Below are 53905 nucleotides of genomic sequence, written 5' to 3'. Positions count from 1 at the left end.
GGTCTCGCCATAGGCGCACTCTAGCCCCGCGGGCGCGCGTAGCATCGTGCGGCGTGGGCGGCATGGTGAACGCGGGTGTCCTGGTCCTCGCTCTCGCGCTGGTGGCGGTGGCGGCCGTCCTGCTGGTGGTGCGGCTCGGGCGCCTGAAATGACCGGTGCGGGGACGCGGCGGGACGGCGTCCGCGCTGAGGCCGCGCCGTTGCCGCCCGCGAGTGGCGCGATGATCCGCCCGCGCCGCTACGCTCGGTGCTCATGGAGTTTGAGCTGCACCCCGACCTCGAACCGCTGAAGTTCCTCCTGGGCACGTGGGAGGGCGCCGGCGTCGGCGGCTATCCCACGATCGAGGGCTTCAACTTCGGGCAGGAGATCTCCTTCACCCACGTCGGCAAGCCGTTCCTCGTCTACGCCAGCCGCAGCTGGCTGATCGAGGAGGACGGCACGCTCGGCCGCCCGCTGGCCATGGAGACCGGCTACTGGCGTCCCCGCCCGGAGCACCAGGTCGAGGTGACGCTCTCGCACCCCACCGGGATCGTCGAGATCTACGTCGGCAACGTCGCGTTCAACCGCGTCGAGCTGCAGACCGACGTGGTGGCGCGCACCGAGTCGGCCAAGGAGGTCACCGCGGGCTCGCGCCTGTACGGCCTCATCGGCGAGGACCTCGGCTGGGCCTACGACATGGCCGCCATGGGCCAGCCGCTCCAGTCGCACCTGTCGGCGCAGCTCAAGCGCGTCGGCTGACGCCCCGCCCCGCACGTCCCGCCGGCGCGCACGTCTCGCCGGCGCGCACGTCTCGCCGCCGCGCACGTCCCGCGCGTCCCGCTGGTGCGGGCGTCACGGCTGCGGGGAGGCGCGGGCGCTTCATGGGCCCGGACATGGAACGATCCCCGGACCTTCCCGCGGGTGCGGGGCGACGGACAGGACTGGTCCATCGGTCCGGGGATCGGGTAACTGCCTGGTATTCGCCGGTCACCGTCGCGACCGGTTGCCACCGCCGGGGGCGGCGGCGCCGAGGCGGAACGGCGACTAGCGGACAGTCACCTCGCGAGTCCCAGAATCAACCATCTCTTGGACCACCTCCTTTCGCGCGTACCCCGCACGCTATGTGAGCCGCGGGCGCGGAGGCAAACGAGTTTTCGGCGGACCCGTCCGGCATACACTCGGGGCATGGTCGAGTCGTGGCAGGAGGAGCTGCGGGCCAAGGGGTACCGGGTCACTCCCCAGCGCCAGTTGGTGCTCGAGGCCGTCACCAACCTCGAGCACGGGACACCCGAGGACATCTGCACCGAGGTGCAGCGCACCGCCCGCGGCGTGAACATCTCCACCGTCTACCGGACGCTGGAGCTGCTTGAGGAGCTGGGGCTCGTCAAGCACGCCCACCTGGGCCACGGGCCGCCGAACTACCACCTCGCCGCCGAGGCCGAGCACATCCACCTGGTGTGCCGCGGCTGCCACACGGTGGAGGACGTCGCCCCGAAGGCCGCGGCCGGTCTCGCGGAGCTGCTGGAGCGCGATTTCGGGTTCGAGACGGACGTGCACCACCTCACGGTGTACGGGCGGTGCAAGGAGTGCCGCGCGACATAGTCTGGCTCCATGGAGAGCCCGCTGCTGCAGTCGCCCGGGGCCGTCGCCGCCGATGAGCCCGACCAGGAAGTCGCCGCGCACTACGGGGAGCCCGCGCAGGAGCAACGCGCGCTCGAACGCGGCACGGGCTTCGTCGACCGCGGGAACCGGGGCGTCGTGCGGGTCTCCGGCCCGGACCGGCTGAGCTGGCTGCACAGCCTGCTGAGCCAGCACCTGGACGCGTTGAAGCCGTTCGAGCCGACCGAGGCGCTGCTGCTAAGCCCGCAGGGCCACATCGAGCACCACATGTTCCTGGTCGACGACGGCGAGGCCGTGTGGATGCACGTCGAGCCGGGCCGGGCGCCCGCGCTCGCGGAGTTCCTCGACCGGATGCGGTTCATGCTCCGCGTCGAGGTCGTGGACGTGTCGGACGAGTACATGGTGATCACCGGACCGGAGGGCGGCGCGCTGGGGGACGGCGGTCTCGCCTGGCCCGACGCCGCCGGCACGGTCACCCGGATCGTCCCGCGTTCGGACGGTTTCCCGGACGGCCTGCGTCCCGCCGGGATCTGGGCGTACGAGGCGCTGCGGATCGCCGAGCGGCGCCCCCGCTTCGGCCTCGACACCGACCACCGGACGATCCCGCACGAGGTCGGGTACGTCGAGACGGCCGTCCACCTGAACAAGGGCTGCTACCGGGGGCAGGAGACGGTCGCGCGCGTCCACAACCTGGGGCGCCCGCCCCGGCGGCTCGTGTTCCTGCACCTGGACGGCAGCGTCGACCGGCTGCCCGCGCACGGCGACCCGGTGGAGGTCCCCGGCGGTCGGACGATCGGGTTCGTCGGGTCGGCGGCGCGCCACCACGAGCTGGGGCCGATCGCGCTGGCGCTGGTCAAGCGCAACGTGCCGGTGGACGCGGAGCTGCTGGCGGGCGGCGTGGCCGCCGCGCAGGAGGTCGTGGTGTCGCCGGACACCGGGGCCAACGCGCAGATCGGTCTCCGGAGGCGGCCCGCAAATCGGGGGTAAAGCGGCGACCCTCGGGGCAAAATCGTCTGATATAGACGATTTCTGACCGGCCACCGCCCGGGGAAGGTGGATTCCTACCGATGGTCGCGAACCTGGGGAGAGAGAAGCCGCCGGCCGCACGCAAGGGGACTCGCCGCCGCCGTCCCCGCCGGGAGTCCGCGCTGCTGTGGTGGGCCCTGTTCGCGGCGGTCGCCGTCGCCGCCTGGTACCTGCACTCGTGGCGGGTGGCACTGCTCGGGCTCCTCGGCTGGTGCCTGTACGAGTTCCTCCTCGTCCCCACGCTGTGCCGGGTGCTGACGCGCCAGGGCGTCCCGTGCATCGAGCGCGCGCGCGGACGGCTGTTCGCCTGCACGCCCGCCCACCAGCACGTGAAGAACGACGCGCTGTGGAAGCTCATCGGGATGCGCAACCCGTCCCGCAGGAAGCCCGACCCGGACGAAACCGCCGCCGACACCGGCGTGGTCGTGTACTCGGCGAGCGTGCGCGGACGGCTCGCCCCGGCGGACCGGGCGCTGATCCTGCTCGCGGGCGTCGGAACCGTCGTCACCGTCGTCGGCATGGTGTACGGCTTCGGCTGACCCGGGCGGCCCCGGCCGGCGCCGGGCCGTCCGGGGCGCGGTCGGTGCCGCCGCGGTTCGCCGCTCGGGGGGCGTTGTGGCAGCCCGTCAGATGTCGACGACGAGGGTGATCGGGCCGTCGTTCACGAGCGAGACGGCCATGTCCGCGCCGAAGACGCCCGTCTCCACCTTGGCGCCCAGGTTCCGGAGTTCCCGGACCACCGCGTCCACGAGGGGCTCCGCCACCGGGCCCGGTGCGGCCGCCGTCCAGGTCGGCCGGCGGCCCTTCCGCGCGTCCCCGTAGAGTGTGAACTGGCTCACCACGAGCAGCGGCGCGTTCACGTCCGAGCACGACTTCTCGTCCTTGAGGATGCGTAGGCCCCACAGCTTCGCGGCCATCCTGCGGGCCCTGGCCTCGTCGTCGTCGTGCGTCACCCCCACCAGGACCATGAGGCCCGGCCCGTCGATCTGACCCACGACGCGCCCCTCCACGGACACGCTCGCCTGACTCGCCCTCTGGACTACGGCACGCATGACCATGCATTCTGCCGCCTATGGGAGCAACGACGCTCATCACGGTGGCGCCCACGGGCGCGGAGTCCGCCAAGGCGGACGTCCCCGCCCTGCCCGTCACCCTGGATGAACTGGTCCAGACGGCCAAGGAATGCGAGGCGGCCGGCGCGGCCGTCATCCACGTGCACATCCGCGACGACGACGCGCGGCCCACCCTCGACCCGTCCCGGCTGCGGGACACGGTCGCGGCGCTGAGGGAGAGCACGGGGCTGATCGTCCAACTGTCCACGGGGGGAGCCGTCACCGACCCCTACGAGGACCGCCTGCGCGTCCTGGACGCCGCGCCGGACATGTGCTCGCTCACCTGCGGCACGGTCAACTTCGGCGACGACGTCTTCATGAACCCGTGGCCGTTCATGGTGGAGCTGTACCAGCGCACCCAGGAACTGGAGGTCGTGCCCGAATTCGAGCTGTTCGACCTCGGGCAGGTGGCGTCGCTGCACCGCCTGCTGGACAAGCACGGCCTCCCGTACGGCGGTCACGTGCACTGCGACCTCGTCATGGGCGTTCCCGGCGGCATGCCTGGGGACGCGCGTACGCTCGTCGCGGCCGTTGACGCGCTCCCTGAAGGGGCGACGTGGTCGGCCACCGGTATCGGCCGGACGTCCCTGCCCGTCCTGTTCGCGGCTCTGTCGGCCGGTGGGCACCTGAGGGTCGGCATGGAGGACACGGTCACCTTCGCCAAGGGACGGCCCGTGAGCGCCAACGTGGAGCTCGTGGAGCGTGCGGCATCGGCCGCCGCTCTGGCGCAGCGTCCCGCGATGCCGGCCGCCGACGCTCGCACGCTTTTGGGCGTCAAAGAGCGCTGACCTGCCTGGACATCATCGGCCCCGGACCGTTATCCACAGAATGCGGTTCGGGTTCACTTCGGTGCGGTGGGTAACCACCATGGAGACACGCGGGCCCGGCCGGCCCGCGTTCACCGACGACAGGGGGCGCAGTGCAGATCAATCCCGTACTCGTGGAGGTCGAGCGGTCCGGGTTCGTGGAGTCGCGGCACCGCGGCGCCGCGATCGGCCTCGACGCCGGCGGCGAACCGGCGGTGCGCGCGGGCGCGCCGCAGGAGCCGGTCTTCCCGCGCTCGGCGAACAAGCCGATGCAGGCCGTCGCGATGCTGCGGTCCGGCCTCGACCTCGACGGCGAGCTGCTCGCCCTCGCCGCCGGCAGCCACTCCGGCGAGGACTTCCACGTCGAGGGCGTCGAGAAGATCCTCGCCGGGGCGGGCCTCGGCGCCGCCGACCTGCGCTGCCCCGAGCAGTGGCCGCTCGACCCCGAGACCCAGCAGGAGGTCGCGCGCACGGGCGGCGGCCCTTCCCGGATGCGGATGAACTGCTCCGGCAAGCACGCCGCCATGCTCGCGACCTGCGTCGCCGCCGGATGGCCCACCGAGGGCTACCTCGACCACGGCCACCCGCTCCAGCTCGCCGTCCGCGCCGTCGTCGAGGAGCTCACGGGCGAGACCGTCGGCGCCGTCGGCGTGGACGGCTGCGGCGCGCCGCTGTTCGCCGTCTCCGTGGCCGGCGTCGCCCGCGCGTTCCGCGCCCTCGTCCTCGCCGGGCCCGGCACCCCCGAGCGCCGCGTCGCCGACGCGATGCGCGCGCACCCGCAATGGACGTCCGGGACCCGCCGCGAGGAGCGCCTGCTCATGGACGCCGTCCCGGGCCTGCTCGTCAAGTGCGGCGCGGAGGGCGTGGACGCGTTCGCCTTCACCGACGGCCGCGCCGGGGCCGTCAAGATCGACGACGGCGCCATGCGGGCCCGCACGCCGGTGACCGTCGCCCTGCTCCGCGCCCTGGGCATCGACCAGCCCGCCCCGAGTGCCCTCGACGACCTGGCGACCGTCCCCCTCCACGGCGGCGACGCGACGGTGGGAGCCATCCGCCCCGCCCCCGACGCCTTCCCCGCGCCCACCTGACCCCGCGCCGCCGCACGCCGCTCATCGGGGCCACGCGGCGGCAGCGTTCGCGCCGGGCCACCGGGTTCGTGCCGGGCCACCGGGTTCGTGCCGGGCCACCGGGTTCGTGCCGGGCCACCGGGTTCGTGCCGGGCCACCGGGTTCGTGCCGGGCCACCGGGTTCGTGCCGGGCCACCGGGTTCGTGCCGGGCCACCGGGTTCGTGCCGGGCCACCGGGTTCGTGCCGGGCCACCGGGTTCGTGCCGGGCCACCGGGTTCGTGCCGGGCCCGGCCTGCGCCGGGCTCCTCCGACGGTCCTGCTCGTCCCCGGCCCGCCTGGCGGGGACAAAGATCAGGCCCCGGCGGGTGGCCGGGGCCTGAGCGGGGCTGCGGGCGTGGTCAGGAGCTGGGTGCGTGGTCAGGAGCTGGGTGCGTGGTCAGGAGCTGCGGGCGTGGTCAGGAGTCGTGCTTGGGGCGCTTCAGGGAGTCGACCTCGTCCTTCAGGGCCGCCCTCTCCTTGACGATCTTGGCGCGCTCCTTGAGGGTCTTGTTGGCCAGCCCCCGGCCGGTCTGGACGCGGGGCTCACGGCCCGGCTGCGGGTTCTCGTACAAGAACTCCTCGTCCTGCTCGGACGTGGGCGGGTAGCTGTGCGAGAACATGCCGGGACGGTAGTAGTACAGCCCGCCCTGCTCCATGCCGCGATGGTTCGTCTGGTCGTTGCGGCGCTCCGGATGGACCTTCCGCGACGACGCGGTGACCGTGACATAGAGCCAGGCCAGCAGCCCCACCGTCGCGAGCACCGGAATGATCCATGCCCAGAAGATCGGCCCGATGGGGTCGGTGTTGGCGTAGGCCATGGCGAGCATCCCGTCCACCTCCCGATGGTCGGCCGTTACGGGGACGCCTACGGATGTGTCCGTTAATTCGCCGCATTAACCTCAGGCGTCGGTATCGGGGCCGGTGAACCGAGCGTCCGGTTGCGTCCGGCGGGCAGGCCGGGGACGGCGAGCGCCGCGCAGACCCCCAGCACGGCGATCATCGGAACGGTCCAGCCGCCGGTGGCGTCGTGCAGCGCGCCGATGACGAGGGGGCCGAGGGCCGCGATGACGTAGCCGACGCCCTGCGCCATGCCGGACAGCTGCGCCGCGGTCGCGGCGTCGTGCGCGCGCAGGCCGATGAACGACAGCGCGGTGGCGAACCCGAGACCCTGGCCGACGCCGAGGACGACCGCCCACAGCCACACCGTGGCGATCGGCGCCCAGGCGACCCCGGCGAACCCGACCACGCACAGCGTGCACGTCAGCGTCACCAGCGGCCGCTGGTCGCGCATCCGGCGCTCCAGCAGCGGCACGCCCAGCGAGCCGACCGCCTGGATCGCCGCGGTCAGCGCCAGGACGTAGCCGGCGGCGGTGTCGCTCATCCCGCGGTCCTGGCAGATCGTCGGCAGCCAGCCGAGCACCACGTACGCCAGCAGCGACTGGAGGCCCATGAACACCGTGACCTGCCAGGCCAGACCGGTGCGCCACACCAGCGCCGCGGCGGCCCGCGAGGGCGGCGCGGACGGTGCCGAGCGCGCGGCCCGGGAGGCCCGCACCGCCTTCGGCAGCCAGATCAGGCCGGCGATCGCCGCGGGCACCGCCAGCAGCCCGAGCGGCAGCCGCCACGACGAGCCGAAGGCGTCCTCGATCGGCACCGCCAGCCCGGACGAGATGGACGCGCCGCCGCTGACGGCGAGCGTGTACACCGCGGTGACGGTGGTGATCGAGTCGGGATGGTCGCGCTTGATGATGGCGGGCATCGCGATGTTGCCGACGCTGATCGCGATGCCCGCCACCAGGGACCCGGCGAACAGCGGGAAGGGCGCGTCCACGAGCCGCAGCAGCAGCCCGACGATCAGCAGGCCCATCGCAGTGACCAGCAGCGTCTCGCTGCGCGGCGGCCGCCGCAGGAAGGGGGCGAGCAGCCCGTAGGAGCCGAAGAACACCAGGGGCAGCGTGGTGAGCGCGCCCGCGGCCGTCCCGGACAGGTGGAAGGCGTCCTGGATCTCGGTCAGCACCGGCCCGACCGCGGAGATCGCCGGCCGCAGGTTGACCGCGACCAGGACGATCAGCAGCACCGACCCGAGCAGTCCGCCCCGCCGCCCCGTCACCGCCCCTCCCCACCAGCCACCCGACCCCGCCCGGGGCCGGTCGCCTGGGCTTGCCGGGCGTCGGTCGGCTGGGCCTGTCCGGTGCCGGTCGCCTGAGCTTGACCGGCGTCGGATGCTCGTGCCCGACCGTCGGTCGGCTGGGGCTGACCGGCGGTCGTCCGAGCCTGAGCGGCGTCGGTTGCCCGAACTCGCCCGGCGCTGGCTGACGGGGTCGGGCCTGGGGCCGGGTGGGGGGCGTGGTCGCTGGGAGGTGGGGTGGGGTGGGCTAGGAGGGTGTCCAGGACGGCGAGGGTGGGTTCGACGACCGCGGCGGCGGCGCGGGCGGCGGCGTCCGGGTCGGACGCGATGATCGCGTCCAGCACGGCCCGGTGCCGGGCCGGACCAGCCTCCGGCACCTCGTGGTCGAGCCGCACGGCGCGCATCGCCTCGCCGAGCCGGACGATGAAGAACCGCATCGCCTCGATGAGGACCGGGTTGCCGCTCGCCTCGGCGACGCCGAGGTGGAAGCGCGCGTCCGCGGCGCCGAACTCGGCGGCGCCGTGCTCGTCCGCGCCGGTGGCCTCGTCGCGGGCGCGCAGCAGCTCCTCGAGCCGCTCCAGGTCGGCGGCCGTGCGGCGGCGCGCCGCGAGCCGGGCCGCCTGCACGTCGTAGGCGAGCTGCACCTCGAAGACGTCCCGGGCCGACGCGTGCGCGACGCCGCCGAGCAGCGGGCGCGGGTCCGCGCTGCTGCGCACGTAGGTGCCGTCGCCGCGGCGCACCTCCAGCACGCCGCAGTGCGACAGCGCGCGGATCGCCTCGCGGACGGCGGGCCGGCTCACGCCGAGCTGCGCGGCGAGGTCCAGCTCGCCGGGGATGCGCTCGCCCACCGGCCAGGAGCCGCCGCTGACCTGCCGCTGGAGCTGGTCGAGCACGGCGTCGACGGTCGAGCCGCTCGGGACGGGACTCAACGCCACCATGACCTCCCTCTGTAAGATGTCAGACATCTTACGAAATGTCCCTACCCGCCTCCGTGCCGGGGTGGGCCGGAGGCGCCCCGCGGCGCCGCTACGCGCCTCTCGAAGCCGGGTGGGCGGAAGGCAGTCTCGCGCGGCCGTCACGTGCGACCCGCGCGGCCGTCACGTGCGGGCCCGCGGCGCCGCCACGCAGGGGCCCGTGGCGCTGCCACGCAGGGGCCCGTGGCGTGGGGACGTGTGGCTTCGCGGCGGCGTGTGGGGGGCCGGGGCGGTCGGGTGGTTGAAATCCGGACGGGGGGTACCGGTCTGGGGCGAGGAGGTGTCGCCACATGCTCGGCAGTTCCGTTCACATCGGGGACATCTACCTGTACACGATCGGGCCCGTGGTGATCTTCCTGGCGATCGCGGGCTGGCTGGTCCTCACGATCGTGGCGTCCAAGGAGCGCAGGCGGCCGGTGGGCCGGGACCCGCAGATGCCGCACCGCGGCGACGTGACGGGCGGCATCCTGCGCGGCAGCCCGTCGCAGCGCAACCGGCGCGACCCGGCGCTCACCCCCGCCGAGCGGGAGCTGGCGCGGCTGGAGGCCGAGCGCGAGGAGGCCGCGCGCCGGGAGGCCGCCGCGCGCGACGCCGCCGAGCGGGAACGGGCCGCGAGCGCGCGCGCCGCCGCGACGTGGCGCAAGTTCGACCCGCTTCGCTGGATCCACAAGAGGCACGCCGGGAACATCCGCCAGATCAAGTGACGCGCCCCCTCGCCGCGGATCCCCCCGGACGCGGCGCCTGCCGGAACGGCCACCACACCCACCCCCCGGATCGGCAGGCGCCGTCCGAGCCCGCGGCGGCCGCCGAGTCCCCTCCCGGCGCCGTCGCGGGCCCGACCCGCGGGGTCAGAGGCCCCGGGACTGGGAGATCGAGCCGGACGTCGCGAGGGTGAAGGTGCGCATCGACTCGGCGAAGTTCGACAGGTCCCACTCGGCGGGGCCCTCGTACCAGTAGAGGTTGTCGGCGCCCTCGGCGCGCTCGCCGGCGTCCTTGACCGTCTCGGCCCACTTGCCGACGACGTCGAAGACGACCGCGTACGGAAGGAACCGGGAGAACAGGGCGATGCGCTGCTGGGAGGCGGTGTGCTCGGCGTCCGGGATCGCGCCGCGCTCCAGGAACGCGCGGAAGCCGATCGTGTGCGCGAGGACGGTGGAGCCGCGCGCGGTCTTGGCGGGCATGTACTGGCCGCCGTAGGCGAGGGCGGCGCCCGCGATGATCAGCGCGAGGCCGGCGAGCGCCCACTCGGTGGTGAGGGCGAGCGCGACGGTCGCGGCGATGCCGAGGACGGTCAGCGCGATGCCGGACACGGTCCACCGGGACCGGACGGTGTCGGGCCGCCGCGCGAACCAGCCCTGCTTCACCACGTCGTCGTACATCGCGGCGCGGACCTGCGCGAGCTTCGTGGCGAACGTGCCGCCGAGCTCGGACAGCTTCACCGCGTCGCGGGGCGCGCCGTCCCGGCCGGTCATCAGCGCGTCCAGCAGGATCCGCTCGTAGGGGAGCAGGTCGACGACGGGGCGGTCGAGGCGGCGCAGCGTCCAGTCGAGGCGGCCGGTGCGGGCCCGGTCCTCCTCCTCGATCAGCAGGTAGCCGCGGACGGCGAGGTCCACGATCGTCGCGGTCACGTCGATGACGTCGGCCTGCTCGTCGATCAGGGTGCCGATCTGGCCGGGCCGGACGCCGTTCGGCGGCTCGAACTCGGCGCCGACGACCGGGGGCTGGTCGCCGACGGAGGCGTGCTTGCCGACGACGCGGGCGTCGCGCCCGCGCAGCAGGTACAGCGCGGCGACGCCGCCGCCGAGCAGCACCAGCAGGCCGAGCAGGACGCCGCCGGTGACGGCGTTGACGGAGAACGCGGTCGCCACGGTGTGCCGCCGCTCGTAGATCGCGTGGCCGCCGGTGGTGCCGGGCGGGAGCCCGGCGACGACCGTGAGGTACTCGCCGGGCAGCATCTCGCGCTGGCTGTAGACGCCCTGCGTGTGGGCGTGGTTGGTGTAGTACTGGGTGCAGCCGATGGTGCTCTTGAGCGGTCCGGCGAAGCAGTTGACGCTGCGGATCATCGCGGTGGCGTCGACGGTCGCGCCGGCCTCGTCGACGGGGACCCGCCAGCCGCCGGCGGCGGGCCAGCGCAGTTCCTCGGCGGAGCCGAGCTGGTCGATGGCGCCGCGCAGGTCGTACTCGAGGACGACGGTGTGCCGGCCGGTGAGCTTGCCGCTTCCGGTCACCTTGACCGTGGTGTCGGTGTCGCCGGTGGACGTGGAGACGCGGGTGGGGCCGCCGTCGGGGCTGGTGGCGCGGAGGGCGCCGAGCTCGTAGACGCGGTCCTGGGTGACGCTCTCGTGGGTGCGTGTCGGGAACGTCCGCCGGAACCCGGAATGCCCGGCGAACTGGTAGACGATGGTCTCCTTGACCCGGATCACGCCGCCCTTGCCGGGGGCGAGGGCCACGTCGTCCTTCAGCACCCGCTCGGCGTCGGCGGCCCGTGCGGGCACGGCCGCGGCGCGCTCGCCCGCCGCCGCCGGACGCTCCGCCGCCCCCGCGGACGCGCAGGTCGCGAGGGCGAGGAGGGAACCGGCCGCCAGCGCGAGCATCACCGGTCGCAAACGACACAACGCCGCAAGAGCAGACATGGCCGCAAATGGTAGCGGGAACGCGTGCGATGATTCTGCGCTATGGCAGGTCACTACCCCCCGCCTCCGCCGGCGCCCCCGTACGGTCCGCCTGCCTACGGTCCGCCGCCGCAGTACCGGTACGTCCCGGCGCGCAGGCCGCCGCGCCGCAGCGCCGGCGGGACGATCGCGGGGATCTTCGGCGGGCTGACGGCGGTCGTCGTCCTCGGGATCCTCGGCTTCTCGCTGTTCGGCGGCGAGGGCGGCATCGGCACGCACGTCCGTTCGGCGGCGCCGCGGACGGCGACGCGCAGCACGGCGACCGACAACAAGCTGTACGCGACGGGCGCGCTGACGCCGGTGCGGTGCGTCCTGCCGCGGCTCGCGCCGGGTCCGGCGTCCATGCGCCGGTTCATGAACGTCCTGAGCGACTGCCTGGACGCGTCGTGGAGCAGGCAGTTCAAGAAGGCCGGGATGCGGTTCGACTCCCCGAACCGGGTGTTCTGGCAGACGCCGGGGTCGAGCCCGTGCGGCAGCTACCCGGCGCCGGGCGCGTCCGCGTTCTACTGCCCGGCGAACAACACGATGTACGTGGGGCTGACGAACGTGGTGGAGACGTCGGGCGGCGAGCCGCTGTCGCACTATGCGGTGTTCGCCCGGGTCGTCGCGCACGAGTACGGCCACCACGTTCAGGATCGGGCGGGCATCCTGCTGTACGGCGACGCGGAGATGGAGAAGGGCGACACCGCGACGCGGACGGAGGCGAGCCGCCGCATCGAGTTGCAGGCGCAGTGCTTCGCCGGGACGTTCCTCGGTTCGGAGCGGGCGACGCTGCCGATGACGCGGGCCCAGTACACCGCGATGATCATCGACGTGCGGGGGCGCGGCGACGAGCGGCTGCCGCCCGACCAGCGCGACCACGGGTCCGGACGGCACTACGCGGGCTGGGTGATCACCGGCTTCAAGGGCCGCGACCTGTCGGTCTGCAACACCTGGACGGTCCCGCCCTCCGACGTCAGCTGACCCCCGCCGGCGTGGAGCTACTCATCGGTAATTGAGTGCGGGTACTCATGCCCGCGGCGCCGCGCCGCCGCAGACTCGTGGCATGTCGAACACCACTCCGCCCGCGCAGTCGGGCAGCGCCGCGTTCTTCGTCCAGGCCGCGATCTCGTTCGCGGTCTCCAGCATCGCCGTCGCCGCCGGCGTGGTCTACCTACCGGTGAGCGCGTGGGTCCGGGCGTTCCTGGCACTCGGCCTGCTGTACGTGATCACCTCGACGTTCACGCTGGCCAAGTGCGTGCGGGATCGCCAGGAGAGCGCGGCGGTCACCAACCGCGTCGACCAGGCGCGGCTCGACAAGCTGCTCGCCGAGCACGACCCCTACGCCAACCCGTCCCTGTGACGCGTGGCCCCGCCCGTCCGTCCGAAGCGCGCAGAGCACCCGGCACCGTCCGCCGGGTGCTCTGTGCGTTTCGGACGGATATCGTCCGCACCCGGGTCCATGACTGTGAGGGGACTCACGGCGGAGTGCTAGCTGTAGTGCTTGCAATAGCAAGCACGATGACGCAGGGTGGAGACATGGCAAGTTCGAAGGTCGGCTCGATCGGGGAGTACATCCGGGAGCAGCGGACGCGGGCGAAGATCTCGCTGCGCCAGCTCGCGGACGTCTCGGGCATCTCCAACCCGTACCTGAGCCAGATCGAGCGCGGGCTGCGCAAGCCGAGCGCCGAGATCCTGCAGCAGATCGCCAAGGGGCTGCGGATCTCCGCCGAGGCGCTGTACGTGCAGGCCGGAATCCTGGAAGAGCGCGAGGCCGACACCGACGTGCAGGCCGCCGTCCGGGCCGACCTCCTCCTCACGGAGCGCCAGAAGCAGGTGCTGCTCGACATCTACGAGTCGTTCCGCAAGGAGAACGAAGCCGCCGGAGTGTTCGGAGAAGCCGGGCACGACACCCCAGAGCAGGATGGAAAGGAAGAGGTCGGATGACGCTGGCCAGCAGTCTCCGCGAGAACAGGGCCGTCTACGCCGTGGCCGGCGCCGGCGACTTCGCGGTGGAGAAGCTCCGCGAGGTCCCCGAGCAGGTGACCCGGTACCAGGGCAAGGCCCGCGAGGCCGCCTCCAAGTACCAGGGCGAGGTGCGCGAGACCGTCGAGCGCTACCGCGGCGAGGTCCGCAAGACCGTGGACCGCTACCGCGACGAGGTCGACGCGAAGGACCTGCCGGGCGCCGCGGTCGCGTACGTGACCCACGTCGGCACCCGCACCGTCGAGTTCATCGACGAGCTCACCGAGCGCGGCAAGCGCGTCGTGCACCGCGAGGCCGCCGAGGTCGCCGCGATCGCCGAGGCGGACGAGAAGCCCGCCCCGAAGGCGCGCGCCGCGCAGCCGAGGAAGGCCGCGCCGCAGGCCCGCTCCGCCAAGAAGAGCGACGCCTGACACGCACCCGCCTGAGCAGCGGTTTCAGGGCCCGTCCGGGAACACCCGGGCGGGCCCTGACGTCTTTGACAGTGAACGGGCCCGCCCCGCGCGGCCCGGGAGCGCGGGATCGGGACCGGTCCCCGCGGATCCGGGCCCAGGCGGGCCGGGCCGCATAAGGTTGGGACGCAAGTGTGCGCGACGCGAGGGTCGCCGTCCGAGACGAGCGGGAGTGCTGATCACCGATGGCGGACTTCAGTGTGCTGGACTACTTCTTCTGGCTGCTGCTGATCATCGCGTTCGTGATGGAGGCCTGGGCGCTGATCGACGCGCTGACCGTGCCGCAGGGCGCGTACGCGGCGGCGAGCAAGCAGAGCAAGAAGCTCTGGATGATCATCCTGATCGTCGCGGCGGTGGTCGGCGGCGCGTACGCGGCGGTGCCCTACGCGCTCGGCGTGCACCCGATCGCGCTGTTGCTGAACATCCTGCCGGTCGCCGCGTTCATCGCGGGGGCCGTCTACCTCGCCGACGTCCGGCCGGCCGTCGCCCCGTTCAAGAAGCGCGGCGGCGGGCGCGGCAGCACGAACATGGGCCCGTACGGCCCCTGGTGAACCGGCCGCGCGCGTGGCGGCGGGCGTTCTAGGGTGATCGCATGAGCGCGGAGACCCTGGGGCGGACGACCCGGCTGGAACTGGACGATCAGGCGCTGCGCGAGTGGGAGGCCGTCGTCCTGGACGCGGGCCCGGACGGGATCGTCCTGGACCGGTCGGCGTTCTATCCGGGCGGCGGCGGGCAGCCGCCGGACCACGGCGTCCTGCTGTGGCAGGGCGTGCAGACGCGGATCGCGGGCGTCCGCAAGGGCGACGACCTGGTGCTGATCCCGGCGGAGGACGACCCCGTCCCGCCGGTCGGCGCGGTGGTGCGCGGTGCGGTCGAGGACGCGCGCCGCACCGCGCTGATGCGCACCCATTCGGGGCTGCACCTGCTGTGCGGGGTGGTGTTCCGCGACTACGGCTGCCTCGTCACGGGCGGGAACATGGAGCCGCTGACGGCGCGGATGGACTTCGACCTGCGCGAGGTGCCGCCGGGGTTCAAGCAGGCCGTCGAGGACGCCTGCAACAAGGAGATCGAAGCGGACCGGCGGATCGACGTGCGGACGCTGCCGCGCGACGAGGCGTTCGCGATCCCCGACATCATCCGGACGGCGACGAACCTGGTCCCGCCGGAGGTCCAGGACGTCCGGATCGTCGACATCGTCGGGCTCGACACGCAGGCGGACGGCGGCACGCACGTCGGGTCGACGCGGCAGATCGGCCGGATCACGGTGGCGAAGGTGGAGAACAAGGGGCGCGGCTTCCGCCGCCTCCGCATCAAGGTCGAGGACTAGCGCGGCGAGGAGCGAGGGCCCGCGCGAGGCCGGCGGGCCAGGAGGTACAGGCCGGGAGGTACGGGCCGGGCACCGGGGGCGGGCGCCTCCGCTCCCGGTGCCCGGCGTTCTAGGGGGACGGCTCGTCCCAGGGGCGGTTCAGCGCGTCGACGGTGGTCAGGCCGTTCTCCACGATGGTGACGGCGCGGTCCAGGGCCGTCCGCATGGAGAGCGGGTCGTAGCCGTGGCGCCGGCAGTGCACCACGACGGCCTGCATCCCGCCGACGGCGACGCCCGCCGCGGCGACGGCGTCGATCTCGTCGATGCCGGGGCACAGCTCGCGTAGGAGACCCTCGATCTTCTCCTGGGTGTCGGTGAGGCGCTGCAGCGCGCGCGCCTGCAGGCCGGGGCGTTCCAGGATCAGCGCTATCTGGACGGCCCCGTACTCGCCGTGCTCGCTGACGATCGCCTCCAGGACGTCGACGACGCAGCGGCGGATCGCCTCCAAGGGGGTCTCGCCGGGCTCGCGGGTGGCGAGCCGTTCGGCGACCTCGCCGAGCCGGTCGTCGACCTCGGCGAAGACGACGTCCTCCTTGCTCGGGAAGTAGCCGAAGAACGTGCGGGGCGCCACGTCGGCGGCGGCCGCGATGTCGGCGATCGTCGTCTCCTCGTAGCCGCGCTCGGCGAACAGCCGCAGCGCGGCGGACGCGATGGCGTGCCGGGTGCGGCGCTTCTTGCGCTCGCGCAGGCCGGTCCGCTCGTCCATGTGACGGACGTTACCATGACTGCAAAGTTGCATCTATTGCAAATATGCACGGAGACGTGCTGTTCTGCGAGCATGGCCGGTTTTCTGGACGCTCTGGGGCGTTTCTGCGTGCGCCGGCGGCGCACCGTCTTCGAGCTCTGGTTCGCGCTGATGCTCGGCGCCGGCGTCCTCGGCCTCACCCACGGCGGCATGTTCGTCCAGCAGAGCAGCCTGCCCGGCACCGAGACGCAGCGGGCCGTCGACACCCTCGCGCAGGACTTCCCGTCGCAGACCGGGCCCACCGCGACCGTCGTGTTCTCGCAGACGCCCGAGGCGAGCCCGGCGGACTGGCGCGTCGCCCTCACCATCGGCCAGTCGATCGAGAACATCGGCAAGCTCGACCGGGTCGCGTTCGTCCAGAACCCCTACGTCCCCGGCATGGGCGGGCTGAAGGACGACAAGGCCGTCGTCGTCCAGCTCAACTTCAAGGGCACGATGAGCGAGCTCGGCGCCGCCGACCTCGACCGCCTCCACGAGGCCGTCGAGCCCGCCAGGATGACCGGGCTGGACGTCAGGTTCGGCGGCATCGCGGCGATGATCCTCAACCAGCCGAAGAGCGGGCCGCAGGAGGCCACCGGGATCGTCCTCGCCCTGCTCGTGCTGCTGCTCGCGTTCGGGTCGTTCCTCGCCGCCGGCATCCCGATCGTCGTGTCGCTGTGCGGGCTCGCCGTCGCCTACTCGCTGATCCACTTCGGCGCGTCGCTGTTCCAGATGGCGCCGACCGCGCCGATGGTCGCCGCGATGCTCGGCCTCGGCGCCGGCATCGACTACGCGCTGTTCATCGTCACGCGCTACCGGCAGCAGCTCGCCGACGGCGACGACGTCGAGACGGCCGTGGGCCGCGCCATGGCCCATTCCGGCCACGCCGTCGTGTTCGCCGGCGGGACGGTCGTCTTCGCGATCTGCGGGCTGTTCCTGTCCGGGATCGCGTTCATCGGCCGGATCGGGCTCGCCGCCGCCATCGCCGTCGCGATCATGGTGGTGGCCGCGCTCACCCTGCTGCCCGCCGTCCTCGGCGCCCTCGGCCCCCGCATCGACCGGTTCCGGCTGCCGCGCGTGCGCCCCGACCGCTCGTCCGCCCGCTGGACGGCGTGGGGCCGGCACGTCGACCGGCACGCCTGGCCGTACGCGATCGTCGCGACTCTCGTCCTGCTCACCCTCGCCGTCCCGACCCTCAGCCTGCGGTTCGGCGTCATGGCCGACAGCATGTCGTCCAAGAAGATGGAGGCGCGGCAGGCCTACGACATCGTCGCGCGGGAGTTCGGCGCCGGCCACTACAGCCCGTTCGTCGTCGTCGCGAAGGCGCCCGGCCCGGAGCGGACCGTCAAGCGCAAGGCGCCGGTCGTGAAGGGACCCGAGGGTCTCGGCGGCCTCACCGGCCCGCCGCCCCCGGAACAGGCCGCGCCCGCCGCGCCCGCCGTGAAGGGCGCCCCCGACCTCAGCAAGAAGCCCGACAAACAGGCCACGCTCATCGCGCAGGAGCTCAAGCAGCGAATCTCCGAAGTTCCCGGCGTCGTCTCCGTCGGCGAGCCCGTCGTCACCGGCACCACCGCGATCCTGACCGTCGTGCCCCGCGACGCCCCGCACGAGCAGTCGACCACCGACCTCGTCCACCGGCTCCGCGACGTCGCGATCCCCGCCGTCCGCGACGCGCACCCCGGCGCGAAGGTCTACCTCGGCGGCGAGAACCCCGCGATCATCGACATCGCCGACACCGTCGGCTCCCGGATGAAGTCCGTCGTCATCGCGGTCGTCGGCGTCGCGCTGCTGCTGCTGGTCATCGCGTTCCGGTCCATCGTCGTCCCGGTCAAGGCGGCGCTGATGAACCTGCTGTCGATCGGCGCCTCGTTCGGCGTCGTCACCGCCGTGTTCCAGTGGGGCTGGGGGGTCCACCTGCTCGGCGTCGACCAGGCCATCCCGATCATGTCGTTCGTGCCGCTGTTCATGTTCGCGCTGATCTTCGGGCTGTCCATGGACTACGAGGTGTTCCTGCTGTCGCGGATCAAGGAGGAGTACGAGCGGTCCGGCGACCCGCACGAGAGCGTGGTGATCGGCATCGGCGCCACCGCCCGGCTGATCACCTCCGCCGCGCTCATCATGATCTTCGTGTTCGCCGGGTTCGTCCCGCAGCCGGACCCGACCGTCAAGATGATGGCGCTCGGCCTCGCCGTCGCCGTCGCGGTGGACGCCACGATCGTCCGGCTCGTCCTCGTCCCCGCGCTGATGAGCCTGCTCGGCCACGCCAACTGGTGGTGGCCCGGCCGCGGCCGCCCCGTCCCGCCGCCACCCCCGCCCGCCCCGGCCCCCGTCGCCGAGCAGCTCGAACTGGAAGCCATCCCATGATCGCTGCGGCATGTCGGACGCGGCCGCTACCGTTCCGGCATGATCGACCGTCCCACCGAGAGCTGGCGCCGGCTCGGCACGCGTCCCGAGACCTTCCTGGCGCGGGTCGACCGGGCGCTGCACGCGTTCGAGGCCGAGCTGACCGCCGCGGACATCACCTCCGACGAGGCCGTCATGGCCGCCGTCGAGCACGTCGTCGTCGCGCTGAACGACGTCGACGGCACCGACGGCGCGGACTTCGACACGATCGACCGCGAAGAGCTCTGCGAGTACATCGACCGCGCGCTCCGCGGCGCCGGCGTCGACGTCGAGGCGCTGGCGCGCCGGCAGGGCCTCGACCCGGCCGCCCTCACGGATCGGTGGCGGGACTGGTGAGCGGGCGGCGATGAATTCCGGGTGGCCGGGCAGTCTGCCCTGGTAGTGACCCACCGACGAGCGTCAGGAGCGGGGAGACATGGGGAAGATCAGCACATGCCTGTGGTTCGACGGCCAGGCCGAGGAGGCGGCGAGGTTCTACACGTCGCTCGTGAAGAACTCGCGGATCACCGACATCGTGCCGTACGGCGAGGTCGGGCCGGGCGAGACGGGCTCGGTCATGCTCGTGCTGTTCGAGCTGGACGGGCAGCGGTTCATGGGCCTCAACGGCGGGCCGCAGTTCCACTTCGACGAGGCGGTGTCCGTCCACGTCACCTGCGACTCGCAGGAGGAGATCGACGAGCTGTGGGAGAAGCTCACCGCGGACGGCGGTGAGGAGGGCCCCTGCGGGTGGCTGAAGGACAGGTACGGGCTGTCCTGGCAGATCGACTCCCGGGCGCTGCACGAGATGATCACCTCGCCGGACCAGGAGGCGGCGGCCCGGGCGACCAAGGCGATGTTCGCCATGAAGAAGCTGGACGTCCAGGCGCTGCAGGACGCCTTCGACGGCAAGGCCTGACCGCGAGCCCGGGCGCGGGGCGCGGGGCAGGTGCCCGCGCCCCTTGGGGCCCGGCGTCACTCGGACGTCGCGGGGAAGCCGTGGGCGCGGGAGCCCGCGACGGCGACGAAGGCGGGGACCAGGAGCAGGAGGACGCTCCAGGGCAGGGACGCCGTGCCGAGCGCGTCGAGCAGGACGCCGCCGATGATCCCGCCCGCGGCCATGGCGACGTTCCACAGGGTGACCAGCATGGCCTGGGCGGCATCCGCGTGGGTGCCGCCGGCGTCGGCGGCGGCCGTCTGGAGCAGCGTGGGAACGCCTCCCCAGCCGAGGCCCCACAGCACCGCCGCCAGGTAGACGAGCACCTCGGTGCCGTCCGTCGCGCCGAGGACGCCGGCGGCGGCGCCGACCAGCAGGACGCTGGCGATGGTGAGGGCGCGCAGCCGCCGGTCGATGTGCGCGCCGGTGAACCAGATGCTCGCCAGGGAGGCGATCCCGAAGGCGAGGAGGACCAGGTCGGTCGAGCCGCCCATGCCCGCGTGGTCGAGGAAGGCGGCGATGTAGGCGTACAGGATGGTGTGCGCCAGGACGAAGACGAGCGTGACGAACAGGACCGGCGCGACGCCCGGGACGGCCAGCGCCCGCAGCATCCCGGGCCGCTCCTGCGCGCGCTGCCCCGGATGGTCGGGGACGGCCGCGAGGATCCAGGCGAGCAGCACGAGCGTGAGACCCGTCATGATCAGGAACGGGGCCCGCCAGCCGAGCGTCCGGCCGAGGAACGTCCCGGCGGGGACGCCGAGGGAGAGGGCGATCGGGATGCCGGACATGGCGATGGCGACCGCTTTGCCCTGGAGGTTGGCCGGTGCCATGCGGCGGGCGTACCCGGCGAGCAGCGCCCACGCGAGCCCGGCGGCGACGCCGGCGACGAACCGGGCGATCAGGGTGAGCGGGTAGTCGGACGAGACGGCGGTGACCGTGTTGGCCGCGGCGAACCCGGCCATGGCCGTCAGGAGCAGCCGCTTGCGCCGCCATCCGGCGGTGGCGGCGGTCAGCGGGATGGCGGTGAGGGCGGTGCCGGCGGCGTAGACCGTCACCGCCTGGCCCGCCGCGGACTCGCTGACGTGCAGGCCGCCGCTCATCGCGGGGAGGACGCCGGCGGGGAGCGTCTCGGTCAGGCTGGTGATGAAGACGGCTGTGGCCAAGGCCGTCAGCGCGGCCATGGGTAGTCTCTCGTTGTGGACGCGCGCCCGCGGATCGGCGGGCCGGCCGATGCTCTCGGTGGTCATGGCGGGTATCGTCAAACCCTCACATCCATGTGAAGGTCAAGGCGGCATCGCGTGAGGTGGGTCATATGCGCATCGGGCGGCTTTCCGAACTGACCGGCGTCTCGCGCCGGCTCCTGCGCTACTACGAGGAGCAGGGCCTGATCGTCTCGGAGCGCTGCGCGAACGGCTACCGCGACTACGACGAGCGGAGCGTGGACCGCGTCCTGCAGATCCGCGGGCTGCTGGACGCGGGGCTGCCGACCCGCATCATCAAGCAGATCCTGCCCTGCCTGGACAAGCCCCGGCGCATCGTCTTCTCCGACGCCACGCCGGAGATGATCGCGACGCTGGAGGCCGAGCTCGACCGCATGAGCCGGCGGATCGAGTGCCTCGCCCGCAACCGGGACGCGATCGCCGAGTATCTCGGCGAGGTCCGCGCCCACGCCCGAGCCGGGGCGGCCTGAGCCGCACGCTCGCTCCCTGATGTTGGCACGACCAACGAATAGCCATATAGTTGGCTACACCAATGTTGGTTGTTCCAACGGAATGAGGTCACCATGCCCACGGACGCGCCGGCCGCCGACCGGATCGAGATCGCCGACCTGTTCACCCGCTTCGCCCGCCTGCTCGACGAGGGTCGCTGGGACGACGCCGGAACCGTCTTCACCGACGACGTGGCGGTCCACTCGCCGCGCGGCGGCGAACTCCGCGGCCTCGACAAGGTCGTCGGCTTCATGCGGCAGAGCGAGGTCGAGGGGCAGCGCACCCAGCACACCACCACCGACCTGCTGGTGGACATCGACGGCGACCGGGCGGCCGCCTCGTCCAACTCGATCGTGTACTACTACCGCGACGGTCAGGCCCCCCACTTCACCGGCGGCCTGCGCCAGCACTGCACCGCGGAACGGACGCCCGCGGGCTGGCGGCTCAGCGAGGTCCGTATCGTCCCCGCCTGGATCCGGGAGAGCTAGGCGTCCGCCGGATCGCCGGGCGGATGCTGGAGGAACCAGTCCACGATGCCCGGCATCCGCGGCTCGAAGGCCCCGGGCACGGAGATGTTGAGCGCCCCCGCCCGCTCGTCCGTGCGGTTCTGGAAATCGTGGGGCGTGCCGCCGGGGGCCAGCACGAACGACCCCTTGGGCGCGTCGATCCAGCGGCCCCCGACGAAGAAGGTCATCGTGCCGTCGAGGACGTAGAAGACGTCGTCCTCAGGATGCACGTGGGCGCCCGGCCCCGTGGTGTGCGGCTCCATCCACCACTCCGAGATCGAGTAGCGGTCGGCCGTCTCCGCTCCGTCCGCCTTGAACACCGCGTTGATGCGGCCCATGTCGTAGTGGCGCCCCTCACCGGGCGCACGGCGAACGGGGAGCCGCTCGTCCGAGTTCGTCGTCATGCCCCGGACGCTAATCACCGCAGCCCGCCCGGGTCTTGGACGAATGGGAACCGCTCGCTCTCGCGAGCGGTTATCCACAATTCGGGATCGATGGATACCGGGGGTAAATAGGGCAGTAGGCCATGTGCAGGTTCCACGGGCCGCCCGCGAGAGTTCAGACGTGGGGTCTGCAGCGGCTCGGTGCGACCCCCGGCCGATGTCGTCGGGTGCGACCGGAGGCCGGGTCGTTCTCTGCCATAGTGGCTGGATGCGCAAGGTGCACATCGAGGCACGGCCTGATCATCTGCTGCGGCTGGCCAGGTTGAGGGATCCGCTGGGTGCCGTGACCGAAATGATCTGGAACGCCCTGGATGCCGAGGCTTTCTCGATCGTGGTCGAGGTTGACGTCAACGAGCTCGGCGGCGTCGAGTACGTCAGCATCTCGGATGACGGGCACGGCATGCCCAACGCATCCTGCGCGACCTATTTCGGCGGGCTCGGCGGCTCCTGGAAGAGCACTGCGAAGGTCTCTCCGAACCTCAAACGGGGGCTGCACGGCCACAGCGGTCAAGGCCGGTTGCGGGCCTTCGCGTTGGGCGAGCAGGTCCGCTGGGTGACCACAGCGGTCAGTGCCACCGGGCAACGGGAACGCACTGCCATCAGCGGGTCGATCGACTCTCCTGCGGACTTCACCGTCTCCGACGCCGAACCGGTCGGGAGCGACGTACCGATCGGTACGCGGATGGAGGCGTCGGTGCCCGCCGACTTCGTCGGTCGGCTGACCGAGTCCGGAACGCGCGACCAGTTGACGTCCGTGTTCGCCCCGTTCCTGGCCGCCAACCCGGACGTGACCATCACGTACATGGGTGAGGTACTCGACCCGTCGACCGTCTGGGCGCACACGGCCGAATATCAGGTGGCCGCACCGGCGGCCGGTGAAGGGCTCGCCCCCAGTCCGGTGCTCCGGGTCATTGAGTGGCCTCACGACGTCGGACGCGTCTTGGCCCTGTGTGACCCGCGTGGTGTGGTGCTCGCCGAGCGGCCCGCCGCGATCCAGGCCCCCGGTTACCACTTCACCGCCTACCTGCTCTGGGACGGGTTCAGCGATCGGCGTGACACCCTGAAGCTGGCAGAGATGGACGAGGAGCTCGTCGGACTCACCGATGCGGCCCGTGACCGGCTCAGGCACCACTTCCGGGAGCGGGACCGAGAGCGGCGCGCTCGGCTGATACAGGAATGGAAGAACGAAGACGTCTACCCGTACCACCGCGAGCCCTCGGAGCCTGCGGAAGCGGTCGAGCGCCAACTCTTCGACGAAGTCGCCACGACGGTGTCGCGCAGATTGCCGAAGGCCGCCCAAGGACGGCGCACCACATTGCGTCTGCTGCGCGAGATCATCGCGCACGACCCGAGTGGTCTCTACCCGGTGCTCGACGAACTGTTCCGGCTTCCGCAGTCAGAGCAGGACGAACTGCGCCGGCTACTCCAACGCACCAGCCTGTCCGACATCATCAGGGCTACCACCGAGGTCACGTCACGACTGGACTTCATCGCCGCGCTCAAGAAGATGGTCTTCGATCCCGAGAGCAGTAAGACGGTCAGGGAGCGAAGCGAACTCCACAAGATACTGGAGCGAGAGACGTGGGTGTTTGGTGATGCTTACGCGCTGATGGTCAGCGATCGCAGCCTCGACAACGTCCTGCTCCGTCATCTACAGGAGTTGGGACGGAGTCCGGTCCCGCAGCAACTCGGCCCGGTCCGCCGGGAGGACGGCCGGGTCGGCATCGTCGACTTGATGCTGGGCCGTGCCTTGCGCGGCTCGGCAGGCCGGGAACATCTCGTCGTCGAGCTGAAGGCACCAACCGTCAAGATCGGCCAGAACGAGGTCGGCCAGATCAAGAGCTACGCACAAGCCGTGGTGAGCGATCCGCAATTCACCGATGCCAGGGTTCGCTGGGACTTCTGGGTCGTCTCGACGACGATGGACGACGTCGTCCGCCGCGATGCCACCTCCCCGAACCGTCCGCCCGGCTGCATCGCCGAATGGGACGGCGGTGTCCGGATCTGGGCGCGCACGTGGAGCGAGATCATCGACGACTGCGAGGACCGGCTGCATTTCTACCGCGACAAGCTCAACCACGACCCGGCCACGGACCACGCGTTGGAGTACCTCAGGCGCGTGCACTCCTACGTTCCGGCGCCCACGCCCTGAGGCCCCGCTGGACGCTGCAGATCAACCACCCCATCGTGCCTTCCGTGATGACGAGTGGCTTCGCGCAACGCCGGGTGTGGACGGCGCCGACCCGACTGCACCGCACCAGCGAGGCCAGGCTCGGTTAGAAGTTCACGATGGCTTCGGTCAGGTGCCGGAAGTCGCCGCGGCTGAGGACGAGCATCGGGCCGTCCGGATCCTTGCTGTCCCGAACCGCCACGACACCCGTCCCGTCCGCCACCTCAACGCAGTTGTCGTTCTGCACAGTGCTCCGCGACGCCTTCCGCCAGCCTGGCTCAGAACCCGCCACCATGGCGACCTCGACGCAGTTGTCTCCTGACTCGTTGCTTCGCCGCGTCTTGCGCCAGACCAGCTCGGACCTCGGCACCACCGCGAGTTCGAGGCAAGCGTCGCCTGACTCATTGCTGTGGCGCGCTTTGCGCCAGGTCAGCGCGGACCTCGGGAAGGAGGCGAGTTCGATGCAGTTATCACCTTGCTCGCTGCTGTAAGAGGATCTGCGCCAGGCGACGTCACCCAATTCCAACACCTCGCCAATGCAGGAGAAGGTCTTACGTGCAGGCTAGATGTTTTTGAGGGTCTCGGCCAGGTGTCGGAAGTCGCTGCGGCTCACGATGATTTTGGGGCCGTTGGGGTCCTTGCTGTCACGGAGCGCGACGACGTTCGGGACGCCTGCAACCTCAACACAGTTGTCACCCTCCGCCGTGCTGCGCGTAGCCTTACGCCATACCGCCTTGCTCAGGTCCATCGCTCTTCGACCACCTTTCTGATCAGCGCTCGGGTAGCTCTCACATCGAGTGCTTCCGCCTGAAGGCTAGCGAACCTCTCGGTCAGGTTGGCAAGATCTTCTGGGTTTACGCTTGTCATCCCTCCTGTCCCGGTGACGAGATACGCAGCGTCACTACGATCCGCCTGGGTGGCGATGGCGAAGGCTGCACGCGCATCCTCCACGTAGACAGTGGGAAGCACTTGAAGTCGCATTCCGGGGTGCTCTGAAAGCTTGAGTAGGTACTCGAGTTGCTCGCACATGACCGCAGGCGTTCCCACTTGTCTATAAAGGACACTTTCTTCGAGTACTACGAATATTCTCGGGGTGGGGTCGCTCATGACATGGGCCTGCCTATTGAGGCGTGTACTCAAAATGTCCGGATCTTTGATGATTGCCCGGGAGTAGGCTTCCGTCTGGAACAGTCCGTTGACGATGTGGGTCTCGTAGACGCGGATGAGGTTGGCCGTTGACTCGGCCTTCGGGAAGTTGACGAAGTACGCGGCGTACTTGATGGACTTCATCTTCTCCAGCAACTCGTGCCACGCCCGGATGATGTCCCCGTCGGCCTGGAGGGCGTTGTCCAGGCGCGTGGCGAAGTCGAGGCGGCATCGGGTCTTGCCAAGTTCGACGTGGCCGATGTACGCGCGGGTGACGTTCGTCAGGGCGCCCAGTTCGGCCTGCTTGAGTCCCGCGGCTTCGCGCAATCTCCTGACCTCGGCGCCGAACGACTGGAGTTCCGGAGTGCGCATCCTGTTTTCGATGGTGGAGGCCATGACGATCTTCCTTACGGGGGGAGCAATCGAGGTGCTAGTAAAAGCAACCCGATTGAGAGTGTTCTTGAAGTCGCCTGTCATCGTACGAGTTTCTGTGGCCTCATGGTGTTCGTTCGATAACAGAGAGTGATTTAGGGCGGGATCTGCCGATTCGTGGTGTGGGCCGTCCGAGGTCGCTGTCGTTCTTGAAGGGCGTACGCCGATGGCAGCAGCAGCATCCATGCCGGAGTCGCCGGCTCTCGTGCTGGCACCGACCGATCAGGCGCCGGGACAAGCGCGCCGCTTCCTCGTGAAGCGGTTCCGGGAGCTGGGGATCGCGGAGACCTACGTCGGCCGCATCGTGGTTACCGAGCTGGTCACCAACAGCTACAAGCACGTGGGGTTCGGGCACATCGTCGTCCGTGTCCTACCGGACGTGCGGGACGGGCTCGTGCGGATCGAGGTCTGGGACCAGGGGGCGGGCACGCCCGAAGTCCGCCCGGAGAACCACGACGCGACAAGCGGGCGGGGGCTGCTGATGCTGGCGCAGCTGGTGCAGGACTGGGGCGTCCGGCCGCTCGTCGAGGAGGGGAAGGTCGTATGGGCGGCCTACGCGCCTTGAGGTCGTGCGTCCTGCGGCGGCGCACCGGGCGTCGTGCGGCCGCGACGCACCATCTCGATCTGCTCGCCGTCGCCGTTCTCGCGAAGGGCTACCGGTTCGTCGAGCTTTACCGCGCCGAGGAGCTGCCGGCCCGGCCGCTGCTGTTGTGGGTGTTCGCGTTCGGTCGCGGGCACCGGCATGTGCGGTTGGCGGTCGGTGTCCACGCCACGTCCGGCGGAACGTGGGGCTACTTCGAGGACGTGGGCGGTGGGCGCCGCTTTCTCGCGCGCTGCGGTGACGTGGAAGCGGCGGCCGTGCGGGTGGACGCCGTCCTGAAACACCGCATGTTCCCGTCCACCTGGTAATCAGAGGCCTGAATTGCCGGTTTCGGGGCCGGGTTTTCCCTGGGTTTCGTGGCCGGTTGTGGGCAGGGGAACGGATCGGCTAGCCGAAGTGCCTAGCGTTTCGGCATGGTCGTGTTCTCCCATGAGTGGGCCTTGGTGGACGTGGAGACGTCCGGGTTCCGGGCCCTCCAGCACAGGGTGCTCTCCATTGCCGTGGCGACGGTCGGAAAGGACGGGAGGCCGGGGGAGGAGTTCTCGACGCTGCTCGATCCGGGATGCGATCCGGGGCCGGTGCACATTCATGGGCTGACGGCCGATCGGTTGAAGGGATCGCCAAAGTTCGGAGACGTCGCCGAGCGGGTCGCGGAAATGCTCGAAGGACGGGTCCTCGTGGCGCACAACGCGCCTTTCGACTACGGGTTCCTCGCCCAGGAGTTCACGCGGGCGGGCAAGAGCCTCCCGGTGCAGGCGAGGCTGTGCACGCTCGCGCTGAACCGGCGCCTGGCCCCGGCGACGTCCGACCTGAAACTCGCCACCCTGGCCGCGCATTACGGCGTGCGGATGGGGCAGGCGCACGACGCGAGGGAGGACGTCCGGGCGCTCGCCGGGGTGCTGCGGGGGTCGCTCGACGAGGCGGCGCGGCTGGGGGTCCGGCTGCCGCTGGTGACGTGCCCGCCCAAGCAGAACGCCGGGCAGGACCGCGTGTATCCGCCGTCCGCTCCGAAGGTCCGTTGCGCGTTCACGTGTCCGGGACGGCTGGAAGACGGCGCGCCGCTCGTTCAGGGGATGAAGGTCGCCATTACCGGGGAGACGGACGTTCCGCGTGAGGAACTCGTCGCGCGGTCCGTGGCTGCCGGGCTGAACGTCACGTCGTCGGTCAGCCGGTTCACCAGCGTGCTCGTGACCAATAACGGCGGGTCCGGGACGGCCAAGGCCCGCAAGGCGCGGGAGAACGGTGTCCCGGTCATCGGCGAGCGCACTTTCCTGCGGTTGCTGGACGATGTCCGTCCCGGCATCGCGCATGGTGAACCGCGTCCCGCCGTCGAGCGCGCGCCGGGGTCCCCGCAGCCCGAGATCGTGCGGCCGGTGAAAGCCGCTGCCCCGGAGAAGCCGTTGGACGGGCGGCGGGTGCTGGTGCTCGGCGGGACGCATCCGCGGGCGTCCAGCGCGCGAAGCCGGGTCGTGGAACTGGGAGGGGCGGCGGCGATCAACCTTTCGGCAAGCGTCACCGACGTGGTCGCCCTCGACGGCGGCGACCGCCGCATGGAGCGGGTCGCGAGGCTGGAGCTTCCCGTCCACGAGGAGGGCTGGCTGGAGGCGCCCGAGCGCGGGCCGGTGCGCGCGGGGCCACGGGTCCTGCCGCGCGGCGGCGCCGTCGACCTGCCGCAGGGCGGGCGGTGGACGGTCGAGGCGTCGTGGGTGCGGCACTTGTCCTGCGAGGTCGACGTGGTGGCGTTCGCGCTGGACGAGGACGGCCAGGTGTCCGGCGACGAGGACTTCGTGTTCTACAACGCGGCCGAGACGCCGGACGGGTCGGTGCGGCTGGTGGCGGACGGCCCGGCGGAGCAGCAGATCGTCGTGGATCTCGCGGCGCTGCCGGAGGCTGTGCGGAAGGTCACCGTCGCGGCCGCGATCGACGGCGACGCGACGTTCGGCGAGCTGGGCGCCGTCGAACTGGTGGTGGGGCCGGACGACGCGGAGAGCGCGTTCGTCCAGGCGACGCTGGACGCGGGGACCAGCGAGCGGACGATGCTGCTCGCGGAGCTCTACCGGCGCGGCGGCGTGTGGCGGCTGCGGGTGGTCGGCCAGGGGCACGAGTTCGGGCTCGCCGGGCTGGCACGCGGGTTCGGGGTCGACATCGAGGAGTGATCCCTGCTCGGGGCAAGGTTCACGGGACGGAGGGTGAGGGTTTCGTGGACGTTTCGGGCATGTCGGGCCGGAGCGGGTAGACCTGGGTTCGTGCAGGTGAGCTATGTGAGCGAGGCGACCCCGGGACGGCCGAACGAGGACTTCGTCGCGGCGGGGCCGGGGTGGGTCGTGCTGCTGGACGGGGCGACGGCGCCGCCGGGGGTGGACAGCGGCTGCGCGCACGACCCGGCGTGGCTCGTGCGGCGGCTCGGCGGGCAGATCGCGGCGCGGATGGCGCTCGAGGACGGCAAGCCGCTGCCGGACCTCGTCGCCGAGGCGATCAAGGTGACGGGGGAGGCGCACACCGGAACGTGCGACCTGGAGAACCCGGACAGCCCGTCCGCGACGGTGTCGCTGCTGCGGCGGCGCGGCGGCGCGGTCGAGTGGTTCGTGCTGGCGGACTCGCCGATCGTGCTGGACGTGGGGGAGGTCCGGGTGATCCGGGACGACCGGGTCGACCGGCTGCCGAGCTACACCCTGGAGTCCGTCCGGACGTCGCGCAACAGCCCGGGTGGGTTCTGGGTGGCGAGCACGAAGCCGGAGGCGGCGTACGAGGGGCTGACCGGCGAGGTGCCGGTCGCGGGGCTGCAGCGGGCGGCGGTGCTGAGCGACGGCGCGTCCCGGCTGGTCGAGCGGTTCGGCCGGCTGGACTGGGACGGCCTGCTGCGCGTGCTGGACGACGAGGGCCCGCGCGAGCTCGTCCGGCGGACCAGGGCCGTCGAGGAGTCGGAGACGTTCGCGCGCGGCAAGCGCTACGACGACGCCACCGCCGTCCTGGTCCGTTTCTAGGGCGCGGTCAGCGGGTCGCCGGAGCGATGTGCGGCCACCAGGACGCGAGGTCTTCGGGGAGGTGCATGCCATCGACGTGGAGGGTCGCGGGCATGCGGGGGAAGCGGCGGCCGGCGGGGAAGGTGCGGTTGTAGGACGGCGGGTCGAGGACGACGACGCGGGTCCCGTTGACGGCCGGGATGTCGGCGGGCACGCTCTCGTTGTAGATCCACTCGCCGTGGGCGTCGACGAGGTTCCACGGGCTGGAGACGATCGGCGGGCCCGGCGGGACGTCCGCGTCGAGGAAGCACGCGACGATCTCGGGCGGGGGCGGGGTGCCGGGCATGCAGCCGGGACGTCCGATGAGGGCGCCGCCGAGCAGGACGTGCAGCTGGAAGTTGTCGCCGATGCCGCCGACGGTGACCGTCCAGCCGTGCCGGGTGGCGCGGTCCAGGACGAGGATGCGCTCGCCGTCCAGCACCCGCAGCAGCGCCTGGACGTGGTCCATGTGCGGGAGGTACTCGGCGGCCTTCCCGGCGGCGAACGCGCGGAAGTCGCGGTCGTCCAGGCCGGTCCGGGTGGCCGGGGACGTCTGCAGGACGGTGCTGGACGCCATCGCGAACTGCGGCAGCGCGAACCACGACATCATCGCGGTCACGGTGCCGTCGCCGAGCACCGGCCGGACGGTGTCGAAGACCTGCTGGGAGGGCTGCCCCTCCTCCATGTCGGGCGGCTTGCCGCCGGTCGCCTCCGTCCAGGCGTTGCCGAAGGCGAGCGCCGCGGCGGTCGCCTCGGTGAGCCGGTGGACGATCGCGCGGCCGACCGGGTCGGGGTCGGCGCCGTCCTCGATCCAGGCGCCGGACACCACCGCGAGCCACCCGCCGAGGTTCACCGGCGCCTCGGCGATGCCCTCCGCCATCCGGGGCAGCGCCGCCGCCTTCGCGCCGATGGAGGCCGTCTGCGCCTCGCGCATCAGCCGGGGGAGGAGATCACTGAAGGACCGGTCCTCGACGAGCGCCGCACGGACGATCTCGTCGACGACCTGGTGGAGCGCCGCACTCATAGGTGATCACCCTGGCACAGCGGGGGCGCGGCGCGAACATTGTGGAATCTGATTCTAGAATGTCGGCATGGAGCCACAGGATTTCGCCGACGTGCTCAAGGCCGTCCGCAGCTTCGTCCGCGACGAGGTCGTCCCCCGCGAGGAGGAGATCGAGGAGACCGACGCGATCCCGGAGCCGCTGCGGCGGACGTCCCGGGACATGGGCCTGTTCGGGTACGCGCTGCCCGAGGAGTACGGCGGGCTCGGCCTGTCGCTGAGCGAGGAGGTCCGGCTCGTCTTCGAGCTCGGCTACACCAGCCCCGCGTTCCGCTCCATGTTCGGCACCAGCAACGGCATCGCCGGGCAGGTCCTGGTGAACTCCGGGACCGCCGATCAGAAGGCCGCCTGGCTGCCGCGCCTCGCGTCCGGCGAGATCGTCGGCGCGTTCGCGCTCACCGAGGCCGAGGCCGGCTCCGACCCGAGCACCCTCACCACGTCCGCCGTCCGCGACGGCGACGACTACGTCATCAACGGCGCCAAGCGGTTCATCACCAACGCCCCCGAGGCAGACGTCTTCATGGTCTTCGCCCGGACCGGCGGAACCGGCTCCCGCGGCATCTCCACGTTCCTTGTCGAGGGCGGCACGGACGGCCTGAGCGTCGGCCCCGCCGACCAGAAGATGGGCCAGCGCGGCGCCCACACCGCCGAGGTGTTCTTCAACGACGTCCGCGTCCCCGCGACCGCGATGGTCGGCACCGAGGGCACCGGCTTCCGCACCGCCATGGCGTCCCTCGCCCACGGTCGCCTCAGCATCGCCGCCCTCTGCGTCGGCCTCGCCCAGCGCATCCTCGACGACACCGTCGAGTACGCCAAGACCCGCAGCCAGGGCGGCAGCGCCATCGGCGAATACCAGCTCATCCAGGGCCTCATCGCCGACTCCCAGGCCGAGCTGTACGCCGGACGCTCCATGGTCCTGGAGGCCGCCCGCGCCTACGACGCCGGCGAGGACACCAAGCTCGGCCCGTCCTGCGCCAAGTACTTCTGCTCCGAGATGGTCGGACGCGTCGCCGACCGAGGCGTCCAGGTCTTCGGCGGCATGGGCTACATGCGCGGCGTCTCCGTCGAACGGTTCTTCCGCGACGTGCGGCTGTTCCGCATCTACGAGGGCACCAGCCAGATCCAGCAGCTCGTCATCGCCCGCAGCCTGCTGCGCTGACCTGCGGAAACGCCTGCCGGCGGCGCCCGGGGGAATCCAGTTCGCGCGCGGTCCCGAGTCCGTGTATCGTTTTCCCTGCGCGAACGACGCAAGCCCCTTTAGCTCAGTCGGCAGAGCGTCTCCATGGTAAGGAGAAGGTCTACGGTTCGATTCCGTAAAGGGGCTCAACGGCACCACGGCCGCCATCCGAACGCTCGGACGGCGGCCTTCGTCGTTCCAGGCCGGCGGCCCGCCGCGGCGGGGAAGAACCTCCCCGCGCGCCGGGACGGGCGGCCGCGGACCGATTCGCTCCAAACGGGGCCCTGTGATACCGTCCCACCGGTTCCAGCAGGGCGTTCGCCGGGTCACCCACATCCACCGGGTACCCTGGGGGACGGCCCGCGGGGCCCACGGAACGCCGGTTCCCCGATCCTCGATCCGGGAATTCGCGTTTCCAGGGTCAGGTGAGCATCCGGTATCCTTGCAATCCGGTCCACACCGACCAGCACGGCGGGGTAGCTCAGTCAGGCAGAGCAAGCGGCTCATAATCGCTGTGTCGCCGGTTCAAGTCCGGCCCTCGCTACTACCCATCTCTCTCACCCCCGCGGGGGTGAGCAGGGCTGGGTCGAATCTCCGGCCGCCCTCCCACGGGCGGCCGGGATGCGTAGTCCATGTTCCTAGCTCAGAAAGGCACTCCATCGTGGCTGCCACCGACGTACGGCCGAAGATCACGCTGGCCTGCCAGGAGTGCAAGCACCGCAACTACATCACGCGGAAGAACCGGCGCAACGACCCGGACCGCCTCGAGATCAAGAAGTACTGCCCCAACTGCCGGACCCACCGTCCGCACCGCGAGACCCGCTGACCAAGCGGCCCGGAGGGCACGCGGCCACGCCCGCGCCGTCCGCAGGCAAGGCAGCAGAATCGTCGGCCAGGGCGAACCGGTCATCGCAGGTCCCTTGCACACCTGAACCGGCACGCGAGCGCGCTATCTGACCGGCGAGGCGACGCCGAAGGCGAGCCTCGCCGGGAAGCTCGCGAAGCGAGGTCGCGCTCGCCCGAGCACGGTCAGGGTGCGAGCCGCCAGGCGAGCACCCTGGGCCGGGATCGCAAGAAACACAGCCCGTTCCCGCAGTGAGACCCGCGGGGGCGGGCTGAACGTCATTCTGTTACGGTCCGTCGAGACGTTGCAATTGTGCTCGGACGGGGGCGCCGCCGCCGCGCGACCCCGCCGGGACCTGGAGGGACGGACTGCATGGCACTCAACCGCGACTTCATCGGGCGGAGCTTCCCACCCACCGAGCCGTACGAGGTCAGCCGCGTGAAGATCCGCGAGTTCGCGGACGCCATCGGCGACCGCAACCCGATCTACCGCGACCGCGAGGCCGCGAAGGCGGCGGGCCACCCCGACGTCATCGCCCCGCCGACGTTCCCGATCGTGGTGTCGCTCGGCAACGCCGGCCTCGCCGACCCCGACCTGAACCTCAACTACGCGATGGTCGTGCACGGCGAGCAGCGGTTCGAGTACACCCGCCCGATGCGCGCCGGCGACGTGGTGACCTGCACCTCGACGATCACCGAGATCAAGTCGATCGGCAACAACGAGAAGATGGTCGTCGAGACGGACGTGAAGACCGTCGAGGGCGAGCTGATCTGCAAGACCTACAACACGATCGTGGAGCGGGGGGCCTGATGACCGCGAAGGTGAACTACGCAGACGTCGAGGTCGGCACCGAGATCCCCGCACAGACCTACCCGGTCGACCGCGCGAACCTGGTGATGTACGCGGGCGCGTCCGGCGACTTCAACCCGATCCACTGGCGGGAGAGCTTCGCCAAGGCCGTCGGGCTGCCGGACGTGATCGCGCACGGCATGTTCACGATGGCGCAGGGCGGCCGGTTCGTCACCGACTGGGCCGGCGATCCGGGCGCCGTGGTGGACTACGGGGTACGGTTCTCAACGCCGGTCGTGGTGCCCGACGAGGGCGGCGCGACCCTGGAGATCAGCGGCAAGGTGGAGGAGAAGCTCGACGACAACAAGGTCGTCGTGGCGCTCACCGCCCGGTCGGGCGACCAGAAGGTCCTCACGCGCGCCAAGGCCGTCGTCCGGCTCGCCTGAGGGCGCGCCGGAGCACGCACCGGCCGGGCCTCCGGCCGGTGCGGACGTGCATGTTCGGGGAGGAACAGGGCTGTGGCGGTGTTCGCGGAAGAGGTGAACCTGGCCGGGTACACCACGCTGCGGCTGGGCGGGCCGGCGCGGCGCTTCGTCGAGGCGACGTCGGAGGCCGAGCTGGTCGCGGCGGTCCGCAAGGCCGACGACGCGGGCGAGCCGGTGCTGGTGCTCGGCGGCGGCAGCAACCTCGTGGTGGCGGACGCCGGGTTCCCCGGGACCGTCGTACACGTCGGGGCGCGCGGCGTCGAGCGCACCGCCGGCGAGGGCGACACCGTCCTGGTCCGGGTGCGGGCCGGTGAGGACTGGGACTCGTTCGTCGCGCGCTGCGTGTCGGACGGCCTCGCGGGCGTCGAATGCCTGTCCGGAATCCCGGGACGGGTCGGCGCGACCCCGATCCAGAACGTCGGCGCGTACGGGCAGGACGTCAGCGAGACGATCGTGGAAGTCCGCGCGTACGACCGTCAGGCGCGCGCGTGTGTGACCCTCGACCGCGACGCGTGCCGCTTCACCTACCGGCACAGCGTCTTCAAGGGCAACGACCGGTACGTCGTCCTGGACGTGACGTACGCGCTCCGCGAGACGGAGGAGTCGCAGCCGATCAAGTACGCCGAGCTGGCGAAGCGCCTCGGCGTGCAGCCGGGCGAGCGGGTCTCGCTGAAGGAGGCGCGCGACGCCGTCCTGGAGCTGCGGCGCGGCAAGGGCATGGTCCTGGACGCCGCCGACCCCGACTCGCGCAGCGCCGGCTCGTTCTTCACCAACCCGATCCTCACCGCCGGGCAGCTCGCCGACCTGGAGCGGCGCGTCGCCGAGCGGCTCGGTCCGGACGCGGCGTTCCCCCGCTACCCGGAGCCGGACGGGCGGACCAAGACGTCCGCCGCCTGGCTGATCGACAAGGCGGGCTTCGCGAAGGGTCACGCGCGCGGCCCGGTGCGGATCTCCACCAAGCACACGCTCGCCCTGACGAACCCGGGCGGCGCCTCCACCGAGGACCTGCTGGCGCTGGCCCGCGAGGTCCGCGCCGGCGTCCACGCCGCCTTCGGCGTCGACCTGGTCAACGAACCCGTCATGATCGGCGTCACCCTCTAGCCCGGGCGCTTTGACGTGGTGGGGGCGGGGGTTGATAGCCTGCGACGCGTCGAGGGGGAGTAGTCCCAATCGCGTGATCGACATGCTGGCGCCGCGGACGGCGCCCGGTCGCGCGGGCCTCCGCAGGAGGCGGACGAGACCTTCGGCCCGGCAGTCATGCCGGGTCGAGGTCGCGCAGCCCGAAACGGCTCCCCCAGCCCTCCGCCCGGCATCCGAGCGAGAGGGACCCGGTGGTCACCGCATTCATCATCAGCCTGGCCGTGATCTTCGTCGCGGAGCTCGGCGACAAGAGCCAGCTCATGGCTATGACCTTCGCGACGCGCTTCCGTGCGATGCCCGTGCTGATCGGCATCACCGCCGCGACCGCGCTGGTGCACCTGGCGAGCGTGGTGGTCGGCGCGGTGCTCGGCGCCGCGCTGCCGACCCGTCCGATCTCGGTCCTCGCGGGGCTGGCGTTCCTCGGCTTCGCGCTGTGGACGCTGCGCGGCGACGAGCTGGACGACGAGGAGCGGGACAAGGCCCGCAAGGCGCGCGGCTCGGCGATCCTGGCCGTCGGCACGGCGTTCTTCCTGGCCGAGCTGGGCGACAAGACGATGCTCGCGACGATCACCCTCGCCGCCGACCACGGCGGTTTCCTCGGGCTGACCGGCATCTGGCTCGGCTCGACGGTCGGGATGGTCGCGGCGGACGCGCTGGCGATCGTGGTCGGGCAGATGCTCGGCAAGCGGCTGCCCGAGCGGGTCATCAAGTACGGCGCGGCGGCGGGGTTCGCGGTGTTCGGCGTCCTGCTGCTGGTCGAGGGCGTCGTCGGCTGAGCCGGTGGGCGGCGGGATCGCGCGCGGCGGCCCGCCGCCGGGTCTTGACGAAGTTAGTGATCGGACACTAACTTTCGACCCATGAGCCCCCGGATGAGCGCCGGCGAGCGCCGCGAGATGGCGATCAAGGCCGCGATGGCCGAGTTCGCGAGCGGCGGCTACGAGGGCACGTCCACCGCGGCCATCGCCGAGCGCATCGGCGTCTCGCAGCCCTACATGTTCCGGCTGTTCCCGACCAAGCGCGCCCTGTTCCTCGCCGCCGCCGACCGCTGCTTCTCCGACATCGAGACCGTGCTGCGGGACGCGGCGGGCGGGCTGCACGGCAAGGAGGCCATGGTCGCGATGGCCGACGCCTACCGCCGCCTCCTGCGCGAGGACCCGACGTTGCTGCGCTTCCAGCTCAAGATCTACGGCGCCGCGGTCGGCGAGGACGAGCTGGCCCGGCTCGGCCACCACCGGTGGGCGCGGCTGTTCCGGCTGATCGGCGACCTGAGCGGCGCCCCGCCGGAGGAGGTCGTGCGGTTCATGGCGGTCGGCACGCTGGTGAACGTGCTGACCGCGTTCAAGGTCCCGCACACACCCGGCGACGAGCTGGGCCCGTCGCTGGACGCCTGGGCAGAGGGCCTGCGCGGCACCGATCCCGGCCGCTTCGACATCGACGACGCCGGCTCCCGCCCCGCGAAGGAGGAGGAGAGCCCGGACGGCCCGTGAACGGGCGGCCGTCCGGCGAGCGCCCATTTTTTTTACCCCTCTAAGTTAGTGAGTGATAACTAATGAAGGAGCCGCATCCCGTCCGGACCTTCATCGTCACCGGCATCGCGCTGTTCATGGTGGCGCTCGACAACCTCATCGTCACCAACGCGCTCCCCGACATCCGCACCGACCTCGACACCGGCCTCGAAGGCCTCGAATGGACGGTCAACGCCTACACGCTCACCTTCGCCGTGCTGCTACTGCCCGCCGCCGCGATCGCCGACCGGTGGGGGCGCCGCAGGCTGTTCATCGGCGGCCTCGCCGTCTTCACCGGCGCGTCCGCCGCCGCCGCGCTCGCCCCGGACATCGGCACGCTGATCGCGGCGCGCGCCGTCCAGGGCGCCGGCGGCGCGATCGTCATGCCGCTCACCCTCACCCTCCTCGCCGCCGCCGTGCCGCCGGCCCGGCGCGGCGTCGCGCTCGCCGCCTGGAGCATGATGAGCGGCCTCGGCGTCGCGCTCGGCCCCGTCCTCGGCGGCGCCGTCACCCAGGCCGCCACCTGGCAGTGGATCTTCTGGATCAACGTGCCCGTCGGCGCCGTGCTGCTCGCCCTCGCGCCCGGGTTCCTCACCGAGAGCCGCGGCGCCGCCAAGCGCCTCGACCTCACCGGCACCGTGCTCATCGCGGGCGGCGTCCTCGGGCTCGTCCTCGGCCTCGTCCGCGCCAACGAGCACGGCTGGACGAGCGCCCAGGTCCTCGGCGCGCTCATCGCCGGCGCCGTCCTCGTGACCGCCTTCGTCGCCTACGAGGCGCGCACCGCCGAGCCGATGCTGCCCCTGCGGATGTTCCGCAGCCGCGGCTTCAGCATCGTCAACGGTCTGTCCCTCGTCATGTCGTTCGGCATGTTCGGCGCGACGTTCCTGCTCATCCAGTTCATGCAGGGCGTCCAGCACATGAGCCCGCTCGGCGCCGGCGTCCGCTCCCTGCCCTGGACCGGCATGCCGCTGCTCATCGCCCCGCTCACCCCGCCGCTCATCGCCCGCCTCGGCATCCGGTACGTCCTCGCGATCGGGCTCGCGTTCCAGACCGCCGGCCTCGCCTGGCTCGCCGCCGTCCTCTCGCCGACCGTGGGCTACGCCGCGATGGTGCCCGCGTTCGTCCTCGCGGGCGTCGGCATGGCGCTGTTCTTCCCGCCGCTCGCCCGCGCCGTCCTCGGGTTCGCGCCGCCGGAGCTGTCCGGCGTGGCGTCCGGCGTGAGCAACTCGCTGCGCCAGCTCGGCACCGTCCTCGGCATCGCGGTCCTCGGCGCCGTCTTCGCCGCGCGGGGCGACTTCACCAGCCCGCAGGCGTTCACCGACGGCCTCCAGCCCGCCCTGTGGCTCGGCGTCGCCGCCATCGGCGCCGGAGCCGTCGCCGCCCTCCTCATCCCCGCCCACCTCCCGGTCACCGCCGAGCAGGCCCCCGCCGAAACCCCCGCCCCCGCCGAAACCCCCGCCTGACCACGCCGCCGCGGCGGGCCGTCCCCCAGCGGACGCCCCGCCGTGCCCCCGGCGACCTCAGCCCGCGCCCCCGCCTCCCGACGACCTCAGCCGACGACCCCAGCCCCGCTGCGACCTGAACCGTCGCGATCGCGAGCGAAGCCAAGTTCGAGCTTGCGAGAACTTGATCGCGCAGCGAGGCCCCCAGGGCCGAGCCGGAGCGATGCAGCGATCGCACGCAGTGCCCGTTGAAGGGAGGGCCTCCAGGGCCCGACCGCCGAGGGCGGTGCAGTCAACACAGCGATCGCACGCAGTGCCCGTTGAAGGAAGGCGCTCTAGCGCCTGACGCCGAGGGCACTGCAAACTAACTCCTCCAGGCGTCGATGCCGGCCAGGAGGCGTTTGCGGACGTCGTCCGGGGCGGCCGATGCGCGCACCGACTGGCGCGCCAGCTCCGCCAGCTCGGCGTCGGAGAAGCCGTGCACGTCGCGGACGATGTCGTACTGGCGGGCCAGCCGGGACCCGAACAGCAGCGGGTCGTCCGCGCCCAGCGCGATCGACGCGCCCGCCTCGAACAGCCGCCGTACCGGGACGTCCTCCGGCCGCGCTGCCACCCCCAGGCTCACGTTCGACGCCGGGCACACCTCCAGCGTCACGCCGCGGTCCACGATCCGCGCCAGCAGCCGGGGATCCTCCACGGCCCGCACGCCGTGCCCGATCCGGTCGGCGTCGAGGGTCTCCAGGCACTCGCGGACGCTCGCCGGGCCGAGCAGCTCGCCGCCGTGCGGGTCCGACAGCAGCCCGCCCCGCTTGGCGATCCGGAACGCCCCCTCGAAGTCGTAGGCCCGGCCGCGCCGCTCGTCGTTCGACAGCCCGAACCCCACGACGCCCTGCCCGGTGTACCGGACGGCCAGCCGTGCGAGCGTCTTGGCGTCGAGGGGATGCCGGGTCCGGTTCGCGGCGATCACCACGCCGATCCCGACGCCCGCCGCCTCGCCCGCCTCCCGCGCCGCGTCCAGCACCAGTTCGACGGTCGGCGTCAGCCCGCCGAACTTCGCCGCGTAGCCGCTCGGGTCCACCTGGATCTCCAGCCAGCCCGACCCTTCCGCCGCCTCGTCCTCCGCCGTTTCGCGGAGCAGCCGCCGCATGTCGTCGGGCGTCCGCAGGACGGAACGGGCGATGTCGTACAGCCGCTGGAACCGGAACCAGCCGCGCTCGTCGGTGGCGTGCAGCTTCGGCGGCCAGTCCTCCACCAGGGCGTCCGGCAGGTGGACGCCGTGCTCGGCGGCCAGTTCCACCAGCGTCGAATGCCGCATCGACCCGGTGAAGTGCAGGTGCAGGTGCGCCTTCGGGAGCAGGGCCACGTCCGGACGGCCGGAGCGGGGCCGCGCGGCGGCGGGCTCGCGGCGGGCCGGCTCCGCGTCCGCTCGCGCGGAACGGTCGTGGGACGGGCGGGGTGACACGGTACGGGCCTCCATGGACCAATGTTGCCGGATCGCGCGTCCCGCTGAACCCCCGCCCCACCAGGATCATCACACCGGACTACCCCGCATGGCACCCGGCGGCCATCCCCGCCCGTGGACATCACCGAAAAAACTTGGGAAACGCGTGCAACCCCGTTCCGTGGTCGCGCGTATACGAGGGGCGCAAGAGGAGAACAACCGGACGGGCAGAGAGGGACACAGACGATGATCACGCTGAAGGCCGCACTGATCGCGGCGGGCGCCATCGGGACCGTGGCCGTGGGCGGCGGCGCCACGTGGGCCATGACCGGCTCCCACCAGGACGCGGGCCTCCAGTCCGGCGACTCGAAGCTGCCGGCCGCGCACCGGGTCGTCGACGCCGCGCCGAAGACCGCGCCGACCTGCCTGCCGGCGCAGCCGCCGAAGAACGGCAAGCTGCCGAAGACCGGCGAGCTGCCGAAGACCGGCGCCCTGCCCAAGCCGGGCGACGTGCCGACCGCCGGCCTGCCGACGACCGGGAAGCTGCCCGAGGGCAAGGTGCCCGCGAGCAAGCTGCCCGGCACGGAGAAGCTCCGCAAGGACGCCGAGACCGCCAAGAAGAAGGCCGAGGCCGCCAAGCCCACGGTCAGCGTCCCGAACCCCGGCGTCCCCGGCGTCGTCGCCCCGGGTACCCAGCCGACCTCGCTCCCGTCCGGCCACCCGGAGCTGCCGGCGTGCGCGCCGTCCGCCAAGCCGCTGCCGAAGGGCGGCGTCCCGAGCACCAAGCCGTCCGCGCGCGTCCCCGGCAAGCCCGCGGTGCCCGCCGTGCCCGCGCTCGACTGCCGCACCCTCGCCCCCGCCGTGAAGATCGGCGGGCCCGTCGAGAAGACCGTCATGCTCGCCAAGGGCCTCAAGTACAGCGCCGCCACCCCCGGCACCGCCGACCTCAAGAAGCTGAACATCTGCGCCGTCACGCAGAAGTGGACCGGCAAGGCCGGCCGGTGGCTCACCGTCGAAACGCTGAAGACCCCCGCCGGGATGACGCAGAATCAGCTCCGGCAGGCTCTGAAGCTGCCCGAGGGCGGCACCCCGCTCACCGTCGACGGCTTCGCCGCCTACCAGGGGCCGCGCGGCGGCGGGGTCCTGGTGTTCGACCCGAACGGCTACTCGCTGTTCGTGAACGGCAGCCCCGTCCTCGCCGGCGGGCCGAAGGACGTCGCCACCGCCCTGCGGCAGGCGCAGTAGCGGCAAGGACCCGGGCGGACGGCCAGGCGCGGGGCCGTCCGCCCAGGACGCGGGATCCCCTCCACCCGGACGGAGCACAGTGGGGCGTCGAGACGACGAGTCGTTCGTTGAGTTCGTGGCGGAACGCGGCGATGCCCTGCTGCGCACCGCCTCGCTGATGTGCGGTGCCCGGCAGGACGCCGAGGACATCCTGCAGACCGCGCTGGAGAAGGCGTACCGGCACTGGGGCCGGCTGGACGCCGACACCGACCCCGAGCCCTACGTGCGCCGGATCCTGGTCAACCTGGTGATCAGCCGGTCCCGGCGCTGGAAGGTGCTGCGGGAGATCCACATGGCGAGGCCGCCCGAGACGCCGACGCTCCCGGGCACCCACGCCGTCGAGCTGAGGGGGACGCTCATGGACGAACTGCGCAGGCTCGGCGCCCGGCAGCGGGCGGTGCTGGTGCTGCGCTTCTGGGAGGACCTCTCGGAGGCGGAGACCGCACAGGTGCTCGGCTGCTCCGTCGGCACCGTCAAGAGCCAGGCCTCCCGGGGGCTCGCCAGACTCCGGGAGCGACTCGGCGCGAACCTGGCGCCAATGGGGAGCTGAACGATGGACCTGGAGAGCGAACTCCGCGCGGCCATGGCCGAGCAGGTGGCCGGGACGGCCGCGCCGCCCTCGCTCGTGGCCGACGTGCGGCGCCGCCACCGGCGCCGCACGAACCGGATCCGCGCCACCGTCGGCGTCGCCGCCGCGTCCGTCGCCGCGCTCGCCCTGGTGCCCACCTACCAGTCGTTCCGGGCCACACCTGCCGGAGACTCCGCCACCTCCCGCCCCTCGGGCGGACCGGCGATCCTCGAGCAGCCGGAACGGCGGCCCGCCTCGGGCCTCCCCGCGTCCCCGTCGCCAGAGGGGAGGCCCGAGGCGGGATCCACGCCGAAGCCGTCCGCGCGCCCGCGGTCCGGCGGCGACGCCGGCGGGGGAGGCGGGCGGCCCGGCGGCCCCGGCGCCACCGTGAAGCTCCCGGCGTGGGTCACGTACCTGCCGGGCGGCCTCACCGCCGCCGGCCCCTGCACGGTCACCGGCGACGCCAAGCGCCGCACCACCACCTGCAAATGGGGCGGGACGGACGGCTCGGTGCAGATCGCCCTCGTCAAGGGCAGCGGCGTCGGCCTCGCCGACCTCGCCCCCGTCGGCGGCGTCCCGACCCGCACCACCGTCCGCGGCATGCCCGCGCTCACCGGCGACCGCCCCGGCTCCGGCCGTCAGGTCTCCTGGATCGCCAAGCCCGGCACCGGCGTCACCGTCACCGCCGCCGGCACCGCGAAGGACCAGCTCATGCGCATCGCCGAAGGCGTGCGCCCCTAGACCACGCTCCGGCGGGGACGTCCTCGAATGGCGGAGAGGGGCCGCCAGGACGACCCCGCCGGAGCGTCCTCGAATGAGAAGGGCCCCGAGGCGAATGCCTCGGGGCCCTTCTCATTCGAGCTTCAGCTTGCCTCGTTGAGGAGCTTCGCCACGCGGGAGACGCCTTCGACGAGGTCGTCGTCGCCCAGGGCGTAGGAGAGGCGGAAGTAGCCGGGGGTGCCGAACGCCTCGCCGGGCACCAGCGCGACCTCGGCCTCCTCCAGGATCAGCGACGCCAGCTCCACCGACGTCTCCGGGCGCTTGCCGCGGATCTCCTTGCCGAGCAGCGCCTTCACCGACGGGTACGCGTAGAACGCCCCCTCCGGCTCCGGGCACACGATGCCGGGGATCTCGTTCAGCATCCTCACGATCGTCTGGCGGCGCCGGTCGAACGCCTTGCGCATCTCCGCGACCGCCGACAGGTCGCCGGTCACCGCGGCGAGCGCCGCGGCCTGCGAGACGTTCGCCACGTTCGACGTAGCGTGCGACTGCATGTTCGCGGCGGCCTTCACCACGTCCGCGGGGCCGATCAGCCAGCCCACCCGCCAGCCCGTCATCGCGTACGTCTTCGCCACGCCGTTCAGCACCAGCGTGCGGTCGGCCAGCTCCGGCACCACGACGGGCATCGAGTGGAACTCCGCGTCCCCGTACACGAGGTGCTCGTAGATCTCGTCGGTGATGACCCAGAGGCCGTGCTCGTCCGCCCAGCGGCCGATCGCCTCGATCTCGTCGCGCGAGTACACCGCGCCCGTCGGGTTGGACGGGGAGACGAACAGCAGCACCTTCGTCCGGTCGGTGCGGGCCGCCTCCAGCTGCTCGACGCTCACCTTGTAGCCGGTGGTCTCGTCGGCGACCACGTCCACCGGCACGCCGCCCGCCAGCTTGATCGACTCGGGGTAGGTCGTCCAGTACGGGGTCGGGACGAGCACCTCGTCGCCCGGGTCCAGCAGCGCCGCGAACGCCTCGTACACCGCCTGCTTGCCGCCGTTGGTCACCAGGACCTGCGACGCCTCGACCTTGTAGCCGGAGTCCCGCTCGGTCTTCTCGGCGATGGCGGCGCGCAGCTCCGGCAGCCCGCCCGCCGGCGTGTACTTGTGGAAGCGCGGCACCCGGCAGGCGGTCACCGCCGCCTCGACGATGTAGTCCGGCGTCGGGAAGTCGGGCTCGCCCGCGCCGAAGCCGATGACCGGGCGGCCCGCCGCCTTCAGGGCCTTGGCCTTGGCGTCCACGGCCAGCGTTGCGGACTCGGATATCGCGGCGATGCGCTTGGAGATGCGAGGACGGTCGATGCTCATATCCCTATCGTTACAGAAGCGAGGCCGTGACCCGAGCGATATATCCGGGCCGGTGGCACGGCGTCCGCGGCGGGCGCGGGGGTTCGCGCGCCGTCCGGTTCGACGCGGGGCGCTCGGCGACGTAGACTCACCTCCCTAGTGACGCGTCACCGGTATACGACCCTGTCCGCACACGGGCATCCCCAAGAGGTCGTAAGCTGGGGCACGGCACCCACCCGGTCCCGCGGCCGGGGTGTTCTCCTTAACCGGAGAATGAAGGGCAGTGGCTCAATTGGTAGAGCTCCGGTCTCCAAAACCGGCGGTTGGGGGTTCGAGTCCCTCCTGCCCTGCGAGGTGCGGTGCGCGCACCGGTGCCGGCCGCGCCACGGCGCCCGCCGTGGCGTCCCGCGGCGCGGGTCCGCGCGACAACCACTGGGTGGTTGGAACACGACCTATGAGGTGAACGGCGGCAATGGCGACTGAGACGCGCGGCGAGGCCGCGGCCAAGGACGAGGGCAAGGGGAAGCCCGCCCCCAGGCGGACCACCCCGGCGCTGTTCGTGCGCCAGGTCATCGCCGAGCTGCGCAAGGTCATCTGGCCGACCCGCCGCGAACTCGTCACCTACACCACCGTGTCGCTGGTGTTCGTGCTGATCATGGTCGCGATCGTGTCCGGATTCGACTACGGCCTGCAGAAGGGGATCTACGAGATCTTCGGCTGAGCCCGACCCGCCGCGCGGTCACCGCCGCCCGGCCCGGCCGCACCACCCGCAAGCCAGCACCGTAAATCCATCACCGCAGACCGTCCGGAGAGAGAGTCACCGTGTCCGAGCCCTCACAGCCGCCCTACGACGAGGCCGTTGACGAGGCCCAGTCCGCCGCGGCTGCTGCGGCCGGCCAGGCGGCCGAGCCCGCCGAGGACGCGGCCGAGGCCGCCGTCGCCGCCGGCGAGGCCGAGCCCGCGGACGAGAAGCTCGAGGGCGAGGGCGTCGCCCCCGACGCCGCCGCGGACGCCGCCGACCTCGCCGAGGCCGTCGAGGGCGCCGAGGCCGCGGACGTGCCCGCCGCCGAGGAGGGCGCGGACGAAGAGGCCGGCGAGGAGGCCGCGGACGAAGAGGCCGAGGCCGAGCCGCCCGCCGACCCGTACGCCGACTTCAAGATGCAGCTGCGCCTCCAGCCGGGCGACTGGTACGTCGTGCACTCCTACGCGGGGTACGAGAACCGGGTCAAGACCAACATCGAGACCCGCACCCAGACCCTCAACATGGAGGACTACATCTTCCAGATCGAGGTCCCCCAGCACGAGGTGACCGAGATCAAGGGCGGCAAGCGGCAGAAGGTCAACGAGAAGGTCCTGCCGGGCTACATCCTCGTCCGGATGGAGCTGACCGACGAGTCGTGGGCCGCGGTCCGCAACACGCCGGGCGTGACCGGGTTCGTCGGCCTGCTGAACAAGCCGTCCCCGCTGAGCCTGGACGAGGTCGCCAACCTGCTGGCGCCGGAGCCGGAGGAGGGCGTCGCCAAGGCCAAGGAGCAGGCCAAGGTCGCCGCCACCGTCGACTTCGAGGTCGGCGAGTCGGTCACCGTCATGGACGGCCCGTTCGCCACCCTCCCCGCGACCGTCAACGAGATCAACGCCGAGCAGCAGAAGCTCAAGGTGCTGGTCTCGATCTTCGGCCGGGAGACGCCGGTCGAGCTCAGCTTCAACCAGGTCTCCAAGATCTGACGCATCCCCGCGCGAGCGGGGCACGAGTTTCCAAGCGGTTCCTACACGGCGGACGCGTCCCGCCGCCGTGTTGCCCGGGCGACCGGGAGTCGGAACCACCGATCAACGGGACATAGGGGTTCATATGCCTCCGAAGAAGAAGATCGCCGCACTCGTCAAGGTGCAGCTGCAGGCCGGCCAGGCCACGCCGGCGCCGCCGGTGGGTACCGCGCTCGGTCCGCACGGCGTCAACATCATGGACTTCTGCAAGCAGTACAACGCCGCCACGGAGTCCCAGCGCGGCAACGTCATCCCCGTAGAGATCACCATCTACGAGGACCGGTCGTTCACCTTCGTCACCAAGACCCCGCCGGCCGCGCAGCTCATCCTGAAGGCCGCCGGTGTCGAGAAGGGCAGCGGCGAGCCGCACAAGACCAAGGTCGGCTCGGTCACCGCGGACCAGATCCGCGAGATCGCCACGACCAAGATGCCCGACCTCAACGCCAAGGACCTGGCGGCCGCGGAGAAGATCGTCGCGGGCACCGCGCGGTCGATGGGCATCGAGGTCAAGTAGTTCACCACCCAGTGGCAGGGCCGGGCGCGGCCCGTACCACGAGTTCCTTGGAGGAACGAGCATGAAGCGCAGCAAGGGCTACCGCGCGGCGGCCGAGAAGATCGACCGGGAGCGGCTGTACAGCCCGGCCGAGGCCGTCAAGCTGGCCAAGGAGACCACTGTCACCAAGTTCGACGCGACCGTCGAGGTCGCGCTGCGGCTCGGGGTCGACCCGCGCAAGGCGGACCAGATGGTGCGCGGCACCGTCAACCTGCCGCACGGCACCGGCAAGACGGCCCGCGTGCTGGTGTTCGCGGGCGGCGCGAAGGCGGAGGAGGCCCGCGAGGCCGGCGCCGACCTCGTCGGGTCGGACGACATGATCGAGCGGATCCAGGGCGGGTTCCTGGAGTTCGACGCGGTCGTGGCGACGCCGGACCAGATGGGCAAGGTCGGCCGCCTCGGCCGGGTGCTCGGCCCGCGCGGCCTGATGCCGAACCCGAAGACCGGCACGGTGACGATGGACGTGGCGAAGGCCGTCACCGACATCAAGGGCGGCAAGATCGAGTTCCGGGTGGACCGGCACGCGAACCTGCACTTCATCATCGGCAAGGCGTCGTTCAACGAGCGCCAGCTGGTGGAGAACTACGCGGCGGCGGTCGAGGAGATCCAGCGGCTCAAGCCGTCCGCGGCGAAGGGCCGGTACGTGAAGAAGGCCGCGCTGACGACGTCGATGGGGCCGAGCATCCCCGTCGACCCGAACGCGGTCCGCAACCTCACCGCGGAGCTCGACGAGGCCTGATCGCGGGCTTCCCGGCCCGCGGCCGGAACGGGCGAAACGGCAGGGCGTCTCCTTCGGGAGGCGCCCTGCCGCGTTTCGCGGGGCGTTCCGCTGAGCGGCATCGGCGGGCCGGGCGGGCGGGCCCGGCCGGTAGATTGCGTCGCCGGATCTTGAGGAGAGGGGCGTGATGGGCGGATCGCCGCGCGGGGACCTCCAACGGCTCTACGACGTGCTCGACGCCGCGGCGGAGGACGCCCCCGACGCTCCGGCGCTGTCGGTGGACGGGACGACATGGTCGTTCCGAGAACTGCGCGCGCACACGGACGCGCTGAGCGCCTACCTGAGCGAGCGGTGCCCGCCGGGGGCGCGCGTGGCGCTGCTAGCGCACAACCGGCTGGAGTACGTGGCCGCCTATTACGGGGTCCCGCTGGACGGCCGGGTCCTCGTGCCGCTCAACCAGCGGCTGCATCCCCGGGAGTGGGCCGACCAGATCGCGCGGAGCGGCGCGGCGCTCGTCCTCGGTGAGCCGGACCTGCTCGACCGGCTGGCCGGCGAGGGAGAACTGGGCGCCGGGCACCCACCGCTCGTCCCCGTCACCGAGGTGCCGTGGGATGCGCCGGCACGGCCCGCCCGCACCGAACCGAGCGCGGACGAGGTCGCGTGGCTGATGCTCACCAGCGGGACGACGGGCCGTCCCAAGGGTGTGCGGCTCACGCACCGGAGCCTGCTCGCGGGCCTGCGGGTGTCGGCGTCGGGGCGTCCGGTCCGTCCGGGGGACGTGTTCTGCACGCCGTTCCCGCTGTGCCATGTGGCGGGTTACCAGGTGATGCTGCATCACCTGTTCCGGCGGCACGCGGTGGTGATGCGCCGGTTCCGTCCGGCGGACCTGGTGGAGGCGGCGCGGCGGCACGGCGTCACGAACGTGTCGCTGGCGCCGACGATGCTGGAGGACCTGCTCGCCCACCTCGCGGACGACCCGGCCGCACTGGCGGTGCTGCGCGGCGCGCTGCGGGTGGTCTCGTACGGTTCGGCGCCGATGCCGGTTCCGCTGCTGCGCCGCGTCCACGACGTGCTCGGCTGCGACCTCAACCAGGGTTTCGGGATGACGGAGCTGTCCGGCAACGCGACGTTCCTGTCCCCGGACGACCACCGCGCCGCCCTCGCGTCGAGGCCCGAGCTCGCGGCGTCGGCGGGACGTCCCGCCGAGGGCGTCGAGATCGGGGTGATCGGCGAGGACGGGGCGCCGGTGCCGCCGGGGGCGCTCGGCGAGGTCGTCGTGCGGGGCGCGCAGGTGACGCCCGGCTACTGGGACGACCCGGCCGCCACCGCCGAGGCGTTCGCGGGGGACTGGTTCCGCACCGGCGACGTCGGCCGCGTCGACGAGGACGGCTACCTGTACCTGGTCGACCGCCTCAAGGACGTGATCGTGACCGGGGGCGAGAACGTCTCGTCCCGTGAGGTGGAGGACGTGCTGCGCACGGTCCCGGGCGTCGGGGAGGTCGCCGTCGTGGGGCTGCCGGACCCGCGCTGGGGCCAGTCGGTGTGCGCGGTGATCGTGGCGGACGGCGCGCGTCCGGCGGACGAGGAGCTGATCGGCGCGTGCCGGGCGAGGCTCGCCGGGTTCAAGACGCCGCGCCGCATCGAGTACGTCGACGCGCTGCCGCGCACCGGCACCGGCAAGATCCGCAAGGCGGTGCTCCGCGACCGCCTGGCCGGGGCCTGAGACGCGGTCGCGCGCGGGCCCCGCGCCGCGCCTCCGCATCGTGAAATGGCGCTGACCTGCGGGATACCGCGAACCGCGGCCGCATCAGGACAGTTCTATTGGACTGATTGTTTTGTTGCGTTTGGTGTGCTTGGTGTTGAATCGTCCTTGTGAAGCGCCGAACCGACCGGATCATCGCCGTCTCCGCCGTCACGGCCGTGGCCGTCGTGCCCACCGCGATCCTGATGGCGGTGAAGACGGGCGTCATGGCGTCGAAGGACTCGGGCGACCTGCCGCCGAGCGCGCAGATGGCGCAGGCGGACCCGGCGAACCCGAACAGCGCGACGTCCGGCGCGGTGACGCCGTCCGCGTCCGGCGCGCCGGGCTCGGGCACCGGAACCGGCGGCGGCACGCCGGGCGGGCGGACGACCGGGACCGGCGGCACCGCCGCGAACCCGTCGCCGAAGCCCGGCCCCGAGTTGAAGTCGTTCGTCCGCAAGACGAGCGTGATGGTGTCGTACGGGAAGAGCGGCGACTACAAGCAGGCCACCGAGACGGCGACGATCAGCCTGTGGCCGTCGTTCTCGATGAACGCGGTCGGCGTCACGCAGACGATGAAGGACGGCACGCTCAGCGAGATCACCCAGAAGGTGATCATCAGCGGCGCCACGCTGTCCGGGTTCGACGGCGAGAAGTGGACGAAGTCCAAGCTGAGCGCCGCGCAGCTGGAGAAGCTGCGGGCCGGCTCCGACCCGCGGCAGTTCACCTACCTCATCCGCGGCGTGCCCGGCAACGTCGTGACCGGCCCGGACGCGAACGGCCGCACCTACTACCTCGCGAAGGCGCTGATGGGCAGCGTGTACGGCCTGCTGCCGAAGGAGGCCGCGGACGAGGCCCGCAAGGTGATCCCGGACGACGCCGGCGTCTCGCTCGAACTGTCCTCGGGGAAGCAGGACCGGCCGGCGACGATCGGGCTGGCGGCGAACGCGCCCGGCGGCACGTTCAACGGCACGATGAACTTCGGCTCCTACCGCTGACACCCTCCCGGAACGCCCGTTCGGACTCTCCAGGAACGCCCGCCCGGACCCTCCGGGAACGCCGCTCGACCCGTCCCGGAACGCCCGCCGCGCGCGCTCTGGGACACGTCCGTTCGGCCATGTACGGGGTACGCCGATGGTCGTACCGCAGTGGGACCCGTTCGTACCACCGGGGGATGTAGCGCCGTTAGCGCCCCGACAGACTGGGGAACACCAGCAGGGCGACAAGGGAGGCCGAATCCTCATGAACCGACGACTGGTAGTGGCCGCCGGAGGCACCGCCGTGGGTGCCGCGCTCCTCCTGTCCGGGTGCAACGGGGACGGGTCGGGCTCGAACGCGAACATGAAGCTGAGCGCCAACGAGGCGCTGCTGAAATCCTCACAGAAGACGGCGCAGTCGGACACCTTCAAGGCCGACCTGACCGTCACCGGCTCCGGCTCGGACTCCGGGAAGATCCACGCGACGGGCCAGTTCCGGCTCAAGCCGACGCTGAAGTTCAGCGCGCAGCTGGACGACGTCACCCACAACGGGCAGACCGTCCCGGGCGCCAAGGGCCAGGCGATCTTCACCGACAACACGCTGTACGCCAAGGTGCCGCAGCTCGCGCAGTTCGTCACCGGCGGCAAGCCGTGGGTGAAGATCGACGTGAACCAGGTGTCCCAGCGCACCGGCTTCGACGTGCAGAACCTCGTGAACCAGGTCGAGAAGGTCAACCCGGCCGAGCAGACCAAGATGTTCACCGGCTCCAAGGACGCCCACCGGGTCGGCACCGAGACGGTCGACGGCGTCAAGACCGTCCACTACGCCGGCACGGTCACCGTCCAGGACGCGCTGAACCGGCTCGACGCCCAGACCCGCGACAAGGTCGATGGCTGGCTGCCGAAGGACCACGCCAACGGCAAGATCAACTTCGATCTGTGGACGGACGGGAACAACCTGCCGCGCAAGCTCGTGTCCAAGGCGTCCGACAAGCAGGGCGACAACGGCTCGGTGACGGTGCTCTACAGCGACTACGGCAAGTCCTTCGGGGTGAACCCGCCGCCGTCCGACCAGGTCGGCACCATGTCGCTCGGGTCCCTGCTGGGCGGAAACTGACGCACAGCTCACACACGGACATCACAGGACAGACTGAACCCCGCTAGTCTCCCCTGCGTCTCATTCAGGGTCCGGTCCGAGCGTCCGGGCATCACGACGCAGACCGAGGAGATTCCCCCATGATCCGACGTTTCGCCGCGGGCACGGCGGCCGCCGCCGGCCTCGCCCTCGCGCTGACCGGCTGTCTCGGCGACGCCGGCAACAAGGTGGACGAGGCCGGCAAGAACATCAAGCTGACCGCCGCGCAGGTGCTCGGCAAGACGGCGCAGAAGACCGGCCAGATCGACTCCTTCCAGGCCGACATGTCGATGACGTCGACCGGCTCGCCCAGCGGCGACATCGACATGTCCGGCACGATGCAGTACCGGACGAAGCCCGACCTGGCCTTCGGCATGAACTTCGACAGCATGTCGGTCGGCGGCAAGTCGATGGCCGGCATCAAGGAGGTGCTGGTCGGCCGCACGATCTACATGAAGATCCCGCAGCTGGCGCAGCTCGGCGGCGGCGCGTCCGCGAAGACCTGGGTGAAGCTGTCGCTGGACGAGGTCGGCGCGAAGTCCGGGCTGAACATGGACCAGCTGCTCCAGCAGTCGCAGCAGATGGACCCGGTGCAGAACACCAAGATGCTGACGGCGTCCAAGGACGCGCGCGAGGTCGGCAAGGAGACGGTGAACGGCATCCAGACCACGCACTTCACCGGCACCTACCGGATGGCGGACGCGGTCGCGAAGCTCCCCGCCGACCAGCGCCAGGCGTACGAGAAGAACCTGGCGAAGTCCGGCATGAACGGCGACATGCACTTCGACCTGTGGGTGGACGGGCAGCAACTGCCCCGCAAGATGACGATGAAGACCGGCCAGACCGCCGCCGGCGTCATGACGATCACCACCAGCTACCGCGACTTCGGCAAGCCGGTGCAGGTCACCGCGCCGCCGGCGAACGAGGTCACCGACTTCGCCTCGCTGATGAAGGGCATGGGCGCCGGCCTCACCCCGGGCGCCTGACGCGAACGAAGGATGGAGAGGGCCGCGCTGCCGAACAGCGCGGCCCTCCGCCGATTCGGCCGCGCGCCCGATTCGGCCTCGCACCCGATTTGGCCTCGCGCCGTCCCGGCACGTACTCTGTTGTCTGCCGAAGACCGCCGGTCGCCGTTCCGCGAGGGACGGCCGAAGGTCCCGATCCGTTCGGGCGGCCTGCGTAGGTGAGACGTGAGCCTTCCGCTTGGCCTTCCCGGGCCTGGCATGACGCCCCGTGCACACCTGCGCCGGGGCGTTTTTTGGTGGATCGGCGCCCGACCCGCGAGGGCCGGGCGAGGGTCCTGACCACCCAGGTAATCGGAAGGAGGCCACATGGCTAAGGCCGAGAAGGCCGCGGCGATCGCCGAGCTCAAGAACGACTTCGAGAGCTCCAACGGCGCCGTGCTGACCGAGTACCGCGGGCTGACGGTGGCGCAGCTCAAGGAGCTGCGCACCAACCTCGGCGAGACCGCGAAGTTCGCCGTGGTGAAGAACACGCTGACCAAGCGCGCCGCGAACGAGGCCGGTGTCGACGAGCAGTTCCGCGAGCTGCTCGAAGGCCCGTCGGCCATCGCGTTCGTCCGCGGCGACGTGGTCGAGGCCGCCAAGGGCCTGCGTGACTTCGCCAAGGCCAACCCGCTGCTGGTGATCAAGGGCGGCTTCATCGACGGCAAGTCGATGGACGCCGCGGAGATCACCCGGCTGGCGGACCTCGAGTCCCGCGAGGTCCTGCTGGCCAAGCTGGCCGGTGCGATGAAGGGCTCCATGGCCAACGCGGCCGCGCTCTTCAACGCCCTGCCGACGCAGGCGGCCCAGCTCGCCGAGGCGCTGCGCGCCAAGCGCGAGGCCGGCGGCGAGACCGCCGAGGCCCCCGCCGACGCGCCGGCCGCCGAGGCCGCCGACGAGGCACCCGCCGAGTAGGCACCCGCGGTTCCCCGTAAGACCCCAGATCGTTAAGCCATAGCGGAGGAAACATCATGGCGAAGCTCAGCACCGACGAGCTGCTCGACGCGTTCAAGGAGATGACCCTCCTCGAGCTGTCCGACTTCGTGAAGCAGTTCGAGGACGTCTTCGACGTCAAGGCCGCCGCGCCCGTCGCGGCCGTGGCCGCCGCCCCCGCCGCCGGTGCCGCCGGCGGTGGCGAGGAGGCCGCCGCGCAGGACGAGTTCGACGTCATCCTCGAGGGTGCCGGCGACAAGAAGATCCAGGTCATCAAGGAGGTTCGCACCCTGACGAGCCTCGGCCTCAAGGAGGCCAAGGACCTGGTCGACGGCGCGCCGAAGCCGCTGCTCGAGAAGGTCAACAAGGAGACGGCCGACAAGGCCAAGGAGGCCCTGGAGAAGGCCGGCGCGACGGTCACCGTCAAGTAAGGCGCTCCGGAGCGTCCGGGGCCCGCGCGGCTCCGCTGCTCTTTCGAGGCGGCCGTCCCACCTTCGGGTGGGGCGGCCGCCTCTTTTCGTGCCGGGTCCTTGCGCAGGTGGGCGGGCGTGTCGCCGGTCCGTGAGCGGGCGGGTTGTCGTGCGGGTGCAAGGGAGGGCGCGTTCCGGGTGGGTTTCCTGTGGGGGAGTGATAAAGAGCTGGTGAAAAGCGTGTGCCGGGGCGGGTTGTGCGGTAGTCGGCGGGCGGCGTAGCGTCCCGTTCTGGCGCTGTGGCCACACCCGGCCGCTCCTGTCCCGGCCGGCGGTTCCAGCGCGCCGCCGCACCCCCCCGCTTGAGGCGCCGGTTCTTGGACCACTAGTCTCATAGGGCCCGTAAGTAACGATTGTCTTACGACGTCGGATTTTGCCGCTGATCTGGGGTGGAACCCCTTCCATTTGGACGGGGGGCCGCTACGGTAGTGGCACCCGTCACGGCTACCGGACGGTAGCAACGAGGCGGACACGAGGTGTGACGGGCAGACAGAGCCAGAGTGCTACTCGCTCATTGGTTCGGGATTCCCCCGGCCTGGACGAAAGGTGACGAGTGGGCGTCGAGATCAGAGTCGAGGGCCTGACCAAGTCCTTCGGCCGCCAGGTGATCTGGCAGGACGTGTCGCTGACCATCCCCGCAGGTGAGATCTCCGTTCTTCTGGGCCCGTCCGGTACCGGCAAGTCGGTCTTCCTGAAGTCCCTCGTCGGCCTGCTCAAGCCGAACCGCGGGCACATCTGGATCGGCGACAAGGACCTCCCGTACCTGCCCGAGTCGCAGCTCTACGAGACCCGCAAGCTGTTCGGCGTGCTGTTCCAGGACGGCGCGCTGTTCGGGTCGATGAACCTGTTCGACAACATCGCCTTCCCGCTGCGCGAGCACACCAAGAAGTCCGAGTCCGAGGTCAAGCGCATCGTCCTCGAGAAGATGGAGATGGTCGGCCTCCTCGGCGCCGAGTACAAGCTGCCCGGCGAGATCTCCGGCGGTATGAAGAAGCGCGCCGGCCTCGCCCGCGCCCTCGTGCTGGACCCCGAGATCCTGCTGATCGACGAGCCGGACTCCGGCCTCGACCCGGTCCGCACCGCGTTCCTGAACCAGGTGTTCATCGACCTGAACGCGCAGCTCAACGCCACGTTCCTGATCGTCACCCACGACATCAACACCGCCCGCACCATCCCCGACAACATCGGCCTGCTGTACCAGCGGCACCTGGCGATGTTCGGGCCGCGGGAGATGCTGCTGTCCAGCGAGGAGCCGGTCGTCCGGCAGTTCCTCAACGCCAGCAAGATCGGCCCGATCGGCATGTCGGAGGAGAAGGACGCCTCCGAGCTCGAGGCCGAGTCGAAGATGGGCCTGGACTCCGGCAAGCTGCCCCCCATCCCGCCGCAGCAGATGCCCAGCAACGGCATGCTGCGCGCCGGCATGCACGCCCCCGGCGCCTGGTGCGCCGCGCACGGCGTCACGCCGCCGCCCGGGTCGTTCATCGACGACCTCGGCCGCAACTGGGTGGAGGAGTGGCCGCGGTACGTGGCGTCCATGTCCGCCGGCGCGGCCGCCGCCCCGGCGGCCC

General features: G+C 71.6%; 60 protein-coding genes and 3 tRNA genes (1 of these 63 cut by a window edge). 48 read left to right on the top strand and 15 right to left on the bottom strand.

The features are described from left to right. On the bottom strand, positions 1-11 hold the 5' portion of the coding sequence (locus F9B16_RS13865) for a DsrE family protein (protein ID WP_151540450.1). 352 nt of this gene lie to the left of the window's left edge; the window shows 11 of its 363 coding nt (coding positions 1-11); the start codon lies at positions 9-11; its stop codon lies beyond the left edge, outside the window. A 241-nt stretch (positions 12-252) separates the two neighbouring features. On the opposite strand from F9B16_RS13865, the gene F9B16_RS13860 reads away from it, so the two are divergent. From F9B16_RS13860 to F9B16_RS13845, 4 genes are all read left to right on the top strand, one after another. After that, a complete protein-coding gene (locus F9B16_RS13860) occupies positions 253-738 on the top strand; it encodes an FABP family protein (RefSeq protein ID WP_151540449.1) in 486 nt (161 codons plus the stop codon). Positions 739-1164: 426 nt separating this feature from the next. Beyond that, entirely contained in the window at positions 1165-1581 is a 417-nt protein-coding gene (locus tag F9B16_RS13855) for a Fur family transcriptional regulator (RefSeq protein WP_151540448.1), read from the top strand. A gap of 9 nt (positions 1582-1590) precedes the next feature. After that, a complete protein-coding gene (gene ygfZ / locus F9B16_RS13850; protein ID WP_151540447.1) occupies positions 1591-2586 on the top strand; it encodes a CAF17-like 4Fe-4S cluster assembly/insertion protein YgfZ in 996 nt (331 codons plus the stop codon). Between the two features lie 80 nt (positions 2587-2666). Then, positions 2667-3164 carry a hypothetical protein gene (locus F9B16_RS13845; protein ID WP_151540446.1) on the top strand — a complete coding sequence of 166 codons (498 nt, stop codon included), beginning with the start codon at positions 2667-2669 and terminating at the stop codon, positions 3162-3164. An 87-nt stretch (positions 3165-3251) separates the two neighbouring features. On the opposite strand, the gene dtd is transcribed toward F9B16_RS13845, so the two are convergent. Continuing rightward, positions 3252-3677, bottom strand: a complete 426-nt coding sequence (dtd, locus tag F9B16_RS13840; protein ID WP_151540445.1) for a D-aminoacyl-tRNA deacylase — start codon at positions 3675-3677, stop codon at positions 3252-3254. Between the two features lie 20 nt (positions 3678-3697). On the opposite strand from dtd, the gene F9B16_RS13835 reads away from it, so the two are divergent. Both F9B16_RS13835 and F9B16_RS13830 read left to right on the top strand, forming a co-directional pair. Next, a complete protein-coding gene (locus tag F9B16_RS13835) occupies positions 3698-4525 on the top strand; it encodes a BKACE family enzyme (protein WP_151540444.1) in 828 nt (275 codons plus the stop codon). Between the two features lie 131 nt (positions 4526-4656). Continuing rightward, positions 4657-5631, top strand: coding sequence for an asparaginase (locus F9B16_RS13830; RefSeq protein WP_151540443.1), 975 nt, complete (start codon positions 4657-4659; stop codon positions 5629-5631). Between the two features lie 435 nt (positions 5632-6066). Here F9B16_RS13830 and F9B16_RS13825 read toward each other — a convergent pair whose 3' ends face one another. Genes F9B16_RS13825 through F9B16_RS13815 form a run of 3 tightly spaced genes read right to left on the bottom strand, consistent with a single transcriptional unit; the run spans position 6067 to position 8716 of the window. Continuing rightward, positions 6067-6486, bottom strand: coding sequence for a hypothetical protein (locus tag F9B16_RS13825; RefSeq protein ID WP_151540442.1), 420 nt, complete (start codon positions 6484-6486; stop codon positions 6067-6069). Between the two features lie 44 nt (positions 6487-6530). Continuing rightward, a complete protein-coding gene (locus F9B16_RS13820) occupies positions 6531-7760 on the bottom strand; it encodes a CynX/NimT family MFS transporter (protein ID WP_151540441.1) in 1230 nt (409 codons plus the stop codon). Then, complete coding sequence (locus tag F9B16_RS13815) at positions 7757-8716, bottom strand: FadR/GntR family transcriptional regulator (RefSeq protein ID WP_151540440.1); 960 nt, start codon at positions 8714-8716, stop codon at positions 7757-7759. The genes F9B16_RS13820 and F9B16_RS13815 overlap by 4 nt, the downstream gene beginning before the upstream one ends. 326 nt (positions 8717-9042) lie before the next feature. Here F9B16_RS13815 and F9B16_RS13810 point away from each other — a divergent pair, with 326 nt between their 5' ends. Beyond that, a complete protein-coding gene (locus tag F9B16_RS13810) occupies positions 9043-9456 on the top strand; it encodes a hypothetical protein (RefSeq protein ID WP_151540439.1) in 414 nt (137 codons plus the stop codon). Positions 9457-9600: 144 nt separating this feature from the next. Here the strand turns inward: F9B16_RS13810 and F9B16_RS13805 are convergent, their stop codons facing one another. Beyond that, positions 9601-11346 carry a DUF2207 domain-containing protein gene (locus F9B16_RS13805; RefSeq protein ID WP_225991610.1) on the bottom strand — a complete coding sequence of 582 codons (1746 nt, stop codon included), beginning with the start codon at positions 11344-11346 and terminating at the stop codon, positions 9601-9603. 81 nt (positions 11347-11427) lie between these two features. On the opposite strand from F9B16_RS13805, the gene F9B16_RS13800 reads away from it, so the two are divergent. The 6 genes from F9B16_RS13800 (at position 11428) to F9B16_RS13775 (ending at position 15165) form a co-directional block, all read left to right on the top strand. Beyond that, entirely contained in the window at positions 11428-12387 is a 960-nt protein-coding gene (locus F9B16_RS13800; RefSeq protein WP_151540437.1) for a neutral zinc metallopeptidase, read from the top strand. A gap of 82 nt (positions 12388-12469) precedes the next feature. Beyond that, a complete protein-coding gene (locus F9B16_RS13795) occupies positions 12470-12766 on the top strand; it encodes a YiaA/YiaB family inner membrane protein (RefSeq protein ID WP_151540436.1) in 297 nt (98 codons plus the stop codon). Between the two features lie 176 nt (positions 12767-12942). After that, positions 12943-13350 (top strand): helix-turn-helix domain-containing protein, encoded by a 408-nt coding sequence (locus tag F9B16_RS13790; protein ID WP_151540435.1) that lies wholly within the window; start codon positions 12943-12945, stop codon positions 13348-13350. Then, a complete protein-coding gene (locus F9B16_RS13785) occupies positions 13347-13799 on the top strand; it encodes a hypothetical protein (protein WP_151540434.1) in 453 nt (150 codons plus the stop codon). Before F9B16_RS13790 ends, F9B16_RS13785 begins: the two co-directional genes overlap by 4 nt. A 224-nt stretch (positions 13800-14023) precedes the next feature. Next, the gene (locus F9B16_RS13780) at positions 14024-14389 is read left to right on the top strand and encodes a DUF2516 family protein (protein WP_194737415.1); all 366 of its coding nucleotides are present in this window, start codon (positions 14024-14026) and stop codon (positions 14387-14389) included. Between the two features lie 41 nt (positions 14390-14430). Continuing rightward, positions 14431-15165 carry an alanyl-tRNA editing protein gene (locus F9B16_RS13775; RefSeq protein ID WP_151540433.1) on the top strand — a complete coding sequence of 245 codons (735 nt, stop codon included), beginning with the start codon at positions 14431-14433 and terminating at the stop codon, positions 15163-15165. Positions 15166-15274: 109 nt separating this feature from the next. Here the strand turns inward: F9B16_RS13775 and F9B16_RS13770 are convergent, their stop codons facing one another. Further along, positions 15275-15910, bottom strand: a complete 636-nt coding sequence (locus tag F9B16_RS13770; protein ID WP_151540432.1) for a TetR family transcriptional regulator — start codon at positions 15908-15910, stop codon at positions 15275-15277. Positions 15911-15982: 72 nt separating this feature from the next. Here F9B16_RS13770 and F9B16_RS13765 point away from each other — a divergent pair, with 72 nt between their 5' ends. The 3 genes from F9B16_RS13765 (at position 15983) to F9B16_RS13755 (ending at position 19226) form a co-directional block, all read left to right on the top strand. Beyond that, a complete protein-coding gene (locus tag F9B16_RS13765) occupies positions 15983-18292 on the top strand; it encodes an MMPL family transporter (protein WP_192808778.1) in 2310 nt (769 codons plus the stop codon). A gap of 39 nt (positions 18293-18331) precedes the next feature. Continuing rightward, a complete protein-coding gene (locus tag F9B16_RS13760) occupies positions 18332-18667 on the top strand; it encodes a hypothetical protein (RefSeq protein ID WP_151540430.1) in 336 nt (111 codons plus the stop codon). A gap of 79 nt (positions 18668-18746) precedes the next feature. Further along, entirely contained in the window at positions 18747-19226 is a 480-nt protein-coding gene (locus F9B16_RS13755; protein ID WP_151540429.1) for a VOC family protein, read from the top strand. 56 nt (positions 19227-19282) lie between these two features. Here F9B16_RS13755 and F9B16_RS13750 read toward each other — a convergent pair whose 3' ends face one another. Further along, the gene (locus F9B16_RS13750) at positions 19283-20491 is read right to left on the bottom strand and encodes an MFS transporter (RefSeq protein ID WP_151540428.1); all 1209 of its coding nucleotides are present in this window, start codon (positions 20489-20491) and stop codon (positions 19283-19285) included. A 65-nt stretch (positions 20492-20556) separates the two neighbouring features. Here F9B16_RS13750 and F9B16_RS13745 point away from each other — a divergent pair, with 65 nt between their 5' ends. Next, positions 20557-20934 carry a MerR family transcriptional regulator gene (locus F9B16_RS13745; protein WP_151540427.1) on the top strand — a complete coding sequence of 126 codons (378 nt, stop codon included), beginning with the start codon at positions 20557-20559 and terminating at the stop codon, positions 20932-20934. Between the two features lie 93 nt (positions 20935-21027). Beyond that, the gene (locus F9B16_RS13740; RefSeq protein ID WP_151540426.1) at positions 21028-21441 is read left to right on the top strand and encodes a nuclear transport factor 2 family protein; all 414 of its coding nucleotides are present in this window, start codon (positions 21028-21030) and stop codon (positions 21439-21441) included. Here the strand turns inward: F9B16_RS13740 and F9B16_RS13735 are convergent. Continuing rightward, positions 21438-21863 carry a cupin domain-containing protein gene (locus F9B16_RS13735; RefSeq protein ID WP_225991607.1) on the bottom strand — a complete coding sequence of 142 codons (426 nt, stop codon included), beginning with the start codon at positions 21861-21863 and terminating at the stop codon, positions 21438-21440. The two genes, F9B16_RS13740 and F9B16_RS13735, sit on opposite strands and share 4 nt — an antisense overlap. Before the next feature lie 247 nt (positions 21864-22110). Here F9B16_RS13735 and F9B16_RS13730 point away from each other — a divergent pair, with 247 nt between their 5' ends. After that, complete coding sequence (locus tag F9B16_RS13730; protein ID WP_192808777.1) at positions 22111-24054, top strand: ATP-binding protein; 1944 nt, start codon at positions 22111-22113, stop codon at positions 24052-24054. A 124-nt stretch (positions 24055-24178) separates the two neighbouring features. Here F9B16_RS13730 and F9B16_RS53865 read toward each other — a convergent pair whose 3' ends face one another. From F9B16_RS53865 to F9B16_RS13715, 3 genes are read right to left on the bottom strand one after another with little or no spacing between them, the layout of a single operon-like run. Continuing rightward, entirely contained in the window at positions 24179-24592 is a 414-nt protein-coding gene (locus F9B16_RS53865; RefSeq protein WP_318839230.1) for a DUF397 domain-containing protein, read from the bottom strand. Between the two features lie 42 nt (positions 24593-24634). Then, positions 24635-24820 (bottom strand): DUF397 domain-containing protein, encoded by a 186-nt coding sequence (locus F9B16_RS13720; protein WP_151540423.1) that lies wholly within the window; start codon positions 24818-24820, stop codon positions 24635-24637. Next, entirely contained in the window at positions 24811-25614 is an 804-nt protein-coding gene (locus F9B16_RS13715; protein ID WP_192808776.1) for a helix-turn-helix domain-containing protein, read from the bottom strand. Before F9B16_RS13715 ends, F9B16_RS13720 begins: the two co-directional genes overlap by 10 nt. 202 nt (positions 25615-25816) lie before the next feature. Here F9B16_RS13715 and F9B16_RS13710 point away from each other — a divergent pair, with 202 nt between their 5' ends. From F9B16_RS13710 to F9B16_RS13695, 4 genes are all read left to right on the top strand, one after another. Beyond that, complete coding sequence (locus F9B16_RS13710; protein WP_151540421.1) at positions 25817-26215, top strand: ATP-binding protein; 399 nt, start codon at positions 25817-25819, stop codon at positions 26213-26215. Further along, complete coding sequence (locus tag F9B16_RS13705) at positions 26212-26559, top strand: hypothetical protein (protein WP_192808775.1); 348 nt, start codon at positions 26212-26214, stop codon at positions 26557-26559. The genes F9B16_RS13710 and F9B16_RS13705 overlap by 4 nt, the downstream gene beginning before the upstream one ends. Positions 26560-26664: 105 nt before the next feature. After that, a complete protein-coding gene (locus tag F9B16_RS13700) occupies positions 26665-28407 on the top strand; it encodes a TerD family protein (protein ID WP_151540419.1) in 1743 nt (580 codons plus the stop codon). Positions 28408-28512: 105 nt separating this feature from the next. Then, on the top strand, positions 28513-29235 hold the full coding sequence (locus F9B16_RS13695; RefSeq protein ID WP_225991606.1) for a protein phosphatase 2C domain-containing protein: 723 nt from the start codon (positions 28513-28515) through the stop codon (positions 29233-29235). A gap of 7 nt (positions 29236-29242) precedes the next feature. On the opposite strand, the gene F9B16_RS13690 is transcribed toward F9B16_RS13695, so the two are convergent. Continuing rightward, positions 29243-30277 (bottom strand): hypothetical protein, encoded by a 1035-nt coding sequence (locus F9B16_RS13690; RefSeq protein WP_151540417.1) that lies wholly within the window; start codon positions 30275-30277, stop codon positions 29243-29245. A 67-nt stretch (positions 30278-30344) separates the two neighbouring features. Between F9B16_RS13690 and F9B16_RS13685 the strand changes: the two genes are divergently transcribed. The 10 genes from F9B16_RS13685 (at position 30345) to F9B16_RS13640 (ending at position 37716) form a co-directional block, all read left to right on the top strand. Then, positions 30345-31472 (top strand): acyl-CoA dehydrogenase family protein, encoded by a 1128-nt coding sequence (locus F9B16_RS13685; RefSeq protein ID WP_151540416.1) that lies wholly within the window; start codon positions 30345-30347, stop codon positions 31470-31472. A 92-nt stretch (positions 31473-31564) separates the two neighbouring features. Then, positions 31565-31637 (top strand) — tRNA-Thr (locus tag F9B16_RS13680). A 323-nt stretch (positions 31638-31960) separates the two neighbouring features. After that, a tRNA-Met gene (locus tag F9B16_RS13675) sits at positions 31961-32034 on the top strand. Positions 32035-32151: 117 nt separating this feature from the next. Next, positions 32152-32316: a 50S ribosomal protein L33 gene (gene rpmG / locus F9B16_RS13670; RefSeq protein ID WP_026404241.1), complete on the top strand. Its 165-nt coding sequence runs from the start codon at positions 32152-32154 to the stop codon at positions 32314-32316. Positions 32317-32706: 390 nt separating this feature from the next. Beyond that, on the top strand, positions 32707-33144 hold the full coding sequence (locus F9B16_RS13665; protein WP_151540415.1) for a MaoC family dehydratase N-terminal domain-containing protein: 438 nt from the start codon (positions 32707-32709) through the stop codon (positions 33142-33144). Continuing rightward, on the top strand, positions 33144-33569 hold the full coding sequence (locus F9B16_RS13660) for a MaoC family dehydratase (protein WP_151540414.1): 426 nt from the start codon (positions 33144-33146) through the stop codon (positions 33567-33569). Before F9B16_RS13665 ends, F9B16_RS13660 begins: the two co-directional genes overlap by 1 nt. Before the next feature lie 72 nt (positions 33570-33641). Continuing rightward, positions 33642-34709, top strand: coding sequence for a UDP-N-acetylmuramate dehydrogenase (locus F9B16_RS13655; protein WP_151540413.1), 1068 nt, complete (start codon positions 33642-33644; stop codon positions 34707-34709). A gap of 230 nt (positions 34710-34939) precedes the next feature. After that, entirely contained in the window at positions 34940-35524 is a 585-nt protein-coding gene (locus F9B16_RS13650) for a TMEM165/GDT1 family protein (RefSeq protein ID WP_151540412.1), read from the top strand. 81 nt (positions 35525-35605) lie between these two features. Continuing rightward, positions 35606-36235 (top strand): TetR/AcrR family transcriptional regulator, encoded by a 630-nt coding sequence (locus tag F9B16_RS13645; protein WP_151540411.1) that lies wholly within the window; start codon positions 35606-35608, stop codon positions 36233-36235. 62 nt (positions 36236-36297) lie between these two features. After that, positions 36298-37716 (top strand): MFS transporter, encoded by a 1419-nt coding sequence (locus F9B16_RS13640; protein ID WP_151540410.1) that lies wholly within the window; start codon positions 36298-36300, stop codon positions 37714-37716. Positions 37717-38059: 343 nt separating this feature from the next. Here F9B16_RS13640 and F9B16_RS13635 read toward each other — a convergent pair whose 3' ends face one another. After that, entirely contained in the window at positions 38060-39172 is a 1113-nt protein-coding gene (locus tag F9B16_RS13635) for an adenosine deaminase (RefSeq protein ID WP_151540409.1), read from the bottom strand. A 210-nt stretch (positions 39173-39382) separates the two neighbouring features. Here F9B16_RS13635 and F9B16_RS13630 point away from each other — a divergent pair, with 210 nt between their 5' ends. The 3 genes from F9B16_RS13630 to F9B16_RS13620 all read left to right on the top strand — a co-directional run bounded on the left by F9B16_RS13630 (position 39383) and on the right by F9B16_RS13620 (position 41729). Next, positions 39383-40381, top strand: a complete 999-nt coding sequence (locus F9B16_RS13630; RefSeq protein ID WP_151540408.1) for a hypothetical protein — start codon at positions 39383-39385, stop codon at positions 40379-40381. 79 nt (positions 40382-40460) lie between these two features. After that, a complete protein-coding gene (locus F9B16_RS13625) occupies positions 40461-40970 on the top strand; it encodes a SigE family RNA polymerase sigma factor (RefSeq protein ID WP_151540407.1) in 510 nt (169 codons plus the stop codon). A gap of 3 nt (positions 40971-40973) precedes the next feature. Further along, the gene (locus tag F9B16_RS13620; RefSeq protein ID WP_151540406.1) at positions 40974-41729 is read left to right on the top strand and encodes a hypothetical protein; all 756 of its coding nucleotides are present in this window, start codon (positions 40974-40976) and stop codon (positions 41727-41729) included. A gap of 122 nt (positions 41730-41851) precedes the next feature. Here the strand turns inward: F9B16_RS13620 and F9B16_RS13615 are convergent, their stop codons facing one another. Next, positions 41852-43063, bottom strand: coding sequence for a pyridoxal phosphate-dependent aminotransferase (locus F9B16_RS13615; RefSeq protein ID WP_151540405.1), 1212 nt, complete (start codon positions 43061-43063; stop codon positions 41852-41854). Positions 43064-43319: 256 nt separating this feature from the next. On the opposite strand from F9B16_RS13615, the gene F9B16_RS13610 reads away from it, so the two are divergent. The 12 genes from F9B16_RS13610 to F9B16_RS13555 form a co-directional block, all read left to right on the top strand. Continuing rightward, a tRNA-Trp gene (locus F9B16_RS13610) sits at positions 43320-43392 on the top strand. 122 nt (positions 43393-43514) lie between these two features. After that, entirely contained in the window at positions 43515-43763 is a 249-nt protein-coding gene (secE, locus tag F9B16_RS13605; protein ID WP_151540404.1) for a preprotein translocase subunit SecE, read from the top strand. Between the two features lie 101 nt (positions 43764-43864). Next, positions 43865-44767, top strand: a complete 903-nt coding sequence (nusG, locus tag F9B16_RS13600; protein ID WP_192808774.1) for a transcription termination/antitermination protein NusG — start codon at positions 43865-43867, stop codon at positions 44765-44767. Between the two features lie 124 nt (positions 44768-44891). Beyond that, positions 44892-45320 (top strand): 50S ribosomal protein L11, encoded by a 429-nt coding sequence (gene rplK, locus F9B16_RS13595; RefSeq protein WP_151540403.1) that lies wholly within the window; start codon positions 44892-44894, stop codon positions 45318-45320. 61 nt (positions 45321-45381) lie between these two features. Beyond that, entirely contained in the window at positions 45382-46098 is a 717-nt protein-coding gene (gene rplA, locus F9B16_RS13590; protein WP_151540402.1) for a 50S ribosomal protein L1, read from the top strand. Positions 46099-46264: 166 nt separating this feature from the next. After that, a complete protein-coding gene (locus F9B16_RS13585; protein WP_151540401.1) occupies positions 46265-47800 on the top strand; it encodes a class I adenylate-forming enzyme family protein in 1536 nt (511 codons plus the stop codon). Between the two features lie 149 nt (positions 47801-47949). Beyond that, a complete protein-coding gene (locus F9B16_RS13580; RefSeq protein ID WP_151540400.1) occupies positions 47950-48816 on the top strand; it encodes a hypothetical protein in 867 nt (288 codons plus the stop codon). Positions 48817-49060: 244 nt separating this feature from the next. After that, positions 49061-49912: a LolA-like protein gene (locus F9B16_RS13575; protein WP_151540399.1), complete on the top strand. Its 852-nt coding sequence runs from the start codon at positions 49061-49063 to the stop codon at positions 49910-49912. 119 nt (positions 49913-50031) lie between these two features. Next, positions 50032-50916, top strand: coding sequence for a LolA-like protein (locus F9B16_RS13570; RefSeq protein WP_151540398.1), 885 nt, complete (start codon positions 50032-50034; stop codon positions 50914-50916). Positions 50917-51261: 345 nt separating this feature from the next. Continuing rightward, a complete protein-coding gene (gene rplJ, locus F9B16_RS13565; protein ID WP_151540397.1) occupies positions 51262-51849 on the top strand; it encodes a 50S ribosomal protein L10 in 588 nt (195 codons plus the stop codon). A 56-nt stretch (positions 51850-51905) separates the two neighbouring features. Next, on the top strand, positions 51906-52298 hold the full coding sequence (gene rplL, locus F9B16_RS13560) for a 50S ribosomal protein L7/L12 (RefSeq protein WP_151540396.1): 393 nt from the start codon (positions 51906-51908) through the stop codon (positions 52296-52298). A 592-nt stretch (positions 52299-52890) separates the two neighbouring features. Further along, a partial coding sequence (locus F9B16_RS13555) for an ABC transporter ATP-binding protein (protein WP_225991605.1) occupies positions 52891-53905 on the top strand: 1015 nt, incomplete at its 3' end.

Source organism: Actinomadura montaniterrae, assembly GCF_008923365.1.
GTDB lineage: Bacteria > Actinomycetota > Actinomycetes > Streptosporangiales > Streptosporangiaceae > Spirillospora > Spirillospora montaniterrae.
This window is presented reverse-complemented; position numbering and strand designations above follow the sequence as displayed.

Bases quoted from the DNA above. Each gene is read 5' to 3' on its own strand.
- F9B16_RS13860 (WP_151540449.1), top strand. From the start codon at position 253: ATGGAGTTTGAGCTGCACCCCGACCTCGAACCGCTGAAGTTCCTCCTG.
- F9B16_RS13855 (WP_151540448.1), top strand. From the start codon at position 1,165: ATGGTCGAGTCGTGGCAGGAGGAGCTGCGGGCCAAGGGGTACCGGGTC.
- ygfZ (WP_151540447.1), top strand. From the start codon at position 1,591: ATGGAGAGCCCGCTGCTGCAGTCGCCCGGGGCCGTCGCCGCCGATGAG.
- F9B16_RS13845 (WP_151540446.1), top strand. From the start codon at position 2,667: ATGGTCGCGAACCTGGGGAGAGAGAAGCCGCCGGCCGCACGCAAGGGG.
- dtd (WP_151540445.1), bottom strand. From the start codon at position 3,677: ATGCGTGCCGTAGTCCAGAGGGCGAGTCAGGCGAGCGTGTCCGTGGAG.
- F9B16_RS13835 (WP_151540444.1), top strand. From the start codon at position 3,698: ATGGGAGCAACGACGCTCATCACGGTGGCGCCCACGGGCGCGGAGTCC.
- F9B16_RS13815 (WP_151540440.1), bottom strand. From the start codon at position 8,716: ATGGTGGCGTTGAGTCCCGTCCCGAGCGGCTCGACCGTCGACGCCGTG.
- F9B16_RS13810 (WP_151540439.1), top strand. From the start codon at position 9,043: ATGCTCGGCAGTTCCGTTCACATCGGGGACATCTACCTGTACACGATC.
- F9B16_RS13805 (WP_225991610.1), bottom strand. From the start codon at position 11,346: ATGCTCGCGCTGGCGGCCGGTTCCCTCCTCGCCCTCGCGACCTGCGCG.
- F9B16_RS13800 (WP_151540437.1), top strand. From the start codon at position 11,428: ATGGCAGGTCACTACCCCCCGCCTCCGCCGGCGCCCCCGTACGGTCCG.
- F9B16_RS13795 (WP_151540436.1), top strand. From the start codon at position 12,470: ATGTCGAACACCACTCCGCCCGCGCAGTCGGGCAGCGCCGCGTTCTTC.
- F9B16_RS13790 (WP_151540435.1), top strand. From the start codon at position 12,943: ATGGCAAGTTCGAAGGTCGGCTCGATCGGGGAGTACATCCGGGAGCAG.
- F9B16_RS13785 (WP_151540434.1), top strand. From the start codon at position 13,347: ATGACGCTGGCCAGCAGTCTCCGCGAGAACAGGGCCGTCTACGCCGTG.
- F9B16_RS13780 (WP_194737415.1), top strand. From the start codon at position 14,024: ATGGCGGACTTCAGTGTGCTGGACTACTTCTTCTGGCTGCTGCTGATC.
- F9B16_RS13775 (WP_151540433.1), top strand. From the start codon at position 14,431: ATGAGCGCGGAGACCCTGGGGCGGACGACCCGGCTGGAACTGGACGAT.
- F9B16_RS13770 (WP_151540432.1), bottom strand. From the start codon at position 15,910: ATGGACGAGCGGACCGGCCTGCGCGAGCGCAAGAAGCGCCGCACCCGG.
- F9B16_RS13765 (WP_192808778.1), top strand. From the start codon at position 15,983: ATGGCCGGTTTTCTGGACGCTCTGGGGCGTTTCTGCGTGCGCCGGCGG.
- F9B16_RS13760 (WP_151540430.1), top strand. From the start codon at position 18,332: ATGATCGACCGTCCCACCGAGAGCTGGCGCCGGCTCGGCACGCGTCCC.
- F9B16_RS13755 (WP_151540429.1), top strand. From the start codon at position 18,747: ATGGGGAAGATCAGCACATGCCTGTGGTTCGACGGCCAGGCCGAGGAG.
- F9B16_RS13750 (WP_151540428.1), bottom strand. From the start codon at position 20,491: ATGACCACCGAGAGCATCGGCCGGCCCGCCGATCCGCGGGCGCGCGTC.
- F9B16_RS13745 (WP_151540427.1), top strand. From the start codon at position 20,557: ATGCGCATCGGGCGGCTTTCCGAACTGACCGGCGTCTCGCGCCGGCTC.
- F9B16_RS13740 (WP_151540426.1), top strand. From the start codon at position 21,028: ATGCCCACGGACGCGCCGGCCGCCGACCGGATCGAGATCGCCGACCTG.
- F9B16_RS13735 (WP_225991607.1), bottom strand. From the start codon at position 21,863: ATGACGACGAACTCGGACGAGCGGCTCCCCGTTCGCCGTGCGCCCGGT.
- F9B16_RS13730 (WP_192808777.1), top strand. From the start codon at position 22,111: ATGCGCAAGGTGCACATCGAGGCACGGCCTGATCATCTGCTGCGGCTG.
- F9B16_RS13720 (WP_151540423.1), bottom strand. From the start codon at position 24,820: ATGGACCTGAGCAAGGCGGTATGGCGTAAGGCTACGCGCAGCACGGCG.
- F9B16_RS13715 (WP_192808776.1), bottom strand. From the start codon at position 25,614: ATGGCCTCCACCATCGAAAACAGGATGCGCACTCCGGAACTCCAGTCG.
- F9B16_RS13710 (WP_151540421.1), top strand. From the start codon at position 25,817: ATGGCAGCAGCAGCATCCATGCCGGAGTCGCCGGCTCTCGTGCTGGCA.
- F9B16_RS13700 (WP_151540419.1), top strand. From the start codon at position 26,665: ATGGTCGTGTTCTCCCATGAGTGGGCCTTGGTGGACGTGGAGACGTCC.
- F9B16_RS13690 (WP_151540417.1), bottom strand. From the start codon at position 30,277: ATGAGTGCGGCGCTCCACCAGGTCGTCGACGAGATCGTCCGTGCGGCG.
- F9B16_RS13685 (WP_151540416.1), top strand. From the start codon at position 30,345: ATGGAGCCACAGGATTTCGCCGACGTGCTCAAGGCCGTCCGCAGCTTC.
- F9B16_RS13665 (WP_151540415.1), top strand. From the start codon at position 32,707: ATGGCACTCAACCGCGACTTCATCGGGCGGAGCTTCCCACCCACCGAG.
- F9B16_RS13660 (WP_151540414.1), top strand. From the start codon at position 33,144: ATGACCGCGAAGGTGAACTACGCAGACGTCGAGGTCGGCACCGAGATC.
- F9B16_RS13645 (WP_151540411.1), top strand. From the start codon at position 35,606: ATGAGCCCCCGGATGAGCGCCGGCGAGCGCCGCGAGATGGCGATCAAG.
- F9B16_RS13640 (WP_151540410.1), top strand. From the start codon at position 36,298: ATGAAGGAGCCGCATCCCGTCCGGACCTTCATCGTCACCGGCATCGCG.
- F9B16_RS13635 (WP_151540409.1), bottom strand. From the start codon at position 39,172: ATGGAGGCCCGTACCGTGTCACCCCGCCCGTCCCACGACCGTTCCGCG.
- F9B16_RS13630 (WP_151540408.1), top strand. From the start codon at position 39,383: ATGATCACGCTGAAGGCCGCACTGATCGCGGCGGGCGCCATCGGGACC.
- F9B16_RS13620 (WP_151540406.1), top strand. From the start codon at position 40,974: ATGGACCTGGAGAGCGAACTCCGCGCGGCCATGGCCGAGCAGGTGGCC.
- F9B16_RS13615 (WP_151540405.1), bottom strand. From the start codon at position 43,063: ATGAGCATCGACCGTCCTCGCATCTCCAAGCGCATCGCCGCGATATCC.
- secE (WP_151540404.1), top strand. From the start codon at position 43,515: ATGGCGACTGAGACGCGCGGCGAGGCCGCGGCCAAGGACGAGGGCAAG.
- rplK (WP_151540403.1), top strand. From the start codon at position 44,892: ATGCCTCCGAAGAAGAAGATCGCCGCACTCGTCAAGGTGCAGCTGCAG.
- rplA (WP_151540402.1), top strand. From the start codon at position 45,382: ATGAAGCGCAGCAAGGGCTACCGCGCGGCGGCCGAGAAGATCGACCGG.
- F9B16_RS13585 (WP_151540401.1), top strand. From the start codon at position 46,265: ATGGGCGGATCGCCGCGCGGGGACCTCCAACGGCTCTACGACGTGCTC.
- F9B16_RS13575 (WP_151540399.1), top strand. From the start codon at position 49,061: ATGAACCGACGACTGGTAGTGGCCGCCGGAGGCACCGCCGTGGGTGCC.
- F9B16_RS13570 (WP_151540398.1), top strand. From the start codon at position 50,032: ATGATCCGACGTTTCGCCGCGGGCACGGCGGCCGCCGCCGGCCTCGCC.
- rplJ (WP_151540397.1), top strand. From the start codon at position 51,262: ATGGCTAAGGCCGAGAAGGCCGCGGCGATCGCCGAGCTCAAGAACGAC.
- rplL (WP_151540396.1), top strand. From the start codon at position 51,906: ATGGCGAAGCTCAGCACCGACGAGCTGCTCGACGCGTTCAAGGAGATG.